The organism is Rhizobium sp. S163, assembly GCF_030380805.1.
In the GTDB taxonomy this organism is placed as follows: Bacteria; Pseudomonadota; Alphaproteobacteria; order Rhizobiales; family Rhizobiaceae; genus Rhizobium.
This window is the reverse complement of record NZ_JAUDSA010000003.1, coordinates 447035-504705: the sequence shown is the minus strand read 5'-3', so window position 1 is coordinate 504705 and position 57671 is coordinate 447035. Positions and strand designations below refer to the sequence as shown.

Annotated in this window: 49 protein-coding genes (2 of these 49 running past the window's edge); 21 read left to right on the top strand and 28 right to left on the bottom strand. The window is 62.2% G+C overall.

Annotated features, from left to right (window positions below):
- From ssuD to QTL96_RS02565, 3 genes are all read left to right on the top strand, one after another.
- Nucleotides 1–613, top strand: the 3' portion of a protein-coding gene (gene ssuD, locus QTL96_RS02575; RefSeq protein ID WP_289726565.1) for an FMNH2-dependent alkanesulfonate monooxygenase. 563 nt of this gene lie to the left of the window's left edge; only the last 613 of its 1176 coding nucleotides appear in the window; its start codon lies off the left edge, out of view; the stop codon is at nt 611–613.
- A gap of 102 nt (nt 614–715) precedes the next feature.
- Nucleotides 716–1564, top strand: a complete 849-nt coding sequence (locus QTL96_RS02570) for an ABC transporter permease subunit (RefSeq protein ID WP_289726564.1) — start codon at nt 716–718, stop codon at nt 1562–1564.
- Nucleotides 1565–1574: 10 nt separating this feature from the next.
- Complete coding sequence (locus QTL96_RS02565; protein ID WP_289726563.1) at nt 1575–2393, top strand: ATP-binding cassette domain-containing protein; 819 nt, start codon at nt 1575–1577, stop codon at nt 2391–2393.
- 17 nt (nt 2394–2410) lie between these two features.
- Here QTL96_RS02565 and QTL96_RS02560 read toward each other — a convergent pair whose 3' ends face one another.
- From QTL96_RS02560 to QTL96_RS02535, 6 genes are all read right to left on the bottom strand, one after another.
- Nucleotides 2411–3097 (bottom strand): glutathione S-transferase family protein, encoded by a 687-nt coding sequence (locus tag QTL96_RS02560; protein ID WP_289726562.1) that lies wholly within the window; start codon nt 3095–3097, stop codon nt 2411–2413.
- A gap of 94 nt (nt 3098–3191) precedes the next feature.
- Nucleotides 3192–4007, bottom strand: a complete 816-nt coding sequence (locus QTL96_RS02555; RefSeq protein ID WP_289726561.1) for a methyltransferase — start codon at nt 4005–4007, stop codon at nt 3192–3194.
- An 82-nt stretch (nt 4008–4089) separates the two neighbouring features.
- The gene (locus QTL96_RS02550) at nt 4090–4356 is read right to left on the bottom strand and encodes an aspartate-semialdehyde dehydrogenase (RefSeq protein ID WP_112941664.1); all 267 of its coding nucleotides are present in this window, start codon (nt 4354–4356) and stop codon (nt 4090–4092) included.
- Nucleotides 4357–4514: 158 nt separating this feature from the next.
- Nucleotides 4515–5345: an ABC transporter permease gene (locus tag QTL96_RS02545; RefSeq protein ID WP_018900580.1), complete on the bottom strand. Its 831-nt coding sequence runs from the start codon at nt 5343–5345 to the stop codon at nt 4515–4517.
- Entirely contained in the window at nt 5342–6145 is an 804-nt protein-coding gene (locus QTL96_RS02540; protein WP_111563505.1) for an ABC transporter permease, read from the bottom strand. Before QTL96_RS02540 ends, QTL96_RS02545 begins: the two co-directional genes overlap by 4 nt.
- A gap of 108 nt (nt 6146–6253) precedes the next feature.
- Nucleotides 6254–7030, bottom strand: coding sequence for a transporter substrate-binding domain-containing protein (locus QTL96_RS02535; protein WP_112941661.1), 777 nt, complete (start codon nt 7028–7030; stop codon nt 6254–6256).
- A 318-nt stretch (nt 7031–7348) separates the two neighbouring features.
- Between QTL96_RS02535 and QTL96_RS02530 the strand changes: the two genes are divergently transcribed.
- Nucleotides 7349–9580: an OmpA family protein gene (locus tag QTL96_RS02530; protein WP_289726560.1), complete on the top strand. Its 2232-nt coding sequence runs from the start codon at nt 7349–7351 to the stop codon at nt 9578–9580.
- A gap of 70 nt (nt 9581–9650) precedes the next feature.
- On the opposite strand, the gene mobB is transcribed toward QTL96_RS02530, so the two are convergent.
- The 4 genes from mobB to moaA form a co-directional block, all read right to left on the bottom strand.
- On the bottom strand, nt 9651–10172 hold the full coding sequence (gene mobB / locus QTL96_RS02525; protein ID WP_289726559.1) for a molybdopterin-guanine dinucleotide biosynthesis protein B: 522 nt from the start codon (nt 10170–10172) through the stop codon (nt 9651–9653).
- Nucleotides 10169–10822, bottom strand: coding sequence for a molybdenum cofactor guanylyltransferase MobA (mobA, locus tag QTL96_RS02520; protein ID WP_289726558.1), 654 nt, complete (start codon nt 10820–10822; stop codon nt 10169–10171). The genes mobB and mobA overlap by 4 nt, the downstream gene beginning before the upstream one ends.
- Entirely contained in the window at nt 10822–11730 is a 909-nt protein-coding gene (locus tag QTL96_RS02515; protein WP_289726557.1) for a DMT family transporter, read from the bottom strand. The genes mobA and QTL96_RS02515 overlap by 1 nt, the downstream gene beginning before the upstream one ends.
- A 134-nt stretch (nt 11731–11864) precedes the next feature.
- A complete protein-coding gene (gene moaA / locus QTL96_RS02510; protein WP_047512268.1) occupies nt 11865–12911 on the bottom strand; it encodes a GTP 3',8-cyclase MoaA in 1047 nt (348 codons plus the stop codon).
- Nucleotides 12912–13045: 134 nt separating this feature from the next.
- Here moaA and QTL96_RS02505 point away from each other — a divergent pair, with 134 nt between their 5' ends.
- Together QTL96_RS02505 and QTL96_RS02500 are read left to right on the top strand one after the other, a co-directional pair.
- Complete coding sequence (locus QTL96_RS02505; protein WP_113199950.1) at nt 13046–13420, top strand: DUF971 domain-containing protein; 375 nt, start codon at nt 13046–13048, stop codon at nt 13418–13420.
- A 100-nt stretch (nt 13421–13520) separates the two neighbouring features.
- Entirely contained in the window at nt 13521–14132 is a 612-nt protein-coding gene (locus QTL96_RS02500) for a pyridoxamine 5'-phosphate oxidase family protein (RefSeq protein WP_289726556.1), read from the top strand.
- Between the two features lie 31 nt (nt 14133–14163).
- On the opposite strand, the gene QTL96_RS02495 is transcribed toward QTL96_RS02500, so the two are convergent.
- On the bottom strand, nt 14164–15231 hold the full coding sequence (locus QTL96_RS02495) for a GGDEF domain-containing protein (RefSeq protein WP_289726555.1): 1068 nt from the start codon (nt 15229–15231) through the stop codon (nt 14164–14166).
- 284 nt (nt 15232–15515) lie between these two features.
- Between QTL96_RS02495 and QTL96_RS02490 the strand changes: the two genes are divergently transcribed.
- Nucleotides 15516–15797, top strand: a complete 282-nt coding sequence (locus QTL96_RS02490) for a hypothetical protein (protein WP_289726554.1) — start codon at nt 15516–15518, stop codon at nt 15795–15797.
- Between the two features lie 4 nt (nt 15798–15801).
- Here the strand turns inward: QTL96_RS02490 and QTL96_RS02485 are convergent, their stop codons facing one another.
- Entirely contained in the window at nt 15802–17409 is a 1608-nt protein-coding gene (locus tag QTL96_RS02485; RefSeq protein ID WP_289726553.1) for a fumarate hydratase, read from the bottom strand.
- Nucleotides 17410–17660: 251 nt separating this feature from the next.
- Here QTL96_RS02485 and QTL96_RS02480 point away from each other — a divergent pair, with 251 nt between their 5' ends.
- Nucleotides 17661–18095: a hypothetical protein gene (locus QTL96_RS02480; protein WP_289726552.1), complete on the top strand. Its 435-nt coding sequence runs from the start codon at nt 17661–17663 to the stop codon at nt 18093–18095.
- A 45-nt stretch (nt 18096–18140) separates the two neighbouring features.
- Here QTL96_RS02480 and fumC read toward each other — a convergent pair whose 3' ends face one another.
- On the bottom strand, nt 18141–19532 hold the full coding sequence (gene fumC / locus QTL96_RS02475; RefSeq protein ID WP_289727156.1) for a class II fumarate hydratase: 1392 nt from the start codon (nt 19530–19532) through the stop codon (nt 18141–18143).
- 404 nt (nt 19533–19936) lie between these two features.
- Between fumC and QTL96_RS02470 the strand changes: the two genes are divergently transcribed.
- Nucleotides 19937–21808 (top strand): L,D-transpeptidase family protein, encoded by a 1872-nt coding sequence (locus QTL96_RS02470; protein ID WP_289726551.1) that lies wholly within the window; start codon nt 19937–19939, stop codon nt 21806–21808.
- Nucleotides 21809–21860: 52 nt separating this feature from the next.
- Here the strand turns inward: QTL96_RS02470 and recG are convergent, their stop codons facing one another.
- Nucleotides 21861–23966, bottom strand: coding sequence for an ATP-dependent DNA helicase RecG (gene recG, locus QTL96_RS02465; RefSeq protein ID WP_289727155.1), 2106 nt, complete (start codon nt 23964–23966; stop codon nt 21861–21863).
- 91 nt (nt 23967–24057) lie between these two features.
- Here recG and QTL96_RS02460 point away from each other — a divergent pair, with 91 nt between their 5' ends.
- Both QTL96_RS02460 and mfd read left to right on the top strand, forming a co-directional pair.
- On the top strand, nt 24058–24372 hold the full coding sequence (locus QTL96_RS02460) for a succinate dehydrogenase assembly factor 2 (RefSeq protein WP_026283364.1): 315 nt from the start codon (nt 24058–24060) through the stop codon (nt 24370–24372).
- Nucleotides 24372–27875, top strand: coding sequence for a transcription-repair coupling factor (gene mfd, locus QTL96_RS02455; protein WP_289726550.1), 3504 nt, complete (start codon nt 24372–24374; stop codon nt 27873–27875). The genes QTL96_RS02460 and mfd overlap by 1 nt, the downstream gene beginning before the upstream one ends.
- A gap of 70 nt (nt 27876–27945) precedes the next feature.
- Here the strand turns inward: mfd and QTL96_RS02450 are convergent, their stop codons facing one another.
- On the bottom strand, nt 27946–28617 hold the full coding sequence (locus tag QTL96_RS02450; protein ID WP_289726549.1) for a DsbA family oxidoreductase: 672 nt from the start codon (nt 28615–28617) through the stop codon (nt 27946–27948).
- A 102-nt stretch (nt 28618–28719) separates the two neighbouring features.
- Nucleotides 28720–30525, bottom strand: coding sequence for an extracellular solute-binding protein (locus QTL96_RS02445; protein WP_289726548.1), 1806 nt, complete (start codon nt 30523–30525; stop codon nt 28720–28722).
- A 268-nt stretch (nt 30526–30793) separates the two neighbouring features.
- On the opposite strand from QTL96_RS02445, the gene QTL96_RS02440 reads away from it, so the two are divergent.
- Nucleotides 30794–31447, top strand: coding sequence for an invasion associated locus B family protein (locus QTL96_RS02440; protein WP_111563521.1), 654 nt, complete (start codon nt 30794–30796; stop codon nt 31445–31447).
- 125 nt (nt 31448–31572) lie between these two features.
- Here the strand turns inward: QTL96_RS02440 and hspQ are convergent, their stop codons facing one another.
- The 3 genes from hspQ to QTL96_RS02425 form a co-directional block, all read right to left on the bottom strand.
- Nucleotides 31573–31902, bottom strand: coding sequence for a heat shock protein HspQ (hspQ, locus tag QTL96_RS02435; RefSeq protein ID WP_018900558.1), 330 nt, complete (start codon nt 31900–31902; stop codon nt 31573–31575).
- Between the two features lie 150 nt (nt 31903–32052).
- Nucleotides 32053–33462: a type I glutamate--ammonia ligase gene (glnA, locus tag QTL96_RS02430; RefSeq protein WP_018900557.1), complete on the bottom strand. Its 1410-nt coding sequence runs from the start codon at nt 33460–33462 to the stop codon at nt 32053–32055.
- Between the two features lie 56 nt (nt 33463–33518).
- Entirely contained in the window at nt 33519–33857 is a 339-nt protein-coding gene (locus QTL96_RS02425; RefSeq protein WP_018900556.1) for a P-II family nitrogen regulator, read from the bottom strand.
- Nucleotides 33858–34199: 342 nt separating this feature from the next.
- On the opposite strand from QTL96_RS02425, the gene QTL96_RS02420 reads away from it, so the two are divergent.
- Entirely contained in the window at nt 34200–35675 is a 1476-nt protein-coding gene (locus tag QTL96_RS02420) for an NAD(P)H-hydrate dehydratase (protein ID WP_289726547.1), read from the top strand.
- Here QTL96_RS02420 and QTL96_RS02415 read toward each other — a convergent pair whose 3' ends face one another.
- Genes QTL96_RS02415 through uvrA form a run of 4 tightly spaced genes read right to left on the bottom strand, consistent with a single transcriptional unit; the run spans nt 35676 to nt 39977 of the window.
- Nucleotides 35676–36482 (bottom strand): DUF72 domain-containing protein, encoded by an 807-nt coding sequence (locus QTL96_RS02415; RefSeq protein WP_289726546.1) that lies wholly within the window; start codon nt 36480–36482, stop codon nt 35676–35678. It lies immediately after the preceding gene.
- A complete protein-coding gene (locus tag QTL96_RS02410; RefSeq protein ID WP_289726545.1) occupies nt 36479–36736 on the bottom strand; it encodes a hypothetical protein in 258 nt (85 codons plus the stop codon). The genes QTL96_RS02415 and QTL96_RS02410 overlap by 4 nt, the downstream gene beginning before the upstream one ends.
- Nucleotides 36643–37032 carry a DUF4258 domain-containing protein gene (locus QTL96_RS31240; protein ID WP_354669118.1) on the bottom strand — a complete coding sequence of 130 codons (390 nt, stop codon included), beginning with the start codon at nt 37030–37032 and terminating at the stop codon, nt 36643–36645. The genes QTL96_RS02410 and QTL96_RS31240 overlap by 94 nt, the downstream gene beginning before the upstream one ends.
- Before the next feature lie 23 nt (nt 37033–37055).
- On the bottom strand, nt 37056–39977 hold the full coding sequence (gene uvrA / locus QTL96_RS02405; RefSeq protein WP_289726544.1) for an excinuclease ABC subunit UvrA: 2922 nt from the start codon (nt 39975–39977) through the stop codon (nt 37056–37058).
- A 274-nt stretch (nt 39978–40251) separates the two neighbouring features.
- Between uvrA and QTL96_RS02400 the strand changes: the two genes are divergently transcribed.
- Complete coding sequence (locus QTL96_RS02400; RefSeq protein ID WP_047512240.1) at nt 40252–40812, top strand: single-stranded DNA-binding protein; 561 nt, start codon at nt 40252–40254, stop codon at nt 40810–40812.
- A 69-nt stretch (nt 40813–40881) separates the two neighbouring features.
- On the opposite strand, the gene QTL96_RS02395 is transcribed toward QTL96_RS02400, so the two are convergent.
- A complete protein-coding gene (locus QTL96_RS02395) occupies nt 40882–41526 on the bottom strand; it encodes a MarC family protein (protein WP_018900549.1) in 645 nt (214 codons plus the stop codon).
- A 225-nt stretch (nt 41527–41751) separates the two neighbouring features.
- Here QTL96_RS02395 and gyrA point away from each other — a divergent pair, with 225 nt between their 5' ends.
- Both gyrA and QTL96_RS02385 read left to right on the top strand, forming a co-directional pair.
- Complete coding sequence (gyrA, locus tag QTL96_RS02390; protein ID WP_289726543.1) at nt 41752–44565, top strand: DNA gyrase subunit A; 2814 nt, start codon at nt 41752–41754, stop codon at nt 44563–44565.
- Between the two features lie 253 nt (nt 44566–44818).
- On the top strand, nt 44819–45178 hold the full coding sequence (locus QTL96_RS02385) for a hypothetical protein (protein WP_289726542.1): 360 nt from the start codon (nt 44819–44821) through the stop codon (nt 45176–45178).
- A 121-nt stretch (nt 45179–45299) separates the two neighbouring features.
- Here the strand turns inward: QTL96_RS02385 and QTL96_RS02380 are convergent, their stop codons facing one another.
- Complete coding sequence (locus QTL96_RS02380; RefSeq protein ID WP_289726541.1) at nt 45300–52034, bottom strand: hypothetical protein; 6735 nt, start codon at nt 52032–52034, stop codon at nt 45300–45302.
- Between the two features lie 462 nt (nt 52035–52496).
- Here QTL96_RS02380 and QTL96_RS02375 point away from each other — a divergent pair, with 462 nt between their 5' ends.
- Nucleotides 52497–52865 (top strand): Hpt domain-containing protein, encoded by a 369-nt coding sequence (locus tag QTL96_RS02375; RefSeq protein WP_018900545.1) that lies wholly within the window; start codon nt 52497–52499, stop codon nt 52863–52865.
- A gap of 212 nt (nt 52866–53077) precedes the next feature.
- A complete protein-coding gene (locus QTL96_RS02370) occupies nt 53078–53398 on the top strand; it encodes a 2Fe-2S iron-sulfur cluster-binding protein (RefSeq protein ID WP_037128298.1) in 321 nt (106 codons plus the stop codon).
- 315 nt (nt 53399–53713) lie between these two features.
- Here QTL96_RS02370 and QTL96_RS02365 read toward each other — a convergent pair whose 3' ends face one another.
- Nucleotides 53714–54340: a DUF922 domain-containing protein gene (locus tag QTL96_RS02365; protein ID WP_112941636.1), complete on the bottom strand. Its 627-nt coding sequence runs from the start codon at nt 54338–54340 to the stop codon at nt 53714–53716.
- A gap of 93 nt (nt 54341–54433) precedes the next feature.
- Between QTL96_RS02365 and folP the strand changes: the two genes are divergently transcribed.
- Genes folP through folK form a run of 3 tightly spaced genes read left to right on the top strand, consistent with a single transcriptional unit; the run spans nt 54434 to nt 56182 of the window.
- Nucleotides 54434–55306, top strand: coding sequence for a dihydropteroate synthase (gene folP, locus QTL96_RS02360; protein ID WP_289726540.1), 873 nt, complete (start codon nt 54434–54436; stop codon nt 55304–55306).
- Entirely contained in the window at nt 55303–55671 is a 369-nt protein-coding gene (folB, locus tag QTL96_RS02355) for a dihydroneopterin aldolase (protein ID WP_018900541.1), read from the top strand. Before folP ends, folB begins: the two co-directional genes overlap by 4 nt.
- Nucleotides 55664–56182, top strand: a complete 519-nt coding sequence (folK, locus tag QTL96_RS02350; RefSeq protein ID WP_289726539.1) for a 2-amino-4-hydroxy-6-hydroxymethyldihydropteridine diphosphokinase — start codon at nt 55664–55666, stop codon at nt 56180–56182. Before folB ends, folK begins: the two co-directional genes overlap by 8 nt.
- A gap of 56 nt (nt 56183–56238) precedes the next feature.
- Here folK and QTL96_RS02345 read toward each other — a convergent pair whose 3' ends face one another.
- The gene (locus QTL96_RS02345; RefSeq protein WP_113199968.1) at nt 56239–56787 is read right to left on the bottom strand and encodes a hypothetical protein; all 549 of its coding nucleotides are present in this window, start codon (nt 56785–56787) and stop codon (nt 56239–56241) included.
- A 203-nt stretch (nt 56788–56990) separates the two neighbouring features.
- Nucleotides 56991–57671: the 3' portion of a TIGR01620 family protein gene (locus tag QTL96_RS02340; protein ID WP_289726538.1), read on the bottom strand. The gene runs 411 nt beyond the window's last position; 681 of the gene's 1092 nt are visible here — the last part of the coding sequence; its start codon lies beyond the right edge, outside the window; it ends in the stop codon at nt 56991–56993.

The following is a 57671-nucleotide window of genomic DNA, read 5'->3' as shown; positions in this document are numbered from 1 at the left end:
TATCGATTTCTCGGTCGGCCGGGTCGACAAGTACCTGACCTGGGGCGAGCCGCCGGCGCAGGTGGCCGAGAAGGTTCAGAAGGTGCGCGCCGCCGCTGCAGAGAAGGGCCGCGAGGTCAGCTTCGGCATCCGCCTGCATTTCATCGTTCGCGAAACCGACGAGGAGGCCTGGGCCGCGGCCGACCGGCTGATCTCCAAGCTCGACGACGAGACGATCGAGGAGGCGCAGCAGCGCTTCGTCAACGAGTCCGATTCCGTCGGCCAGAAGCGCATGGCGGCGCTGCATGGTGGCCGTCGCGACAAGCTGGAAGTGTCGCCCAACCTCTGGGCAGGCGTCGGGCTGGTGCGCGCCGGCGCCGGCACGGCTCTGGTCGGCTCGCCGAAGACGGTGGCCGCGCGGCTGCGCGAATACCAGGATGTCGGCATCGATACGGTGATAGGCTCCGGTTACCCGCATCTGGAAGAGGCCTATCGCGTGGCCGAATTGCTGTTTCCGGAACTCGGCATCACCCGCAAGGAGCAGCGCCACGGCTTCGACAGCGATTTCGGCAAACGCCAAGTCTTCGGCGGCGGCAGCCATGGCGGTAATCTCAAGGTGGTCTCCGGATCCTGATCGAACGGATGCGCTGCCGGCTGTGAGCGGGCAGCGCTTCAACGGACGCATGTCTGCCAGCGGGCTTGAAGCCGCGGCGACACAGAGGCGAGGAAGAACTCCATGTCGACATTCGATACGCCGATCGGCCGCGCGCTGACGGAGCGAACAGCGGGCAGGACTGCTCCGAAGCGAGGCTTCCGGCTGCCCGTGCCGGGGCGCGATCGGTTGCTGCCCTATCTGGTGCCGCTTGCCATCATCGCGGCATGGCAGCTCGGCTGTTCGCTGGGCTGGATCTCGTCGCGCATCATGCCGTCGCCGGCGGATGTTGCCGTGGCCTTCTGGTCGACGACGCTGTCAGGGCAGCTGCCGCATGATATTCTCGTCAGCGCCGGCCGCGCCTTTGCCGGGCTCGTCGTTGGTGGGGCGATCGGCTTTCTGCTCGGGATCGCCAATGGCGTCTCGAAGCTGTCCGAACAGCTGACCGATACGACGCTGCAGATGCTGCGCACCATTCCGCATCTGGCGATGATCCCGCTCGTCATCCTGTGGTTCGGGATCGGCGAGGAATCGAAGCTGTTCCTGACCTCGCTCGGCGTGCTGTTTCCCGTCTATCTCAACACCTATCACGGCGTGCGCAATGTCGATCGCGATCTGATCGAGATGGGCCGGGTCTATGGGATGAGCAACTGGACGCTGTTTCGAAAGGTGGTCTTTCCGGGCGCGCTTCCCTCGATCTTCGTCGGGCTGCGCTATGCGCTTGGCATCATGTGGCTAACACTGATCGTTTCGGAATCGATCGCCGCGTCGTCGGGGATCGGCCACATGGCCAACAATGCCCGCGAGTTCATGATGACCGATGTCGTGGTGCTGGCGCTCGTCATCTACGCGCTTCTCGGCAAGCTCGCCGATGTCGTCGCCCGTTCGCTCGAGCGCCGGGCGCTCAGGTGGAACCCTGTCTATCAGAAGTAGGAGAGAGCCCATGACCCTCGTCGCACATGAGCGCTTCCAGGGCGCTGCCGATGCGCCGGAATATACGCATGACACACATAAGCCGGCGCGCAGCGGTGCTGCCGCGATCACCCTGAAAGGGCTGGAGAAGAGCTTTGGCGCCAACAGGGTGCTGCGGGGGATCAACCTGCACATTCCGGCCGGGCAGTTCGTTGCCGTGATCGGCAAGAGCGGCTGCGGCAAGAGCACGCTTTTGCGCACTCTCATGGGCCTGGACGAGCCAACGTCGGGAGAGCTGACCTTCGATACGCCTGATGGCGGCGAGGCCAATGCGCGTATCGTCTTTCAGGAACCAAGGCTACTGCCGTGGCTGAGCGTTGCCGACAACGTCGCCGTCGGGCTTGGCGACAAGGTCGACCGGCGCCTGGCGGCGCGGGAGGTCGAGGCCGTGCTCTCGGAAGTGCAGCTGGCGGAGAAGGCCGGCGAGTGGCCGGCGCGGCTTTCGGGCGGACAGCGGCAGCGCGTGGCGCTTGCCCGCGCGCTGGTGAGCCGTCCGGGTGTCTTGGCGCTGGACGAGCCGCTCGGCGCGCTCGATGCGCTGACACGTATCAGCATGCAGGAACTATTGGCGCGCGTGTGGCGCGAGCTTGGCTTCACCGCCGTGCTTGTTACGCATGATGTCAGCGAGGCCGTGCACCTGGCCGACCGGGTGATCGTGCTCGACGAGGGCAGGGTGTCGCTCGACCTCGCCATTCCCCATCCGCATCCGCGCCGTCACGGTAATGCCGATCTGGCGGAACTCGAGGGCCGGCTGCTATCGGCGATCCTCGGCACGGATGGCGGTCACTGATTGGTGACAAGTGCGCTTCAGGCCTCGGTGTCGCTGGGCCTGAAGCGGGCGGGCAGGTTTTCCTTGTAAGGATAATACTTGAAATAGGGTATGGCTTCATCGAGCACACGGGCCACTGACGGGCGCTCCATCAGGCGCGCGTGATAGGCTGCAAGCTTGGGCAAGTCGCTGCCGTAAGGCACCAGCGTTTCGGCGTAGAACAGGCCGGGTGCGGCGGCACAGTCCGCCATGGTGAAGCTCTCCCCGGAGATCCAGCCGTCGGCCGCAAGCTTGTCCTCGATCACCGCATAGGCGCGCTTCAGCGCCTGCCGGGCTTCCTCGGCCCTAGCCTCGCTTCCATCCGCCCGCATGCGCTCGCTGACGATCTGTTGCATCGGCTCTTGAATGTAATGATCGAAGAACCGGTCCCATAAACGCACATCAAGCGCCGCGTCGAAATCGTCGGGGATCAGCCGTGCGCTGCCGGGATGATAGCGGTCGAGGTATTCGATGATGATGGAGGTCTCGAACACGGTCCGGCCTCGGCCCTTGTCCTCGAGTGCCGGCATCTTGCCGAGCGGCGAGAGCGCCAGAAAAGCCGTGCGCGAGGCTTCGTCGCCGAGATTGACGAGCACGCGCTCGAACGGCGTGCCGCTTTCGTAAAGCGCGATCAGCACCTTGTGGCAGAAGGAGGCAAGCGGATGCTGATGCAGGACGAGTGTCATGAGAACGGATCCTTCGCGCCATTCGGGATGTCGAATGGCACGATATCAGCATGTCGTCATGTAAGCGGCAAGCGATTATCCGCCTGCGGGGGCTTTAGCGCAGCTTCGCAATCACCAAATGTCCGGGCGTCGGCTGGCCGTCTTCCATGCGGACGTTGATGTTGGTGATCTCGATCAGGTCGAAGCCGGTGGCGTCGAGGCGTTCGCGGACGTAAGCCTCGGAGTGCGCGAAGCGCTGGTGCGGGCCGACCATGTAGGCGCGGCCGGCAAGCTTTTCGGCGGGCAGGGTTTCCGAGGAGAAGATGAAGAGGCCGCCCGGTGTCAGGTTCTCGGCAGCGCCGAAGAACAGGGGCTCGAGGCCGCCCAGATAGGGCAGGACGTCGGTGGCGGTGATGATGTCGAAGGGGTCTTCGTCATTGTCGTCGAGGAAGTCCTCGACCTCGGCGACGAACAGCGTCTCGTAGAGGTCCTTCTCATGGGCGATCTCGACCATGTTTTCCGAGAGATCGATGCCGGTCATCTCCTCGCAGAGATCGCGCAGCGTGCCGCCGGTGAGGCCGGTGCCGCAGCCGAGATCAAGCAGGCGCTTGAAGGGGCCGAGGTTCAGCGCCTGCAGGCGCTGGCGCACCAGCATCGGGACGTGATAGCCGAGCTGCTCGACGAGAACATCTTCGAAGACTTCGGCGTGCTGGTCGAAGAGGGTTTCGACATAGGCGTCTGGGGCCTTGGCCGGCGTCTCGCCGCGGCCCATAGCGGCGATGCGCACGGCAGCGCCGCCGTGATCATCCGGGTCGATGGCGAGGACTTCCTCGTAGGCCTTTACGGCGGCATCGACGTCGCCAGCCTTTTCCAGCGCCAATGCGCGGTTATAGGCTTCCGCGAGTGCCTCTTCGTCGATCTTCTGGGCCATGTCTGCTCACCATCGTTCGTTTGTTGCCCTGCCTCTAAGGCGAGCGGCCCGGTTTTGCAATGGCGACGTTGATGGCGGCTGCTCAGTTGATGATGAACTCGCCTTTCAGTGCGCGCCATTCCGTGGCCGAGATCAGCTTGCGGTGAATGTAGCGCACCGAGTGCAGCGGTCCGTCCAGCGTCTCCTGCCAGAACTTCAGGAAGCTGCGCATTTCGGGAAAGTCGGGAGCAAGATCGTAATCCTGCCAGATGTAGGTTTGCAGGATCGCGTGATGATCCGGCATGCGGTAGAGGATCTGGGCCGTCGTCAGGCCGTAACCCTGAAGCTGTCTTTCCATGTCCTTGTGCATTTGATGCCTCGCTGTTCCCATTCGGTGCTTATTAGCGTCCGTTTAAATGAGAACATGACATGGTTACGCGAAGCTTGCGAAAATTCTACAAGAAAATGGATATCATTATTTATTTTCAATAGCTTGGCAGCTCTCTTATGAGAGTGCTGCCAAGGTGCTTATCGTTTCAGGTGTCGCGTCAGCCGGCGCTCGATCCAGTTCCACAGATGCCTCAGGCTTTCGACCATGGCGAGATAGAAGATCGCCGCCCAGAGATAGGTCTGGTAGTCGAATGTGCGCGAGAAGGCGTAGCGCGTTTCACCCATGAGATCGAGCACGGTGATGATGGCGACGACGGCCGATCCCTTGATCAGCAGAATGATCTCGTTGCCATAGGGGCGCAGCGCGACGATCAGCGCCTGCGGCAGCACGATCTTGCGGAAGGCGATGATCTTGTGGATGCCGAGCGAGGAAGCTGCTTCATGCTGGCCGCGCGGTACGCTCTCGATGGCGCCGCGCAGGATCTCGGCCTGGTATGCGGCGGTGTTGATGGTCATGGAGAACAGGCCGCAATACCAGGCGTCGCGGAAGAACCACCATAGGCCAACGGATTCCAACTGCGGCCGGAACTGGCCGAGGCCGTAATAGATCAGGAAGAGCTGTGCGAGCAGCGGCGTGCCGCGGAAGACGTAGACGTAGCAGAAGGCGAGCCCGTTGATGACCTTGTTCTTCGACATGCGGGCGAAGGCCAGGGGCACGGACAGGACGGCGCCGCAGACCACGGAGACGGCAACCAGCACGATCGTTGTCATCAATCCGTGCAGATAGCGCGGGCCGTAGCGGGTGAATTTCTCGACATCCCAGCCCTCGATGATCATGCCGATCAGCGCGATGGCGAGAATGATCCACAGGCCGACGACGAGACAGCCCATGACGCGGGCAAGCGTCAGCGGCTTATCGAGGTTTTTCGGGGCCGGCTGCGGGGGGATCAGGACCTCTGCGTGGCTCATCGGCTAATCTCCGAGCGCTTCGCCCAACGTTCGATATAGCGCAGGCCGAACGAGGAAATGATGGCAAGCCCGAGATAGATGCCGCAGGCCAGTGTGTAAAACAGAAACGCCTCCTTGGTGACCTTCACCGCAACGCCCGTCTGGCGCAGCACGTCGGCAAGGCCGATGATCGAGACGTAGGACGTGTCCTTCAAGAGGATCATCCAGAGATTGACAAGGCCCGGAAGCGCGATGCGCACCAGCTGTGGCAGGATGATCAGCACCATCGTGCGCCCGCGATGCAGGCCGAGCGCGTCGCCGGCTTCGTACTGGCCCTTGGGGATGGCGCGGAACGCCGACAGGAGCACTTCCGAGCAATAGGACGAGAACACCACCGACAGAGCGATGACGCCGGAGACGAAGGCGTTGATCTCGATGCGGCCGTCATAGCCGACCCAGGCGAGCAGCGACTGGAGCAGGATCTGCATGCCGTAATAGATGATGAACAGTGTCAGCAGTTCGGGCAGGCCGCGGAAGATGGTGGTGTAGATGCCGGCGGCAAGGCGTACCGCCTTTTCTTCCGACTGCTGGCCAAGCGCCACCATGAAGCCGATCAACAGGCCGATCGGGAGCGTCACGAGGGCGACAGCGACCGTGACCTTAAGGCCGGCGGCGATCTCATCGCCCCAGCCGGTGTCGCCACAGGCCAGAATCGTCGATTGGCCGAGCCATGTGAAAATGCCGACGGGTCCGCAAAGCGGGTCAAACACATATCCAATCCAGGTCCAGAGCGAACCCAGTGCGGAGGACAATCCGCCCATGCCAAGTTTCCCCTCGCGGCTTTTGCCGCCTTGATATTGCACTCTTTGTCAAACAAAAATGGCGGAAGGGCAAGCCTCCCGCCATCGCATTTGTTTCAGGACTACAGCTTATTCGGCGCCGTAGACGTCGAAATCGAAATACTTGTCCTGGATCTTCTTGTAGGTGCCGTCGGCACGGATCGCCGCGATCGCTGCGTTCAGCTTTTCGCGGAGCGGATCGCCCTGGCGAACAGCGATACCGGCGCCAACGCCGTTGATTTCCTTGTCGACCGGCAGGGTCGTGAGGATCTTGCAGCATGCGCCGGCGTCCGACTTGACCCACTGCGACAGAACGACGACGTCGTCGATAACGGCATCGACGCGGCCGTTGGAGATGTCGAGCTTGTACTCGTCAGCCGTCGGGTAGAGCTTCAGCTCGGTGTCGGCGAGGTGCTTTTCAGCGTAGTTGGCGTGCGTGGTCGAGGTCTGTGCGCCGATCGTCTTGCCCTTCAGGCCAGCAACGTCGGTGACGGTGGAGTCCTTCGGCACGGCGACTGCCGGCGGGGTGTTGTAGTACTTGTTGGTGAAGTCGACGAGCTTCGAACGCTCAGGCGTAATCGACATCGACGAGATGATCATGTCGAACTTCTTGGCGTTGAGGCCGGGGATGATGCCGTCCCAATCGCTGCTGACGATGGTGCAGTCGGCCTTCATCTGGGTGCAGAGCGCACGGGCGATGTCCATGTCGAAGCCGAGGAACTGGCCGCTTGCGTCAACATATTCGAAGGGCGGGTAGGTCGAGTCCGTACCGATGACATACTTCTCGCCATCGGCCATGGCCGAGCCCGCGAAAAGAGACATCGCGGCGATCGAGGCGGCTGCGAGAAAACGGGTGGAGATATGCATGTGAGTCCTCTCTGTTGGTTACCGCATGCCATCCCTTTGTTTTTTTGGTGGCATGAAGCAGGACGCTGCTTTGCAACGCCTTGCCGCGATAATCAAACCTTTTTTACGCGGATTGCAACTGCTTTCACTGCCTTGTCGTGCTGGCCAACTATGGCGAAGCTGAACGTTTGCAGACCGTCATATTCATACCGGGTTAATGCGGCAATTCTTAAGACCGTGGAACGAATCCTGGCGTGCTCAGTTTAGCAAGGCTTGTTTGCGTGCCGAAAAGAGACGTCGTTGCGAACGCGAAGAATAAACAAGGAACGAGGAAACCTTATGGGAATGAAATCCAGATTGTTTGCCAGCGCGGCCTTTCCGCTTTTGTCCCTGTCGCTTGTGCTGCCTCCGGCGCACGTGTTTGCGGCAGCGCCGAGCGTCGAAGAGGTCGGAGCAGGCCATCGGGCCGTCGCGGGCAGCTTCGAGGTGGCGCAGGATGCGACCTCCGAAGAGGAACTGTTGAAGAAGCGCCAGCAGCAGGAACAGGAACAGCAGCAGGCACCGGCCGAAGCGCCGAAGGCCGCTGAACCTCCGGCCGAGCCGCCGCCTGCACCCAAGCAGGAAGCACCCGCCGAAGCTCCTCCGGCTGCCGCCGAACCGGTACCACAGGCCGAAGCGCCTGCCGAGAAGCCGAGAAAGCGCCAGCCCGCAGCAGAACAGCCTGCCGCGGAACCGCAGGCAGCCGAGCCCGCCCAGCAGGAAGCGCCCGCTGAAAAGCCGCGTCGCCAGAAGCAGCCCGCTGCCGAACAGCAGCAGGAGCAGGCAGCACCAAGCGCCGAGCAGCCGGCCGAACAGCCGCGCCGCAAGAAGCGCGACCAGCAGCCGCAGCAGGAAGAGGCCGCGCCGCAGCAGCAGCCCGCCGAGCAGGCCGCCCCGCAGGCGGAACAGCCGCAGGCCGAGCAGACACAGCCCGAACAGGCAAAGCCGCCGCGCAAGAACGGCAAGCCGGCCGCCGCCGATGGCAGCGAACAGCCTGCAAAGCCGCACAAGAAGCCAACGGCCGAAGCACCGCAGGCCGAGCCTGCTCAAAAGCCGGCCGCGGAGACCGCGCCCGCAGCCGAGCAGCCAGCTCCCGACAACGCCGCCAAGCCGCAGGAAGCACCCGCGGGCAAGGCGCCCGTTCCGGCTCAACAGCCGGCCGAAGCGCAGCCCCAGGTGGCACCCGGTCAAGCGCAGCCCGGCGAAGCGCCGGCTCAGCAGCAGGGCGAACAGGTCGCTCCGGCACAGCCGGGCGCTCCAGCCGGTCAGCCCGCTGATCAGGCCGGCCAGCCGCCGGCAGGTCAGCCACCCGTTGCGCAGACCGAGCAGCCGATCCCGGCTCCTGAAAAGGTGACGCCGCAGGAACTCGAACGCCGTAAGGAAATCGCCGCCGATCCGAGCAAGAGCACGGAAACCGTGGTTCTGCCGGTGCAGAACGGTGCGGCCGTTCTCGACAGCGACAAGGATGCGGATCGTTCCGGTGGCGTGCAGTCGCGTCGTGACCGCGACAAGCAGCGCGGTCAGGAACAGCAGGTGCGCGTGCCGAAGTCTGATGCCGACGCACAGCTGGCGGCCCCGGGTGCCGCAAAGCCTGCGCCGATCAAGATCGAAGCGATCACCGCCGAGCAGGGCCAGCGTCTGGACCAGCGCCCGCAATTCGCCCGTCCCGATGGCGCGAATTTCGGCCAGCGCGGCGACGACAACCGCGTCATCATTCAGTTCAACAACCAGACCTATGTTCGTGGTGACGACGACCGCCGGTTCCTGCGCGACGGCGAGCGGCCGATCTACGAGCAGTTGCCGCGTGACCGCTATCGCGAGACGATCGATCGCGACGGCTATCAGATCGTGACGGTGCGCAATCGCTACGGCGATATTATCCAGCGTTCGCGCATCGACAATCGCGGCCGCGAGCACGTGCTCTATTACACGCCTGATCTTTACGACAATCCCGACCGCGACTACTTCGAGGATCCGGGTGCCGATCTGCCGCCGATGCGCCTGCGCATTCCGCTGCAGGACTACATCATGGACACCAGCAGCGACGACAATCGCGACTATTACGACTTCCTGCGCGAGCCGCCGGTCGAGCCGGTCGAGCGTGTCTATTCGCTGAACGAAGTGAAGTATTCGGCCCGTATCCGCGACAAGGTTCGCCGTATCGACCTGGATACAGTAACGTTCGCGACCGGTAGCGCCGAAATCCCGATGAGCCAGGCGCGCAGCCTGCGCAAGGTGGCCGACGCGATCAACGAGGTGCTGAAGAAGGACCCGACCGAAACCTTCCTGATCGAAGGCCATACGGACGCTGTCGGCTCCGACCAGAGCAACCTGATCCTGTCTGACCAGCGCGCGGAATCGGTCGCCAACGTGATGACCGACGTCTACGGCATCCCGCCGGAAAACCTGGCGACTCAGGGCTATGGCGAGCGCTACCTGAAGGTCAACACGCAGGGACCGGAGCAGGAAAACCGCCGCGTCACCATTCGCCGCGTCACGGCGCTGGTGCGGCCGGTGGCCTCGCGCAACTAAGAGCGCACGGCAGTATCGACAATGGAAAGGCCGTCGGGCGATCGGCGGCCTTTCTTGTTTCCGACAGTGCTTATTTCAAGGGCGGAAGAGCGACGGTTGCCGCGATGAAATCGGCGATGGCAAGCGTGTCGTCGAGGTCGAAGACGGGCAGGGTGGTGTCGGTAACCGGATGATCGGCGGCGATGGCGACAATGTGGGGATCGCCTGACGCCAGTGGCTCGCGATTTGCCGATTCCAGCCGGCGGGCTTCGATCTTCGGGATCGGCTCGCGCTTGTAGCCCTCGATGAGGACGAGATCGCAAGGGGCGATGCGGCCAAGGATTTCCTCGAAACTCGGTTCGGCCGCGCCGCGCAGCTCGTGCATGATGGCGTAGCGTGTGCCGGAGACGATCGTCACCTCATGGGCGCCGGCCTGGCGGTGGCGGTAGCTGTCGGCGCCGACCTTGTCGATGTCGAAGTCATGGTGGGCATGCTTGATCGTCGAAATCCGGTAGCCGCGGCGGGTGAACTCTTCGACGAGGCGAACCGCAAGCCCTGTCTTGCCGGAGTTCTTCCAGCCGGAAATGCCGAAGATCTTTGGCCGCTCGCTCATGTCAGCACCTTCATCCAGCGCTCGGCTTCGGCGAGGTCATCAGGCGTGTTGACGTTGAAGAACGGGTCGAGCAGGCTTGCCCGTGTCGGGCGCAGCGGGAAGGCAACTTCCGTAACGTCATGCCGTAACAGGAAGTCGCGAACGCGGCGCTTCTCGTCGGTTGCGATCCAGCTTTCCAGCTCGTCTGCCAGCGCCACCGGCCACAGGCCGAAGACGGGATGGCTGCGGCCCTCGGAGGTTGCGATGGCGATCCTGGTGGGCGTGTCGATGGCGGCTGCCAGCCAATCGACGAGGTCGTGCGGGAAGAACGGGCTGTCGACGGAGACGGTTGCGACATGCGTGACGGCGGGCAGGCTTGCGCCGTGCGCCATGGCGGCGTGGATGCCGGCCATCGGACCGGCCTTGCCGGGGACGATATCGGGAATGAATGGGCGGTTGCAGCGATCTGGTGCGGCGTCGGCATTGACGGCAACGGAGAGGACCTGCGGCGACAACTGCTCGATGACGCGATCGAGAAGCGTTCGACCCGACAGCGCGACGCCTGCCTTGTCGCGGCCCATGCGCGAGGAGCGGCCGCCGGCAAGCACGACGCCTGGAATGTTGGATCGGTCGAGCGCAAAGCTGCTCGTGGGGATTGGTGCGGTGGCCATCAGACCGGTACTCTCGGTTCGGATTCCTGTGCGACCGGCGCGCCGCGCCGCTTGGCCTCACGGTAGAAGGTGTAGAGCCCGGAGGCGATGACGATCGCGGCGCCGATCACGGTCCAGCTGTCGGGGACTTCGAAGAAGAACAACCAGCCGAGCAGTGCCGAGAAGATGAGGCTGGTGTAACGCAGCGGTGCGACGAAGGAGATTTCGCCGGTGCGCATGGCGACGATCACGGACTGGTAGCCGATGAGCACGAGGACCGCAGCCAGAACGATATGCGTCAGCGAGGTCGCGCTGACCGGGCGCCAGCCACCGAGAAGCGGCGTCAGCAGCGCACCGAATATGGTGACGGACACGGCGGTGATTACCGTGATCATCAGCGAGGGAATGCTGGGATCGATGCCGCGTGTGGCCAGATCGCGACCGGCGGTCACCAGAACGCTTACGATGCAGATCAGGGCCGCGGCATTGAAGCCGTCGGCGCCGGGGCGGACAATAATCATCACGCCAGCCAGGCCGGCGAGAATGGCCAGCAGCCGGCGCCAGCCGACCGGTTCCCCGAAGAAGAGGACTGCACCAACGGTGACGACGAGTGGCAGGGACTGCAGTATGGCCGAGGCGTTTGCGATCGGCATCATGCCGAGCACAGTTATATAGGTGACCGCCGCCAAAATCTCGCAGCCGACGCGAAGCGCGACCATCGGCTCCAAAACGATCCGCCAGGAGCGCAAAGCTCCCATCCGCCGGGCGACGACAAAGACCAGGACACTGGTGAACAGACCACGCAGGCACATGATCTGGCCGGCATTCATCTCTGAAATCACGGATTTCGACAGGGCGTCGCTGGCGGAAAAACCCGCCATGGCCGCCGTCATGTAGATTGCACCCTCAGTATTGCTCGACCGCGGCATTTAGAAATTCCGATTCCATCCCGCGGACTTCTTAGTGCCTGCCGCGTGCGATTGAAATCAAATCGGTGCCACACCCAAGATAATTCGATTGCGCAGTGCACAATGGCGCTACTTAACCTACCGCGCGCGGTGGGTCACCCGCCGGTGACGCTCATGTGGCGGCTGACGGCGGGGCGGTTATGGGTGCGGTCGATGATGAAGTCGTGGCCCTTGGGCTTGCGGGAGATTGCTTCGTCTATCGCGGCGTAGAGCAATCCGTCGTCTTCGGTGGCGCGCACGGCCGAGCGCAGGTCGGCGGCGTCGTTCTGGCCGAGGCACATGTAGAGTGTGCCGGTGCAGGTGAGGCGCACGCGGTTGCAGCTCTCGCAGAAGTTATGGGTCATCGGTGTGATGAAGCCCATGCGGCCGCCGGTTTCCTCGACGGTGACGTAGCGGGCAGGGCCACCCGTGCGGTAGCCGATTTCGCTCATCGTGAACTGCTTTTCGAGATCGGCGCGCAGCTTGGAGAGCGGCAGGTAGCGATCGGTGCGATCCTCCTCGATCTCTCCCATCGGCATGGTTTCGATCACTGTCAGATCCATGCCGCGACCATGGGCGAAGCGGATCATCTCGGGCATCTCGACGTCGTTGAAATCCTTGAGGGCGACGGCGTTGAGCTTGATGTGCAGGCCTGCCTTCTGGGCGGCGTCGATGCCTTCCATGACCTTGTGGAAGTCGCCCCAGCGGGTGATCTCGCGGAACTTGTCGGGATTGAGCGTATCCAGCGACACGTTGATGCGGCGAACGCCGCAATCATAGAGCTCGTCGGCATAACGCGCGAGCTGCGAGCCGTTGGTGGTCAGCGTCAGCTCGTCGAGCCCGGAGCCGATCTGTTGGCCGAGTTGGCGCACGAGATGCATGATGTTCTTGCGCACCAGCGGTTCGCCGCCGGTCAGTCTCAGCTTGCGAACTCCCTTGGCGATAAAGGCGGAACAGAGCCTGTTCAGCTCCTCCAGCGTCAGAAGATCCTTCTTCGGCAGGAAGTTCATGTTCTCGGCCATGCAATAGGTGCAGCGAAAATCGCAGCGATCGGTTACCGAGACGCGCAGATAGGTGACGGCCCGCTGAAACGGGTCGATCATGGGTTTCGCATCGGCCACGAGTGGTGCGGCGTTGGCGATCGTTCCAACCTTGCTGTTCACTACAGTCTCCAATCTTCACTCTATGTGCCTACTGTGCAGCGCAACGTCAAGCAAGAGGCGGCGCGCATACGTTAAATTGAACTTGCCTCAAAGAGGCGCATTGCCTATTCCTCGAAACGAAGAGGAGCACCATCATGAGCGACATCTGGCCGACAGAGCTGAAGGTGACAAAGGATCGGCAGCAGCTGGTCATCACCTTCAATAATGGTGAGAGTTTCACGCTCAGCGCCGAGATGCTGCGCGTGCTGTCGCCATCGGCGGAAGTCCAGGGCCATGGGCCGGGCCAGAAGGTCACCGTTCCCGGCAAGCGCAACGTCGCGATCATCTCGATGACGCCCACGGGCAATTATGCCGTCAGGATCGGTTTCGACGACATGCACGACACCGGTATCTTCACGTGGTCGTATCTGCACGAGCTTGGTGAGCGCGGCGAAGAGCTTTTCGCTGCCTACGAAAACGAGCTGCGGGAGAAGGGCATGACCCGCGACACGTCGGAAAAGCCGCGCTGATCACGACGTGCGAGCTATCCGTAAGTCAGGGTGACGCGTGTCACGCCGGCGTCATCTTAGGCGGCTAATTACTTTAGTGAAACAAGGTGATGGCACGACCATGAAAATCATCGAAACCGTCGAAGAACTGGCCGCCATCTACGGCGGCGGCTTGTCGGAAGCGTCCGTAGCGAAGGTGACCGACCACCTGACGCCGCTCTACCGGCAGATGATCGAGGCGTCGCCTTTTGTTGCGCTGGCGACGGTCGGTCCTGAGGGGCTGGACTGTTCTCCGCGCGGTGACCTCGGCGGCGTCGTGCGCGTTATCGACGACAAGGTGCTGCACATGCCGGACTGGCGCGGCAACAACCGGGTGGATTCGCTGTCGAACATCGTACGTGACCCCAGACTTGCCCTGATGTTTCTCATCCCGGGATCGAATACGACGATGCGGATCAACGGGCGCGGCGTCGTTTCGAACGACGAGGCGCTGCTCACCTCTTTCGAAATGGACGGCAAGCATCCGCGCACGGTTATCGTGGTGACGATCGAGGAGGTCTATTTCCAATGCGCGCGGGCGCTGATCCGCTCCGAGCTCTGGAACCCCGACAAGTTCGTCGATCCGAAAGGCCTTCCAACGCCAGGCCTGATGCTGAAGGCGGCGACGGAAGCGTTCGATCACGAGACGTATGATCGCGAATGGGCCGCTCGCGCGGCCAGGACGATGTGGTAGCGTTCGATATAAGGCCGCGGTTCGTCGCGGCTCAGGCCTTGTAGATCAGCCAGCTCTTGGTGAAATCCTTCTGCATGCCGTCCTCGAAGAGGACACTGCAGTTGCGGCCGGCGTTCTTGGCGCCGTAGAGGGCGACGTCGCTCTTGTGATAGAGCTCGCCCGCATCCTCGGCGCTCGATGCCATACAGATGCCGACCGACACCGTGACCGGTCCATAGTTGACGCGGGTGCGGGAATTCTTGAACGGCGTGGCTTCAAGCGTGCGCCGGATGCGCTCGGCGACGGCCATGACTTCGTCGGCCGTGTTGCCTTCGATGATCAGCGCGAATTCCTCGCCACCGGTGCGGGCGACGAAGACATCGCGGCGCACGTTGGCGCGGATGACCGAAGCGACTGTCGCGAGGATCTTGTCGCCGACGGGGTGACCGTAGGTGTCGTTGATCTTCTTGAAGTTATCGATATCGGCCAGAACAAGCGCCGTGATCGGGCGCATGGCCGGATTGTTGAAGACGGCGGCGAGGCGGTCGTCGAAGGCGCGGCGGTTGGAGAGGCGGGTCAGCGAATCCGTGTTGGCGATGCGCTTGTATTCGTCGAGTTCCTTGCGAACCTGATCCATTTCGTTGGAGCGCTGCACGACGTTTTCGACCGTGCGCTCACCATGCGCCATGGTTGTTCCAGTCGCCTCGGTCAGCAGATGCAGCGCATTCTGGATGAGGTCGACGCTGGACGTGTTCTTGGAGGTGATCCGGTTATAGGTCTCGCCGAGCAGTCTGTTGTAGCTTTCGAGCGAGGTCTGCTCCTGGCGCAGGACGCGCAGTACCGATTCGAGTTCGGCGGCGATGCGGGTGTGGGCGTCGTCGAAGACGCGGCCGGCGCCGTGGCTGAAATGCTGCGCGCCGAGTTCGTCCAGTTCTTCCTGGGTCGCCTGGTTGCCAAGGGCTGCGAGATCGCGCGTCAGCGCCGGATTGGAGCCGATATAGGCTTCGTAGAACAGTTCATAGTTTCGCGGAATGGGCGCAACACCCATGGAGCGCATCGCAAAAGTGATCTGGCTCGCCACATCGGGAACCTGCGTCTTTGGCGCCACAGCCGTCGTCATCCGGCCACTCCTTATGGTACATCTCAAAAGTCTTCTCTTATTTCTTAAGCTACAATTGTTTTGAAATGATTAAGGTTGGATATACCAGAGATTACATGTGAATTTTATTCGAATTGGCCGACTTGTTCTTATCCATATGATTTTTATATCGGAATCCAAGCGGAGGTGGAGGATGCCTACGCGTCCTGAGGGTATCTTTCTTTAGGTGAGCTGGGCGAAATATTCGCCAGACATCATCGCTGTCAATGATCCATTGACAATCGGTTTCTGATATCGGCTCTTTTGTGAACGATAAAGAAGTGGCAACTTGTGCTTCAAGGCACCGCATCGGCGCCATGAGAAAGCAACAGGCCATGCAAACGTCCCATAACTCGCCTCCAGCCGTGCTCGCTGCCGCTGTTATTGCCGGATCTCTTTTCCTGATCCAGCAACAAGGCTTCTTTCATGGCGCATTTACTTCGGAAATACTGGCAAGCATCAATGCCGAAGATGTGCTTGTCGCGAGCGATTACATCGCGACAAGCAAAGGCGAAGTGGCTGGCGGCGTGACCGCAACCGCCCACTGAACGATCAGCCGAGGTTGAATTCCTGGAAGAAGTCGTTGCCCTTGTCGTCGGTGACGATGAAGGCGGGGAAGTCCTCGACCTCGATCTTCCACACCGCTTCCATGCCGAGTTCGGGATATTCCAGCACCTCGACCTTGCGGATGCAATCCTGCGCCAGACGGGCGGCGGGGCCGCCGATGGAGCCGAGATAGAAGCCGCCATGGGTCTTGCATGCCTCGCGCACCGCGCGCGAACGGTTGCCCTTGGCGAGCATGATCATCGAGCCGCCGAAGGACTGGAACTGGTCCACGTAGGAGTCCATGCGGCCGGCCGTGGTCGGGCCGAAGGAGCCTGAGGCGTAACCGGCGGGCGTCTTGGCCGGGCCGGCGTAATAGACCGGGTGGTTTTTCATGTAATCGGGCATGCCTTCGCCCTTTTCCAGCCGCTCGCGGATTTTGGAATGCGCGAGGTCGCGGGCGACGATGATGGTGCCCGTTAGCGACAGGCGGGTCTTCACCGGATGCTTGCTGAGTTCGGCAAGTATATCGGCCATCGGCTGGTTGAGATCGATCTTGATCATCGATTCCGACAGCTTAGCCTCGTCGATCTCGGGCATATACTTCGACGGATCGGTTTCCAGCTGCTCGACGAAGATTCCCTCGCGGGTGATCTTGCCCTTTGCCTGGCGGTCGGCGGAACAGGAAACGCCGAGGCCGATCGGCAGCGAGGCGCCGTGGCGGGGCAGGCGAATGACGCGAACGTCATGACAGAAATACTTGCCGCCGAATTGCGCGCCCACGCCCATCTGCTGCGTCAGCTTGTGGATTTCCTTTTCCATCGCGACGTCGCGGAAGGCGTGGCCGCTTTCCGAACCCTCGGTCGGGAGATCGTCGAGATAACGCGTCGAGGCGAGCTTGACGGTCTTGAGGTTCATCTCGGCCGAGGTGCCGCCGATGACGATCGCCAGATGGTAGGGAGGACAGGCTGCCGTACCCAATGTGAGGATCTTCTCCTTGAGGAAGTCGATCATCCGGTCGTGGGTCAGCAACGAGGGCGTGCCCTGATAAAGAAAGGTCTTGTTGGCCGAGCCGCCGCCCTTGGCGACGAAGAGGAAATTATATTCGTCCGTGCCTTCCTCGTAGATGTCGATCTGGGCCGGCAGGTTGTTCTTGGTGTTCTTCTCTTCGAACATCTTGATCGGGGCGAGCTGCGAGTAGCGCAGGTTCTTCTTCTCGTAGGCGTCCATCACGCCCTTGGCGAGCGCCGAATAGTCCTCGCCCTCTGTCCAGACGCGGCGGCCCTTCTTGCCCATGATGATCGCCGTGCCGGTGTCCTGGCACATGGGCAGGATGCCGCCTGCAGCGATGTTGGCGTTCTTCAGAAGATCGTAGGCCACGAAGCGGTCGTTGTCGGTCGCCTCCGGGTCGTCGAGGATCGAGGCGAGCTGCTTCAGGTGGCCCGGGCGAAGCAAGTGGTTGATGTCGGCAAAGGCGGTCTCGGCCAGCAGACGGATACCCTCGGGCTTGACGGTCAGGATATCCTGGCCCTTGAAGCTGTCGACAGAGACGTGGTCGCTGCTGATCTTGCGGTACTGGGTGGAGTCTTTGCCGAGGGGGAAGAGATCGTCAGCCATCGAATGACCTTTCATGCGGGCCGGAATGGAAATCGCAGACGGTCTATGCGGGCAATGTGCGAATTGCAATCATTCTAAAACCTTCGGAAAAGGCTCATGAATGGACGAAGAACACTGCTGTTGAAGACGAGTAAAGAGGTCTTCGGTAGCATTTAATGTTGCCGTTCTCTTTGTGTTCTTTTGATGCTAGCTTCTCGTTCTCGAGTCGATGTGGAGGTCTCGCTTTGTCAGATGTTTTTGATGAGAATCATATGAACGAACTGGCGCGGCTCGTCGCCGAGCAGTCACGATTTGACTACGAAGATGCTGGGGTGAAGGCGCCGCATGGCGACATAGCTTACAAGGGCGTTGTGCTATCTAGTCGCTATAACGTTGCATCTGAATTCGCCCGGATGCGGAAAGTTATCGACAGGATGCCCGAGCTAATGGCGAGGCGCTTAGAGTCGATCTGGTGCGACTCTAAAGCATCATCTGTATATGCTGTTGAGATATTGCCCAGGCACTATGCTGAAGAGCTGCCAAGCTGGATACAAGCAGCTTTTATAGCGGGCGGCGGCTACAACGGCTTATCAATAGAATGTGGTGGCCGCGATATCGATTGCATAGAAAACTACTGGCCGGAGCCAGAGCTTGAGGCGTTTCTTCCCAGCGACGTGCGAGACAAAATTCAGCAATTGTCGCGCTAGCTGTGATCGCGCTCTAAATCGAGCGCGATCGAGCGAGTGGTCAGTTTATTTGGGGCCGATCATTGTTTCCGGGCGAACGTACTGATCGAACTCTTCGTTCGTCAGGTAACCGCCGCCGACGGCTTCCTCGCGGAGCGTCGTGCCGTTCTTGTGCGCGGTCTTGGCGATCTTGGCGCAGATGTCGTAGCCGAGGCGGCCGTTCAGCGCCGTCACCAGCATCAGAGAGTTTTCGACGCCCTTCCGGATATTGTCCTCGCGGGCTTCGATACCAACAACGCAATTGTCGGTGAAGGAGACGGCGGCGTCGCCGAGCAGCTGCACCGACTGCAGGAAGTTATAGGCCATCATCGGATTGTAGACGTTGAGCTCGAAGTGACCCTGGCTGCCGGCGAAGGTGAGCGCGGCGTTGTTGCCGAAGACGTGGGCGCAGACCTGCGTCAGCGCTTCCGACTGCGTCGGGTTGACCTTGCCTGGCATGATCGAGGAGCCGGGCTCGTTTTCCGGCAGCGACAGTTCGCCGAGGCCGGCGCGTGGGCCGGAGCCGAGGAAGCGGATGTCGTTGGCGATCTTGAAGAGGGCAGCCGCCGCCGCGTTGATCGCGCCATGGGCGAAAACCATCGAGTCATGCGAGGCCAGCGCCTCGAACTTGTTCGGCGCGGTGACGAAGGGCAGGGCGGTAATAGTGGAGATCTCTTCCGCGACCTTCTCGGCAAAGCCGATGGGCGCGTTGAGGCCGGTGCCGACGGCGGTGCCGCCCTGGGCGAGCTTGGAGAGTGCCGGCAGCGTCAGCTCGATATTGGCGATGGCGGAGGCGACCTGCGCGGAGTAGCCGGAGAACTCCTGGCCGAGCGTTAGCGGCGTTGCGTCCTGCGTATGGGTGCGGCCGATCTTGATGATGTGGCTGAACTCGGTGACCTTCATGTCGAGTGCGGCATGCAAATGCTTCAGGCCCGGCAGCAGGTGGTGGACGATCTGCTCGACGCAGGCGATGTGCATGGCCGTTGGGTAGGTGTCGTTCGACGACTGGCTCATGTTGACGTGGTCGTTCGGATGCACCGGCTTCTTCGAGCCCATGACGCCGCCAAGCATTTCGATCGCGCGGTTGGAGATCACCTCGTTGGCGTTCATGTTCGACTGGGTGCCTGAGCCGGTCTGCCAGACGACCAGCGGGAAGTGGTCGTTGAGCTTGCCGTCGATCACTTCTTGGGCGGCATTGATGATGGCGTTGCCGACCGCCGGTTCGAGCTTGCCGAGCGCCATGTTGGCGCGGGCGGCGGCCTGCTTGACGATGCCCAGCGCGCGCACGATCGACAGCGGCTGCTTCTCCCAACCGATCTTGAAATTGCCGAGCGAGCGCTGCGCCTGCGCGCCCCAATACTTGTCGCTTTGTACTTCAATCTCGCCGAAAGTATCGGTTTCGATACGGGTGGAAGTCATGGCCATGCCTTTCTTTCGCGTGAGCGGCTGCGGAGATGCCGTCTTATAGGTCTCAAGCCAGCCCAAGAAAACAGCGGCGATCAAAAAATATGAGCCGTGAAGTCATATTAGTGGCTGCGCTATACGTGGTTTTTTGGCCACGTCTTATTTTTTATCTAACAACGTCTTTTGGGGGACTGTGTGAGCAGGCGAAAATAAAGTAAAAAATTAACCAATAATTTCATAATTTTGTGTGAACTGCCGGGAGGCGGCGGGTTTGCTACGTTACGGAAGAGTGAGTTCTTCGAGGCTGGCGGTGGCGTCCCGTTTCTGCCATGTCACCTGACAGCGACGGGTGAGTAAAAGAGTTTGAGCTGGGCGATGCCCATGACCGAAGACAGCATGAGACTGGGACTGGAAAAAGCATGAGATTCTTCTTGAAAGGTGCGGTTTCCGCACTGGCACTTTCCTGCGGCATGGCCGCTATGGGTGTCGCACCCGCGCATGCCTATACGCTGATGGACATGATCCGAGGTGATCGTGCCCGCACCCAGAGCACCATCATCAACCCGGCTCCCGAAGTGCTGCCGCCGCAGGTCAATACCAGCGCGCCGCTGCCGAAGGTGTCCGCACCGCGTTATTACACCTACAAGGTGGATCCGATGCGGCTTGTCGATACCGGCAAGTTCACCGATCCGGTCGTCACCGGCGCGGTCGCCGCTGTCGGTACGCCGAGCGATGCCACGCCGTCGGTGCAGCGTCGCTATCTGATCGATGCGAAGGTTCGCGCCCCTGTCGAAGTCGCCAAGGCTCTCGAGACCTATTACGGCGACAGCAAGAACGAACTGGTCTGGCTGACAGGCACCGAGGTCAACGATCGGGCCAAGGCAGCGATGGCGTTCCTCGCCAATGCCGGCTCCGTCGGTCTCGACCCGGCCGACTATGCCGTCGAGGTTCCCGCTGTCGATCCGGCCAATCCTGATCCTGCGATGCGCGACCGCGCGCTGACGCAGTTCGAGCTGGCGCTGTCGGCCAAGGTTCTGGCCTACGTGCAGGACACGATCCGTGGCCGCGTCGACCCGAACAAGCTTTCCGGCTATCACGATTTCGCCCGCAAGACGGTCAATCTCGATCCGGTGCTGAAGCTGGCGCGGATGAGCCCCGATGTCGGCGCCTATCTCTCGAGCCGCACGCCGAATGGTCCGCAGTTCGCAGCACTGCAGGCCGAGCTTGCCAAGCTGAAGGGCGAAGGCAATGGCGAGCAGCCGATCAAGATCGAACTCAGCGGCGTTCTGCATCCCGGCGAAACCTCTTCGGAAATCCCCAACATCGTCAAGGCGATCGACAAGCACGGCTCGGCCGCGCTGAAGAGCGAGAACGCGGCGACGCTGGCTGCTTACACCGGCGGTATCGACTACTCGCCCGAGATCGTGACGCTGGTCGAAGCCTTCCAGAAGGAACATGGCCTGAAGCCAGACGGCATCGTCGGCCAGGCGACCGTTCGCACGATGACCGGCGGCGACAGCAACAGCTCGAAGATCGAGAAGGTTGTTGTGGCGATGGAACAGGCCCGCTGGCTGCCGGCCGATCTCGGCCCGCGCTATGTTTTCATCAACCAGCCGGCCTTCATGGTCTACTACAACAACGACAACAAGGAACAGTTGTCGATGCGCGTGGTGATCGGCCAGCCGTCGCACCAGACGTTCTTCTTCCAGGATCAGATCCAGACGGTCGAATTCAACCCGTTCTGGGGCGTGCCGCAGTCGATCATCATCAACGAGATGCTGCCGAAGCTGCGCTCCGACCCGAACTATCTCGATCGCATGGGCTATGAAGTCGCCGTCGGCGGCCGCGCCGTGCCGTCGTCCAGCGTCGACTGGTACGGTTCGACCGCGAACGTCTCCGTGCGCCAGCCACCAAGCGGTGACAATGCACTTGGCGAACTGAAGATCCTGTTCCCGAACGCGCATGCGATCTACATGCACGACACGCCTTCGAAGAGCTTCTTCAAGCGTGACATGCGTGCGCTCAGCCACGGCTGCGTGCGTCTCGCCGATCCGCGCGCGATGGCGGCCGCCGTCTTGAACACCACGGTCGACAAGATCGGTCAGGAAATCGCGACCGGCAAGAACCATGCGGTGCAGGTGCCGCAGAAGTTCCCCGTCTACATCGCCTACTTCACGGCCTGGCCGGACAAGAACGGCGTCGTGCAGTATTTCAACGACGTCTACGACCGCGACACCTACGTCCAAAAGGCCTTCGACGCCACGACCAAGGCACGCGGCGCCCAGATCTGATTTCAGACGCCGCGCGGCCAATTGGTCGCGCGGCGTTTCAATATTCGATGAACTAACCGGCGTGCAGGAAGCGGATCGCTTCGTCGCGGCGGAAGAGATAGAGCAGGGTACGCACGGCGTTGCCCCTTTCGGACGTCAGGTCCGGATCACGCTCGATCAGATAGGCCGCATCCTTGCGGGCGATCTCCAGCAAATCGGCATGCGCCTCTAGGCTGGCAATCCTGAAACCCGGGGTTCCCGACTGCCGCGTTCCCAGAAGCTCGCCTTCGCCACGCAGCTTCAAATCCTCTTCGGCAATCCTGAAACCGTCTTCCGTATCGCGCATGATCGACAGACGCGCATGGCCGGTTTCGCCGAGCGGTCCGCGATAGAGCAGGATGCAGGTGGAGGCCTCGTCACCACGCCCGACGCGGCCTCGCAGCTGGTGGAGCTGTGCCAGACCGAAACGCTCGGCGTGCTCGATGACCATGATCGTCGCATCCGGCACGTCGACGCCGACTTCCACGACCGTGGTCGCGACGAGGAGGCGAATCTCGCCGGATTTGAACGCCATCATCACCGCGTCCTTCTCCGCGCCGCTCATGCGGCCGTGGATCAGGCCGATGCCTGGGCCGAGGGCAGAGACGAGCGTGGCGTGTCGCTCCTCGACCGACATCAGGTCGCTCTCTTCGGATTCCTCGACCAGCGGGCAGATCCAGTAGGCCTTCTTGCCATCGGCGAGTGCCGCCTTCAGGCGTCCGACGATGTCGCCGATGCGCTCGGTGGGGATGGTGATCGTCTGGATCGGCTTGCGGCCGGCGGGCTTCTCGGTGAGCTTGGAGACGTCCATATCGCCGAAAGCGGCGAGCACCAGCGTGCGCGGGATCGGCGTCGCGGTCATGACCAGCATATGCGGCGTGATGCCCTTGGCGGTCAGGCGCAGGCGCTGGTGGACACCGAAGCGGTGCTGCTCGTCGACAACAGCCAGCATCAGGTTCTTGTAGTTGACGGTATCCTGGAACAGCGCGTGGGTGCCGATGACGATCTGGGCCTCGCCGGAAGCTATGCGCTCGAGAATCTCGTCGCGTTCCTTGCCCTTGGTGCGGCCGGTCAGCACCTCGATGCGGATACCTGCGGCGGCCGTGTATTTGGCGATGGTCGCGTGATGCTGGCGGGCGAGGATTTCGGTCGGTGCCATGAGCACGGCCTGTCCGCCGCTTTCGATGACGGCGGCCATCGCCATCAGCGCCACCAGCGTCTTGCCGGAGCCGACGTCGCCCTGCAGCAGGCGCAGCATGCGGTCGTCGCCGGCCATGTCCTTCAGGATTTGCGCGATCGCCTCGGTCTGGCTAGCCGTGGGCGAAAACGGCAGGGCTTCGAGGATCTGGCGGCTGAGATGGCCCGTCGCATGCACCGGTTGGCCGGCGACCTTGCGCAATCGCTGGCGCACCAGCGCCAGTGACAGCTGGCCGGCCAGGAATTCGTCATAAGCAAGGCGGCGGCGGGCCGGCGCCTGCGGATCGATATCGGCGGGGTCGCGCGGCTCGTGCAGGCCGTGGAAGGCATCCGCGGTCGAGGGCAGGCCCTGCTTTTGGGCCAGCGCCGCATCGATCCATTCGGGGAACTCAGGCGTCTTCGGCAGGGCGGCTTCGATGATCTTGCGCAGCGTCTTCGGCGAAAGCCCCGCCGTCAGCGGGTAGATCGGTTCGACCAGCGGCAGGTTCTCCGCTTCGCTGGCTTTGACGATGTAGTCAGGGTGGACCATCGAGGCGCGGCCATTGAACCAGTCGATCTTGCCGCTGACGGTGACCTCTTCGTCGAGAGGAAGCTGTTTTTCCAGCCATGTCGACTGGCCGCGGAAGAAGACGAGGGTCAGTTCGCCGGTCTCGTCGTGCAGGAAGACGCGGTAGGGAACGTTGCTCTTCTTGTTCGGCGGCGGCTGGTGGCGGTCGACGCGGCCGGTGATGGTCACGATGGCGCCCTGCGGCGCGCGCGCGATGCCCGGCTGGTTGCGCCGGTCGATCAGCGAGTGCGGCGCATGGAAGAGAAGATCGACGACACGGCAATCCTCCGGCGTCTCGCGGCCGAAGAGCTTGGCGAGCAGTTCGGCGATCTTCGGGCCGACGCCGGGCAGGCCGGAGACGGAGGAGAACAGCGGATCGAGAATGGCGGGGCGCATGCCGGCAAAATGCGACGAACAATGCGTGCTTGGCAAGGCTGACAAGCCGCTTTCGAGGGTCTATAGAGGCGCATCAACAGGAAGCTATGCCATGACAGGTGTCACACTCTCGAGCGCCGATCTCGATCCCCGCCGCCGCCGGATACTGTTCCGCTGCTGGCATCGCGGCATCCGCGAGATGGATCTGGTGTTCGGCCAGTTTGCCGAGCGCGAGATCGCGGGGCTCTCGGATGCGGAACTCGACGAGTTCGAGACGATCATGGCGGAAGAGGATAATGATCTGGTGCGCTGGATCATGGGAACCTGGCCGATCCCTGAGCGTTTCCAGACACCGATGTTTACGCGCCTGTGCGCCTACAAGCCCGATTTCGAATACCCCGCCGACAGCCTGCCCAGGAATGGATGATGATCCCCGGTTTTGATGCGAAGAAGCTGACGGCGCTGAACGTGCCGCTGACGATAGGCAATGTGCCTGCCGGACTGGAGCCGATGCTGCTGGCCGAGCTTGCCCGCGCCGGCGCACCCGTCGCTTATGTGCTCTCGGATGGGCAGCGCATGGCCGATCTGGAGCAGATGCTCGGTTTCGTCGCGCCCGATATCCCCGTTCTGACGCTGCCTGCCTGGGACTGTCTGCCCTACGACCGCGTGTCACCGAGCGCAGACACCTCCGCGCGTAGGCTCGCCGCACTCGGTGGGCTGATCGCGCACCGCAAGAAGCCGCATGCGGCGATCGTGCTGGTGACCGTCAACGCCATGCTGCAGAAGGTGGCGCCGCAGGATGTGATCGAGAGCCTGACCTTCTCGGCGCGGCCGGGCAACCAGGTGCGGATGGACGATATCGCCGGACGGCTGGAGCGCAATGGCTTCGACCGCGTCGCCACGGTGCGCGAAGTCGGCGAATACGCGGTGCGCGGCGGCATTCTCGACGTTTTCGTACCGGGCTCGGAGGAGCCGGTGCGGCTCGATTTCTTCGGCGATACGCTGGAAAGCATCCGCAGCTTCGATCCGGCCAGCCAGCGCACGACGGGGCAGGTGCGCTCGCTCGACCTCAACCCGATGAGCGAAGTGACGCTGACGCCTGATACGATCAGCCGCTTTCGCAAGAACTATCTCTCGACCTTCGGGGCCGCGACCCGCGACGACGCGCTCTATCTGGCGATCTCGGAAGGGCGGCGCTATCCGGGCATGGAGCACTGGCTGCCGCTGTTCTACGACCGGCTGGAGACGGTGTTCGACTATCTCAAGGGCTTCCGCCTGGTCACCGACCATACGGTGCGCGAGGCGGCCGAGGAGCGCTCGAAGCTGGTCTTCGACTATTACGATGCGCGCCTGAATTCGGGCAAGCCGGTGAAGGGTATGTCGCAGGGCACGCCCTACAAGCCCGTGGTGCCCGGCCAGCTCTATCTCGACGGCAAGACGTTTGCGGCGACGCTCGACGCCTTCGATGCGATGCGGATCACGCCGTTCAACGAGCACGAAGGCGAGGCGCGCCGCGTCGTCAATCTCGATGCCCGGCAGGGCGAACGCTGGGCGCGGCCGAGCGCTGAAGGTGGCGGCAACGCCGAGCGCGTCAACGTGTTCGACGTCGTCGTCAAGCACATCGCCGACAAGCGGGCCAGCGGCTCCAAGGTGCTGATCACCGCCTGGACGGAAGGGTCGCTGGAGCGCTTGCTGCAAGTTCTCGCTGAGCACGGGCTGGCGCGGGTCAAGCCGATCGCGGCGCTGAAGGAAATCGACAAGCTCGAGCAGGGCGAGGCTGCGGCCGGCGTCTACAGTCTGGAGACGGGCTTCGAGGTGGGCAATCTCGTCGTCATCGGCGAGCAGGATATTCTCGGCGACCGCATGGTGCGCCGCTCGAAGCGCCGCAAGCGCGCCGCCGACTTCATCTCCGAGGTTGCGGGTCTCGACGAGGGTTCCGTCGTGGTTCACGCCGAGCACGGCATCGGCCGGTTCATCGGGCTCAGGACCATTCAGGCGGCGGGCGCGCAGCATGCTTGCCTGGAGCTGCAATATGCCGACGAGGCGAAGCTGTTCCTTCCCGTCGAAAACATCGATCTCCTGTCACGCTATGGCGGCGAGGGGACGGAGGCTCAGCTCGACAAGCTCGGCGGTGGCGCATGGCAGATGCGCAAGGCCAAGCTCAAGAAGCGCCTGCTGGATATGGCCGATGGCCTGATCCGCATCGCCGCCGAGCGGTTGACGCGGCATGCGCCGGTGCTGACGACGCCGGAGGGGCTCTACGACGAGTTCGCCGCGCGCTTCCCCTATGATGAAACCGAAGATCAGGACAACGCCATCGAGGCGGTGCGCTCCGATCTCGGCGCCGGGCGGCCGATGGATCGCCTGGTCTGCGGCGACGTCGGCTTCGGCAAGACCGAGGTTGCGCTGCGCGCGGCCTTCGTGGCGGCGATGAACGGCATTCAGGTCGCGGTCGTGGTTCCGACGACGCTATTGTCGCGCCAGCACTTCAAGACCTTCTCCGAGCGTTTCCGCGGATTGCCGGTGCGCGTGCAGCAGGCCTCGCGCCTCGTCGGCTCCAAGGAGCTGGCGCTGACGAAGAAGGAGATCGCGGACGGCAAGACCGATATCGTCGTCGGCACGCATGCGCTGCTCGGCTCCGGCATCCAGTTCGCCAATCTCGGCCTGCTGATCATCGACGAAGAGCAGCATTTCGGCGTCAAGCACAAGGAGCGGCTGAAGGAGCTGAAGAGCGACGTTCACGTGCTGACGCTGTCGGCGACGCCGATCCCGCGGACGCTGCAGCTGGCGATGACCGGTGTGCGCGAGCTCTCGCTGATCACCACGCCGCCGGTCGACCGCATGGCGGTGCGCACCTTCATCTCGCCATTCGATTCGCTCGTGATCCGCGAGACGCTGATGCGCGAGCATTATCGCGGCGGCCAAAGCTTCTATGTCTGCCCGCGTCTGGCTGATCTCGAAGAGGTTCACGCCTTCCTGCAGTCCGATTTGCCGGAACTGAAGGTCGCCATCGCCCACGGCCAGATGCCTCCGGGTGAGCTCGAGGACATCATGAACGCCTTCTACGAGGGGCGTTACGATGTGCTGCTATCGACGACGATCGTCGAATCCGGCCTCGACGTGCCGACGGCCAATACGCTGATCGTGCACCGCGCCGACATGTTCGGCCTGGCGCAGCTCTACCAGCTGCGCGGCCGCGTCGGTCGCTCCAAGGTGCGCGCCTTCGCGCTGTTTACGCTGCCCGTCAACAAGGTGCTGACCGCGACGGCCGAGCGCCGGCTGAAGGTGCTGCAATCGCTCGATACGCTCGGCGCCGGCTTCCAGCTTGCAAGCCACGACCTTGATATTCGCGGCGCCGGCAACCTGCTCGGCGAGGAGCAGTCCGGTCATATCAAGGAAGTCGGATTCGAGCTCTACCAGCAGATGCTGGAAGAGGCGGTGGCCGAGGTGAAGGGTGTCGACGAGATTCAGGATACCGGCTGGTCACCGCAGATTTCGGTGGGCACGTCGGTGATGATCCCCGATGGCTACGTTCCGGATCTGCATCTGCGCATGGCGCTCTATCGGCGCCTCGGCGAGATCACCGAGCTCAAGGAGATCGATGCCTTCGGCGCCGAGATGATCGACCGCTTCGGGCCGATGCCGATCGAGGTGCAGCATCTCCTGAAGATCGTCTACGTCAAGTCGCTCTGCCGCATCGCCAATGTCGAGAAGGTGGATGCCGGGCCGAAGGGCGTGGTCATCCAATTCCGCAACAAGGAATTCCCGAACCCCGGCAATCTGGTCGGCTATATCGCCAAGCAGGGCTCGATGGCGAAGATCCGCCCCGACCACAGCGTGTTCCTGACCCGCGACCTGCCGACGCCGGAGAAGCGGCTGCAGGGAGCGGCTGTGATCATGACGCAGCTGGCGGAGCTGGCGAAGGGCTAAAGCAAATCGGGACGGAAGGCCTCAGCTTTCCGTCCCGATTTGCATGCAACAATATCGAAAAACCGGTCGATCAGTTCATCCCGGCGCGGGCTTCGGCCTTGGCCTTGGCGATATCACGTAGCGCGCCGGCGATGACATCAGGCGTCTGGGCGCCGCTGACGGCGTATTGCTGGTCGAAGATGAAGAAGGGGACGCCGTTGACGCCCATCTTCTGTGCCGATTCGATTTCCTCGACGACGAGACCCTTGTCGGCATCCGATGAGAGCAGGGAGGCGGTCACGGCGCGGTCGAGGCCGGATTTCTCGGCGATATCGAGCAGCACGGCGTGATCGCCGACATTCAGGCCTTGCTCGAAGTTCGCCTTGAACAGGCCATCAACCACGCGGTCAGCCTTGTCGCGATCCTCGATCATCGCCCAGTGAATGACGCGGTGGGCGTCGAGCGTGTTCGGGCCGATCTTGATGGCCTCGAAGTTGAAGTTGATGCCGACTTCGCGGCCGAGTTCGGTCAGCATCTTGTGACCTTCGGCAACACGCTCGGCACCGCCGAGCTTCTTTTCAAGCGCAGCCTTCTGGTCGACGCCTTCGGCCGGGTAATCCGGGTTGAGGCGATAGGGGCGCCAGTTGACGTCGACGCCGACTTCGTCCTGGACTTCGGCGATCGCCAGCTCCAGCCGCGCCTTGCCGAGATAGCACCAGGGGCAGACGACATCCGAGACGACGTCGATGACTATGCGTTCCATGGGCTTTCCTTTCCCGGGTTTGCTTGGCCCCAAACGGGCGTTTGAAGCCATCTAGTCGCTGCGAGTGGCCAGTTCAACCAGGCAGGAAAAGAGAACCACCTGTTATTGGACGCTCTGATCCCACCAGGCCGGCAGCTGGTAGCCGTAGAGCGGCACCTGGTTGGGGTGGCCGATACGCTTGCTGCGGGCGACCCACTGGTTGTCGACATGGTAGAGCGGCAGCACGTAGTGACCTGACAGCAGCAGCCGGTCGTGCGAGCGGACCGCGGCGGTGAAATCCTCGGCCGAACGCGCATTGAGGATATGCTGGATCAGCGTATCGATATCGGGATCGGCAACGCCTGCGAAATTGTCGGTGCCATCGCGATCCCGCGAGGCCGACGACCAGCGGCCGACCTGCTCGATGCCCGGTGAGAGCGACGAGGTGAAGGATTTGACGATCACGTCGTAGTCGAAGGTGTTGGTGCGGCTCTGGTACTGCGAATCATCCACCGTGCGGATCGAGGCGTTGATGCCGAGCAGTTGCAGTGAGCGCTGGTAGGAGACCGCGAGTTTTTCCTGGTCAGTGTTCTGCGTCATGATCTCGAAGGCGAGCGGGCGGCCGCTGGCGTCGCTCATCTTGCCGTTCTTGATCGTATAGCCGGCCTGTTTCAGGAGCTCGACGGCCTGCTTCAGCACGTTGCGATCGCGGCCGGAACCGTCGGTCACGGGAAGCTTGTAGGTACCATCGAGGATGGCGGGATCGATGCGATCCTTGATCGGGCCGAGCAGCTTCAGTTCGCGCTCGTCGGCCGGCACGCCAAAGCTGGAGAGGTCGGAGTTCTGCCAGTAGCTCTGCGTCCGGATATAGGCGCTGGAGAACAGGTTCTTGTTCGCCCATTCGAAATCGAAGATCAGCGACAGGCCCTCGCGCAGCTTCACATTATCGAAGAGCGGCCGGCGGGTATTAAAGACGAAGCCGAACATGCCTGACGGCAGCTTGGGCTGAAAGGTGTCCTTGACGACATTGCCCGATGTGACCGCGGGGAAATTATAGGCGCTCGCCCAATGGCCGGGGCTGCCATCCGGATAGATATCGACATCGCCCTTCTTGAACGATTCGAACAATGTCGTGTCCTGCAGGAAATACTGCACGGTGATCTGATCGTAATTGTCGAGGCCGACTTTGGCCGGGAGATCCTTGCCCCAGTAATTCGGGTCGCGCTCGAAGGTGATGCTTTCGCCCGGTTTCAGCGACTTGATCTTGTAGGGACCGGAGCCAATCAGCGGCTTCAGCGTCGAGCGGTCGAAATTCTCCGCGTCGATCGCATGTTTGGGGAGGATAGGCGTCGAGCCGGCGAGAATCAGCGGGAATTCGCGGTCGGCCTTGTCGTTGAAGGTGAAGCGGACGCTGTGATCGCCGACCTTCTCCATTTTCTCGACGGCATTGAGGCGCGTGCTGAAGGGCACGCGGCCTTTCTCCTTCAGGATGTTGAAGGAGAAGATGACGTCATCGGACGTGACCGGCTGGCCGTCCGACCATTTGGCGGCCGGGTTCAGGTTGAACTGGATATAGGTCCTGTCGTCGTCCCATTCGACGGATTGCGCCAGGAGGCCATAGAGCGTGAAGGGCTCGTCGCGCGAGCGCAGCATCAGCGTTTCATAGACCAGATTGCCGTATTCGGGGTCCCACATGCCGCGCGCCGTGGTGCGCATGCTCTTCAGGATGAAGGGGTTCAGGTTGTCGTAGGTGCCGACGACGCCATAGGAGATCTTGCCGCCCTTCTTCACGTCGGGATTGACGTAGGGCAGGTGCTTGAAATCTTGAGGCAGAGCAGGGGCGCCGTGCATTGCAATCCCATGCACGGGCTCGGCAGCGGCTGCCCCGCAAACCAGGGTGAAGACGACGGGGAGAACGATCCGGAGCATAGTCGAAATCCTTTCCGGAAAACGGCGCGATTCGCGCGAAGACTATCATGCGGCCGGCCCAATTCACCATCCACGGCAAATTCTTTCCAGCGACACCCAAAAGGCCAAAGAAACACTGGAAATCTCCAGCAACGCGATGTAACAGGGACCCCGAAGTCGGGGGGTCATGCATTTGCCTCATTGTTTTAAGAGGTCAGATGCGAACAACCCTGTTGGTGAGGACGGCAAATGGGCTGTCCCAACGGGATATCAGGAGACGGAATTCGTTATGATGTTCAAGTCTGAAAAGAAAACACGGGCAGCCCTGTCCGTAATGGCAGTGATGCTTGGCGCCGCAGTGGCTCCGGTGTCTTCTTATGCGCAGGACGCGTCTGCCGACGCTGGCGCACAGGCTGCTGGCGCACCGCGCCTTGGTTGGTACAAGACCTGCAACAAGCAGGAAGACAACGACGTCTGCGTCGTGCAGAACGTTGTTCTGGCCACCGGCGGTCAGCTCGTTACGGGCGTTGGCCTCATCACCGTTTCCGGCAAGGTCAACAACAAGAGCCTGCAGGTTTCCGTTCCTCCGGCACGTCTGATCCCTCCGGGCATCGGCATGCAGATCGACGGCGGCAAGCCGCAGAAGATCGACTATCTGATGTGCATGCCGGATCGCTGCGTTGCGCAGATCCCGCTGACGGACGCCATGGTCGCCAGCCTGAAGAAGGGCACCGATCTGGTTCTGACCTCGATCAACTTCCGCCGTGCGCCGAACCCGATCAAGATTTCGCTTGAAGGCTTCACCGGCGCATTCGACGGCGAAGCGGTTTCCGCTTCCAAGCTCGCTGAAAGCCAGAAGAGCCTGCAGGACAGCATGCAGAAGAAGGCCGATGAAGCGCGCAAGAAGCTTGAAGACGCCCAGAAGGCCGCCAAGGCCCAGTAATTTCGATCCTCATGGATTGTCGAGAAACCCGGCTTCGAGCCGGGTTTTTTGTTGCCTGCGGTCCGGGTTCCGGCCAAAGAAAAACCCCGCTGGGAGGGCGGGGTTTGAAATGGATATGCAGCGGCTTAGTGGGTGAAGCTCATCTTGGGTTTGAACTGTCCCGTCGGCGCCATATCGAAAATCTGGTAGACCTGTTCGTTGCGAAGCGGTTCGCCGCTTTCGTCATTCATCAGGTTCTGTTCGGATACGTAGGCGACGTATTCGTTTTCTTCGTTTTCGGCGAGCAAGTGATAGAAGGGCTGGTCCTTGCTGGGGCGCACGTCGGCGGGAATAGAATTCCACCATTCTTCCGTATTCGCGAATTCCGGATCGACATCGAAGATGACGCCGCGAAACGGAAATACCTTGTGCCGAACCACTTCGCCGATACTGAACTTAGCTAGTCTTTCTTTCATGGTACGACTTCCTTTCATCACCTGATTTGGTGATTGATCTCACTCAAATCAAGATTTGTGCGAGAACTCGTCACATGAGTGTCACATCCGCGCGAGGCTTCCGTGACATCGAATAGACGAAAGCCCCGGCGAACCGGGGCTTTCTGAGGCTTACGCCGAGTAGTACATGTCGTATTCGACCGGATGCGGGGTCATGTCGTAGCGCATGACCTCAATCATCTTCAGCTCGATGAACGAGTCGATCTGGTCGTCGTCGAAGACGCCGCCGGCGGTCAGGAACTTGCGGTCCTTGTCCAGGCTTTCCAGCGCTTCGCGCAGCGAACCGCAGACCGTCGGGATCTTCTTCAGCTCCTTCGGCGGCAGGTCGTAGAGATCCTTGTCCATGGCCTTGCCGGGATGGATCTTGTTCTTGATGCCGTCGAGGCCGGCCATCAGCATGGCGGCGAAGGCGAGGTAGGGGTTCGCCATCGGATCCGGGAAGCGGACTTCGACGCGCTTTGCCTTCGGGTTGCTGCCGAACGGAATGCGGCACGAGGCCGAGCGGTTGCGCGCCGAGTAGGCGAGCAGAACCGGTGCTTCATAGCCCGGGACGAGACGCTTGTAGGAGTTCGTCGACGGGTTGGTGAAGGCGTTCAGCGCCTTGGCATGCTTGATGATGCCGCCGATGAAGTAGAGGCAGCTCTCGGAGAGGCCCGCATATTCATCACCCGCGAAGCTCGGCTTGCCGCTCTTCCAGATCGACATGTGGACGTGCATGCCCGAGCCGTTGTCGCCGAAGATCGGCTTCGGCATGAAGGTTGCCGTCTTGCCATAGGCATTGGCGACCTGGTGCACGACGTACTTGTAGATCTGCATCTTGTCGGCGTTGCGGACGAGCGTGTCGAATTTGATGCCGAGCTCGTGCTGGGCAGCGGCCACTTCGTGGTGATGCTTTTCGACGACGACGCCCATTTCCGAGAGAACCGTCAGCATTTCGGAGCGCATGTCCTGGCAGCTGTCGATCGGCGGAACCGGGAAGTAACCGCCCTTGACGCGCGGACGGTGGCCGAGGTTGCCGGTCTCGTATTCGGTGTCGTCGTTGGACGGCAGTTCGGTCGAATCGAGCTTGAAACCGGTGTTGTACGGGTCAGCCTTGTAGCGAACGTCGTCGAAGATGAAGAATTCGGCTTCGGGGCCGACGAAGACGGTGTCGCCGATGCCGGATGCCTTCAGATAGGCTTCGGCCTTCTTGGCGGTGCCGCGTGGATCGCGGTTATAGGCTTCGCCAGAGACCGGATCGAGAATGTCGCAGAGGATGACCATGGTGGACTGCGCGAAGAACGGGTCCATGTGGACCGTTTCCGTGTCGGGCATCAGCACCATGTCGGATTCGTTGATCGCCTTCCAGCCGCCGATCGAGGAGCCGTCGAACATGACGCCATCGGCGAACATGTCTTCATCGACGCAAACCACGTCCATCGTGACGTGCTGCAGCTTGCCCTTGGGATCGGTAAAGCGCAGGTCAACAAACTTGACGTCGTTATCCTTGATTTGCTTGAGGATTTCGCTTGCGGTCGCCATAAAATGGTTCCTTCATTTGAGAAGACGAGACGATTGCCTCGCCTGGACCAAACAGGTCAGATCGCATCGACACCGGTTTCGCCGGTACGGATACGAATGACTTCTTCGATATTGGATACAAAAATCTTGCCGTCGCCGATACGGCCCGTCTGCGCGGCCTTGCGGATGGCGTCGATGACGGCTTCCGCATTCTCGTCGGCGAGGACGACTTCGACCTTCACCTTCGGCAGGAAATCGACGACATACTCCGCGCCACGGTACAATTCCGTGTGGCCTTTTTGGCGACCGAAGCCCTTTGCTTCCGTGACTGTGATCCCCTGCAGGCCAACTTCCTGAAGGGCTTCCTTCACTTCGTCCAGCTTGAAGGGCTTAATGATCGCTTCGATCTTTTTCATGAGAAAATGACTCTCCGCTTCTCCCGTTATAGCAGGCTCATACCCACCCCCCGATAGAATGCAGTTATCGTGCCAGTTGGAAAGCGGAATCTTCGTGGAAATGGCAGCCGGAGACCGAAAGTCGAGCGATTTTCAGCAATTTCAACGATTTTTTTGTCAAAAACGGCGCAGGTTGCAAGCGAAAAGCTTAAATTTCGACCGAAATGAGGAATATTCGCGATGTCTGATGCTTCGTTTCTGGCTTGTTGTCTCGATTAAAAGATGTGCAAATGAACAAATAATGATCTTCCAGATTTTGCGCCAATCGGTTGTTTTTTAGGCGGATTCTGCTTGAATGGTCGAATGGACAATCAGCTCGCCGACCTTCTCCTCACCCCCGCCGAAATGAACGCCGTCGACGTCGCGGCCGCGGCTTCGGGTATCGACAGTTTCGGGCTCATGCTGCAGGCGGGCGCCGGCGTGGCGGCGATGTTCCTACGGCACTATCCGTCTGCGCGGAGGGCCGTCGTACTGTGCGGCCCCGGCAACAATGGCGGCGACGGTTATGTGGCGGCACGGTGTCTGCAAGATAGCGGTGTCGCGGTCGCGGTGTTTCACCTGGGTGATCCCGCTCAGCTAAAGGGCGACGCTGCGCGGGCTTTCAACGGTTGGTCAGGTGAGGGTGCGCCGATCGAGGCCTATGAACCCGCAGACGGTGACGTCGTGATCGACGCGCTGTTCGGGGCTGGATTGACGCGGGCCGTGCCCGAAGCCGTCATTGCGGTAATCGCGCGTACTGAGGAAGCTTGCCTGCCGGTGCTTGCAGTCGACCTACCATCCGGAATCGACGGCAGGACTGGGATGGTGCTGGGGGCGGCATTTACCGCCGAGCGCACGGTCACCTTCATGACACGCAAGCCGGGCCATCTGTTGATGCCGGGTCGGGAGCTTTCGGGCGCGCTCGAGGTGCTCGACATCGGCATACCCGCGCGGATCGTGCGCGGGCAGGCGTCAGGCAAACTGGCGGAGAATGTGCCGCAACAGTGGCGGCAGTGGCTGCCGTCATCTGGGCATGAGACGCACAAGTACAAGCGCGGCCACCTCGTCGTCTTCTCAGGCGAGAAGGGCAAGACGGGGGCGGCGCGAATGTCGGCCATGTCTGGATTGAAGGCGGGCGCCGGGCTGGTGACGATCGCCTCGCCTGCCGACGCCATGGACGAGAACGCGACGCATCTGACGGCCGTGATGCTGCACGGCATCGGTGGGGACGCCGAGCTCTTGGATTGGCTGAAGGACGAACGGTTGCGCAGCTTCGTGCTCGGGCCGGGCTTCGGGGCCGGCGAGAAGGCGCGGAGTTTCGTTGCGGCACTGTCCCGTCGGCATCTGGTTCTCGACGCCGACGGCATCACATCCTTCCGCGAGGATCCCGAGGCGCTGTTCGCATTGTTCGCGGAAGGCGAGACGCGGCTGGTTCTTACGCCGCATGAGGGAGAATTTTCGCGGCTGTTTCCCGATATCGCCGCAGACCCGGAACTCGGCAAGGCCGACAAGGCGCTGGCGGCCGCAGCGCGGGCGAATGCTGCCATCGTCTATAAGGGCCCCGATACCGTGATCGCATCGCCGGATGGCCGGGCGCTCATCAACACCAACGCGCCGATCTGGCTCGCCACCGCCGGATCCGGCGATGTGCTGGCCGGGATCATAGGGGCGCTGATGGCGCAGGGGCTGCCGGCCTTCGAGGCGGCTGCCGCCGGCGTCTACATGCACGGCGAAGCGGGTAACCGGGCCGGCAAGGGGCTGACGGCGGAGGACCTCGTCAGTCACGTTTTGCCACTGTGATTACTTGCCGACCTCTTCCTGCAGCGCGATGGCGCCGAAGGGAGCGTTGACCTTGCCTTCGTGAATCATGAAGGCAAAGACGTCGCGCGGCTCGACCTTGACCTTGCGGTCGCTGTCTATGAGCGGCAGATCATCCGGCACCTTGCCCTCGGCCCAGCTCTCCAGGCGCTTGGCCCAGGCTTTCAGCTCCTTGGGAGGATAGCAGGTCCTGATCTCGTCCGAGCCCTTCTGCAGGCGCGTATAGACGAAATCGGCGGTGACATCGGCCACCATCGGATAATCGAAATGCTCAGCGATGACCGGTGCCACGCCATATTTCGCCAAAAGCGCCACGAACTCCGGTACCTTGAAGCTGTCATGGCGGACTTCGACGACATGCTTCAGCGGCAGACCATCCTGCTTGTCCGGCAGCAACTTCAGGAAGCCTTCGAAATCCTCTGGTTCGAACTTCTTCGTCGGCGCGAACTGCCAGAGGATGGGGCCGAGATGCGGGCCGAGTTCGACGATGCCCTGGCGGAGAAAACGCTCAACCGATTCACCGGCCTCGGAGAGGATCTTGCGGTTGGTGCTGAAGCGGCTGGCCTTGAGCGAGAAGATGAAACTCTCTGGCACATCTGCGGCCCATTTGGCGAAGGTCTCGGGCTTCTGCGAGCTGTAATAGGTGCCGTTGACCTCGATGACCTTCAGCTGCCGGCTGGCATAATTAAGCTCGTCCTTCTGCTTCAGCGTGGACGGGAAGAAGTGGTTGCGCCAAGGCTCAAACGTCCAGCCGCCGATGCCGACGCGAATGGTGCCGGGTTTTGTCATGACTTCAATCCATCCTGTTCATTTTCGCCAAAACCGCTCTTCGGATAGTCAGCCTCGCGCGGCACGAGCCGGTAAACGCGTCCATCCTTCTCGGCACCTTCGAAATCATGCTCACGAAGAGCGCGACGTACGCGATCCAGCTTGCGGATGCCCTCCGGGCTTACCGTCGGGGACCACTCGCCACCGTCGTCGTGAAGCTCCACAACGACCTCCGCGGCATACTCCCCCTCACGAATGAGCTGCGACGCCTGCATTGCGGCTTCCTCCTGGTGAAATCGTCATTCCAGCGATCTGGATCTGGAATGTATGCTGTTATCAACACCGCGGGTTCGGATGCGCCGGATGGGATGCCCCAAAGCAAATGTATGTGGCGTCCGCGTTCGTCCGTCTGCAGGACCAGAACACAGGGTCCCTTGTGATACTCAGGATACTCCTCCACGACGAGCGCCGCCGCTATATCCATCACCAGCGGCTCGATCAGTAGGCCGTCGTTCAACAACTCCTGCAGTGCGTGTGCCGAGACCCTGAACTTGCCGTCAGCGATCAGCACACGCACCGTGGAGAGGATATCGCTCACTCCGCCGCCTGCACCTTCTTCACCGGCCGCCGTTCCAGCAGTTCCTTCAGGAACTGGCCGGTATAGGACCGCTTTTCCTTGACGATCGCTTCCGGCGTGCCAGACGCCACGATCTCGCCGCCGCCGTCACCGCCTTCGGGGCCGAAGTCGAGGACCCAGTCGGCGGTCTTGATGACTTCCAGGTTGTGCTCGATGACGACGACCGAGTTGCCCTGGTTGACCAGTTCGTGCAGCATTTCGAGCAGCTTGGCCACGTCGTGGAAGTGCAAGCCGGTCGTCGGTTCGTCGAGAATGTAGAGCGTGCGGCCGGTCGAGCGCTTCGAGAGTTCCTTGGCGAGCTTGACGCGCTGGGCTTCACCGCCCGACAGCGTATTCGCCTGCTGGCCGACCTTGATGTAGCCGAGGCCGACATCGAATAGGGCCTGCAGCTTGTCGCGCACGGCGGGGACGGCTGCGAAGAACTCGACGCCTTCCTCGACGGTCATGTCGAGCACATCGGCGATCGACTTTTGCTTGAAGGTGACGTCGAGCGTTTCGCGGTTGTAGCGCTTGCCGTGGCATACGTCGCAGGTGACGTAGACATCAGGCAGGAAGTGCATCTCGATCTTGATGACGCCGTCGCCCTGGCAGGCCTCGCAGCGGCCGCCCTTGACGTTGAAGGAGAAGCGGCCGGGCTGGTAGCCGCGTGCCTTTGCTTCCGGCAGGCCGGCGAACCAGTCGCGGATCGGCGTGAAGGCGCCGGTATAGGTCGCCGGATTGGAGCGCGGGGTGCGGCCGATCGGCGACTGGTCGATGTCGATGACCTTGTCGATATGCTCGAAGCCGTCGATACGGTCGTGATCCGCCGGAATTTCGCGCGCACCCATGACGCGGCGGGCGGCGGACTTGTAGAGCGTCTCGATCAGGAAAGTGGACTTGCCGCCACCGGACACGCCGGTCACCGCGGTGAATACGCCGAGCGGGATCGATGCGGTGACGTTCTTCAGGTTATTGCCGCGGGCGCCGACGACCTTGATTTCCTTGCCTTTCTTCACCTTGCGGCGCTCTTCGGGAACGGTGACGCCAAGTTCGCCCGACAGGTATTTACCGGTCAGTGACTTCGGGTTGGCCATGATATCCTGCGGCGTGCCGTGGGCGATCACTTGGCCGCCATGAATGCCGGCGGCGGGGCCGATATCGACGACGTCGTCAGCCTGCAGAATGGCGTCCTCGTCATGCTCGACGACGATGACGGTGTTGCCGATGTCGCGCAGGTGCTTCAGCGTTTCCAGCAGGCGGGCGTTGTCGCGCTGGTGCAGGCCGATCGATGGCTCGTCGAGTACGTAGAGAACGCCCGTCAGGCCGGAGCCGATCTGCGAGGCGAGACGGATGCGCTGGCTTTCGCCGCCCGAGAGCGTGCCGGAGTTGCGCGATAGGCTCAGATATTCGAGGCCGACGTCGTTCAGGAAGCGCAAGCGGTCCCTGATCTCCTTCAGGATGCGGACGGCGATCTCGTTCTGCTTGGCGTTAAAACTATCCGGCAGCGTCTCGAACCAGTCGCGGGCGATGCGGATCGACATGTCGGTGACCTGGCCGATGTGCAGCTTGTTGACCTTCACGGCCAGCGCTTCCGGCTTCAGGCGGAAGCCGTTGCAAGACGGGCAGGGTGCTGCCGACATGTAGCGCTCGATCTCCTCGCGCGCCCAGGCGCTGTCGGTTTCCTTCCAGCGGCGTTCGAGGTTGGTGATGATGCCTTCGAAATTCTTGTGCGTCGTGTAGGAGCGGCCGCCGTCGACGTAGTGGAACTCGATCTTCTCCTCGGTGCCGTTGAGGATGACGTCATGCGCCTTGGCGGAGAGGTCGTTCCAGCGGGCGCCGAGCTTGAAGCCGAAGTGCTTGCCGAGCGCTTCCAGCGTCTGGTTGTAGTAGGGCGAGGACGACTTGGCCCATGGGGCGATGGCGCCGTCGCGCAGCGTGCGCTCGGGCTCCGGCACGATCAGGTTGGCGTCGATCTTCTGCTGGGCGCCGAGGCCGTCGCAGGTCGGGCAGGCGCCGGCCGGATTGTTGAAGGAGAAGAGGCGCGGCTCGATCTCCGAAATCGTGAAGCCGGAGACCGGGCAGGCGAATTTCTCCGAGAAGAGAACGCGCTCGTGCGTTTCGTTGAGCGACTTGTTGGCGGAGCCGCCGGCAGCGGTTTCCTCCACCGGCAATGGCTTGTCGGCGAATTCGGCGATGGCGAGGCCGTCGGCGAGCTTCAGCGAGGTCTCCAAGCTGTCGGCCAGACGCGCCGAGACATCGGCGCGCACGACCACACGGTCGACGACGATATCGATGTCGTGCTTGTATTTCTTGTCGAGCGCCGGGGCGTCGGCAATCTCGTAGAACTGGCCGTCGATCTTGACGCGCTGGAAGCCCTTCTTCATGAGCTCCGCGAGTTCCTTCTTGTACTCGCCCTTGCGGCCGCGCACGAGCGGCGCGAGGATGAAGAGGCGCGTGCCTTCCTCGAAGGCGAGGATGCGGTCGACCATCTGGCTGACGGTCTGGCTCTCGATCGGCAGGCCGGTGGCCGGCGAATAGGGAACGCCGACGCGTGCGAAGAGCAGGCGCATGTAGTCGTAGATTTCGGTAACGGTACCAACAGTCGAGCGCGGGTTGCGCGAGGTCGTCTTCTGCTCGATCGAGATTGCCGGCGAGAGGCCGTCGATTTGGTCGACGTCAGGCTTCTGCATCATTTCGAGGAACTGCCGGGCATAGGCTGACAGGCTCTCGACATAGCGGCGCTGGCCCTCGGCATAGATGGTGTCGAAGGCGAGCGAGGATTTGCCCGATCCCGACAGGCCGGTCATGACGATCAGCTTGTTGCGCGGCAGATCGAGGTCGATGCCCTTCAGATTGTGCTCGCGCGCGCCACGGATTGAAATCGTCTTCAGTTCGCTCATCGTCTTCTGCTTCAATGTCTCGGGGGGATAAGAAGAGCCTTTATGTAGTGATGCCGGCTGGCGAGTCGAGGCTGAATATCCCTGTGGTTCACGCTTTTCGATTCCGTTGACATGATGATAATGATAAAATAGAACAAATAAAGAACAAATTTCGTTGTGGATTAACGAAGCTCAACCGCACACCGGCGAAGGCCGATAGGGTAAGGTGTTGTCAATTTCGTTGCGCATGTTGCGACTTTCGCAATATCGGCAACACGACAAGAAGGTGAAAAGTATGGCTGGCAGCGTGAACAAGGTAATTCTGATCGGAAACGTGGGTGCAGACCCCGAAATCCGTCGGACGCAGGACGGCCGGCCGATCGCCAACCTCCGCATCGCGACTTCGGAGACCTGGCGCGACCGCAATTCCGGTGAGCGCCGTGAAAAGACCGAGTGGCACACCGTCGTCGTCTTCAACGAAGGCCTGTGCAAGGTTGTCGAACAGTACGTCAAGAAGGGCGCCAAGCTCTATATCGAAGGCGCGCTGCAGACCCGTAAGTGGCAGGACCAGCAGGGACAGGACCGCTATTCCACGGAAGTCGTGCTGCAGGGCTTCGGTTCGACGCTGACGATGCTTGATGGACGCGGCGAAGGCGGCGGCGATCGTTCTGGCGGCGGTTACGGCGGTGGCCGTGGCGGCAATGCCGGCGGCGGTGATTTCGGCGGTGGCGGCGGTTATGGCGACGACTACGGTTCGCCGTCGCAGTCTTCGGGCCGTGGTGGCTCCGGTGGTGGTTCTTCTTCCGGCGGCGGCGGCAATTTTTCGCGCGATCTCGACGACGATATTCCGTTTTGATCGGACGAAAGACCGAAAGGTTTCAGACGGCGCGCCTCGGGGTGCGCCGTTTGCGTTTTAACTGAAAGCTCAGACGGGCGAGGGAACGAGGTTCATCGCCGACTTGATGCCGTCAACGACAAACTGGGTTGCCAGTGCAGCGAGGATGACGCCGAGCAGGCGGGTGAGGATGGCGCGGCCGGTGACGCCGAGGAAGCGGTCCAGCCGATCGGCGATCAGCAGCGCAAGGAAGAGCAGCAGCAGGCTTGCGGCGATGACGATGATCAGCTGCGCCAGCTCGAAGGCCGTCTGCATCGATCCAGCGATCAGAATGGTCGCGGAGATGGCGCCCGGGCCCGAGATTAGTGGGATCGCCAGCGGGAAGACGGCGATGTTCTGGATGTGGTCGACGGTGATCGCGGCCGTGCCGGTTTTCTCCTTGCGATCCTGACGCTTCTCGAACACCATTTCAAAGGCGATCCAGAAGAGCAGCAGGCCGCCGGCGATGCGGAAGGCGCCGATCGAGATGCCGAGCACGCCGAGCACGCTGGATCCGAAAAGCGCGAACACTGCAAGAATGATGAAAGCGATGATCGTGCCGCGCAGCGCCACCTGCTTGCGCTGGGCCCTGCTCATGCCAACAGTAAGGCCGAGAAAGATCGGCGCGAGACCGGGTGGGTCGATCGTCACGAGCAGGGTTGTGAAGGCGTTGATCAGTTGGTCGGCGCTTGCCATCATGTCTCCGTATACCCATATCCGGGCCTGGTTTTCGCGTGATTGTGATGTGGGCAAACCGATTTTGCAAATGGCGCGGCGTGCGTGGTGGCGATTGGGGCGTATAAGCCTCGTTTTGCCCTGATTAGACCGTAAAAGCCTGTTCAAAACTTCCTGCAAAATTGGCTTAGGAACAGCCTTTCCGCTATAAATCTTCAAGTGATTCTAGAAGAGATGTGATCCATTTTGACTGAGCAAACACCCCCCGGCGGCGGGAAGCTCCCGCCAGGCATCGAGCCCATCTCCATTATGGAGGAAATGCAGCGGTCGTATCTCGACTACGCGATGAGCGTTATCGTCAGCCGCGCGCTTCCTGACGTGCGCGACGGCCTCAAGCCCGTGCACCGGCGCATCCTCTACGGCATGTCCGAGCTCGGCATCGACTGGAACAAGAAATACGTCAAATGCGCCCGCGTGACCGGGGACGTGATGGGTAAATACCATCCGCACGGCAACACCGCGATTTACGACGCGCTGGCGCGTATGGCGCAGGACTGGTCTCTTCGCCTTCCGCTGATCGACGGCCAAGGCAACTTCGGCTCCGTCGACGGCGATCCGCCGGCGGCCGAACGCTACACCGAATGCCGCCTCGAGAAGGCGGCGCATTCGCTGCTCGACGATCTCGACAAGGAAACGGTCGATTTCCGCGACAACTACGACGGCACGCTCTCCGAGCCCGTGGTCGTTCCGGCGAAATTCCCGAACCTGCTCGTCAACGGCGCCGGCGGTATCGCCGTCGGCATGGCGACCAATATTCCGCCGCACAATCTCGTCGAAGTCATCAATGGCTGTATCGCGCTGATCGACGATCCGGCGATCGAACTGCCCGAGATGATGCAGATCATTCCGGGTCCGGACTTCCCGACCGGCGCGAAGATCCTCGGCCGCTCCGGCATCCGCTCGGCCTACGAGACGGGCCGTGGCTCGGTGATCATGCGCGGTGTCGCGACGATCGAGCCGATGCGCGGTGACCGCGAGCAGATCATCATCACCGAGATCCCGTATCAGGTGAACAAGTCGACGATGATCGAGAAGATGGCCGAACTGGTGCGCGACAAGCGCATCGAGGGCATCTCCGACCTGCGCGACGAATCCGACCGTCAGGGCTACCGCGTCGTCGTCGAGCTGAAGCGCGACGCCAATGCCGACGTCATCCTGAACCAGCTTTACCGCTACACGCCGCTGCAGACCTCGTTCGGCTGCAACATGGTGGCGCTGAACGGTGGCAAGCCGGAACAGATGCAGCTGCTCGACATGCTGCGCGCCTTCGTCTCGTTCCGCGAGGATGTCGTTAGCCGACGTACCAAGTTCCTGCTGCGCAAGGCTCGTGAGCGCGCCCACGTCTTGGTCGGTCTGGCGATCGCTGTCGCCAATATCGACGAAGTCATCCGCGTCATCCGCCAGGCGCCGGATCCGCAGTCGGCCCGCGAAGAGCTGATGACCCGCCGCTGGCCGGCGCATGACGTCGAAAGCCTGATCCGGCTCATCGACGATCCGCGTCACCGCATCAACGAAGACATGACCTACAACCTCTCGGAAGAGCAGGCACGGGCCATTCTCGAGCTGCGTCTCGCCCGTCTGACGGCCCTTGGTCGTGACGAAATCGGCGACGAACTCAACAAGATCGGCGAGGAAATCAAGGATTACCTCGATATCCTGTCGTCGCGCGTGCGCATCCAGTCGATCGTCAAGGACGAGCTTTCTGCTGTCCGCGACGAGTTCGGCACGCCGCGCCGCACCGAGATCATGGATGGCGGTCTCGAGATGGACGATGAAGATCTCATCGCCCGCGAGGACATGGTCGTCACCGTCTCGCATCTCGGCTACATCAAGCGTGTGCCTCTGACGACTTACCGCGCGCAGCGTCGCGGCGGCAAGGGTCGCTCCGGCATGACCACGCGTGACGAAGATTTCGTTAGCCAGCTATTCGTGCTCAACACGCATACGCCGGTTCTGTTCTTCTCCTCGCGCGGTATCGTCTACAAGGAAAAGGTCTATCGTCTGCCGATCGGCACGCCGACCTCGCGCGGCAAGGCGATGATCAACATGCTGCCGCTCGCTCCAGGCGAGCGCATCACCACCATCCTGCCGCTGCCGGAGGACGAGGACAGCTGGGCTACGCTCGACGTGATGTTCTCGACGACGCGCGGCACCGTGCGCCGCAACAAGCTCAGCGACTTCGTCCAGGTCAACCGCAACGGTAAGATCGCGATGAAGCTCGAGGAAGAGGGCGACGAAATCCTCTCCGTCGAGACCTGCACCGAGCATGACGACGTGCTTCTGACGACGGCGCTCGGCCAGTGCATCCGCTTTGCGGTCGATGACGTCCGCGTCTTCGCGGGCCGCAACTCGATCGGCGTACGAGGGATCAACCTCGGCGATAACGACCGCATCATCTCGATGACGATCGTCGGCCATGTCGATGCCGAGCCGTGGGAGCGTGCCGCCTATCTGAAGCGCGCCGCCAACGAGCGCCGCCTGACGACCGGCGAGGCCGAGGAAATCGCGCTGGTTGGCGAAGAAGTCACCGAAGAGGGACAGCTGAGCGACGAGCGCTACGAAGAGCTGAAGGCACGCGAACAGTACGTGCTGACGGTTTCCGAAAAGGGCTACGGCAAGCGGTCTTCTTCTTACGACTTCCGCATCTCCGGCCGTGGCGGCAAGGGCATCCGCGCCACCGACACGTCGAAGACGGGCGAGATCGGCGAACTCGTCGCTGCCTTCCCTGTCGATGACAACGACCAGATCATGCTGGTTTCGGATGGCGGTCAGCTCATCCGCGTGCCGGTTGGCGGCATCCGCATCGCCAGCCGCGCGACCAAGGGCGTGACCATCTTCTCGACCGCCAAGGACGAGAAGGTCGTGTCGGTCGAGCGCATCCGCGATCCGGAAGACGAGGTCGAGGAAGGTGCCGAGAACGGCGACGAAACGGCTGTTGTGCCGGGCGAGGAGCCGGCCGCAGAGGCGGGCGACGAAACGCCGCCGGACGCCGAGGCGTAAGAATCCCGCGCACCGGGTTTCCTGTGGGTGGATACGAATTGAAGAGAAGGGCCGGACCTTATGGGTTCGGCCCTTTTCGTTTGAGTTGCTGAGACCTTGGCGCCGCTCTTGGCGACCTTTCCGCGCGGATGTCGATGGCGCTGCGGGACGGCAAAAGAGATATTGTTTTTCCTGATAAATCCCTGGGTTGCAGTCCTCGTTGTTTTTGGTGAGTATTCCTCACGATGCAACCAAATGGCGATTCGCGGACAAGATGGAGGATCTGCCCGCCGATCGCCCAAGGGCCAGTAAGGAGGACGTTATGCACCCGTATTTGCTGCAATCACTTGAGACCGCTCAAGCCTCGGATCGCCTTGACATGGCCGATATCGCGCAGAAGCGGATGCTCGTCATATCGGCCGCGAGAGCGATCCATCGCATGCATGCCGAGTTGGGCATCGATCTTGCTCAGAGTGAGTTGCGGCGCGGCCATATCGTCTACGACCTCGCGGAACTCGCGACGCTGATCGATGACGGCGTGCCGGATCATGTGGTGGCCTCCGGGCTGAAGGAAGCGGCTGAGGTGATGGCGAAGCTTTGCCATTTGCTGACGGAGAATGTCGCCGCGGAGTGAATTTCCGGCGCCGCTATTTGGTGCGCGGTGGTCGTGGACATTGAGCGCTCGGCCCAAACCAACAAAACAAAAAAGGCCGCATCGTTTCCGATGCGGCCTTTTGTTTGTCTCTGGTTCCGCCTTAGTTCAGGCGACCTGCCGCGTGGGCGAGCATGGTGTAGACCTTGCCGGTGTCGGAGGTCAGGTAGGATTGGGTGATCGTCCGGTCGCGGTCGGTGCGGGCGACGTCGGCGAGCAGCTTTTCGAAGTCGGCGATGTAGCGGTTGACAGCGGTGCGGAATTCCGGCTCGCGGTCATACTTGTGCTTGATCTCGTCGAAGGTCTGCTGGCCCTTGAGCGTGTAGAGGCGGCGCGTGAAGACGTCGCGTTCGCCGCGCTGGTAGCGGCGCCAGAGATCGACCGAGGCATCGTGATCGATGGCGCGGGCGATATCGACGGAGAGCGAGTTCAGCGATTCCACCACGTGGCGCGGATTGCGGTTGTCGCCGGCGCGCGGCGCCTGCGGTGCCGGTGCCTCTACGCGGGGCGCCGGCTGGCGGGCAACCGCTTCCTCTGCACTCTCGTCGCGCGATGCGCCGCGCAGCAGATCGCTGATCCAGCCGCCAGATGCCGGCGATGCGGCAGGCGCCTGGGTTACGGCAGGAGCGCGCTGCGGCGTCGCGGGCGTTGCTGCCGCCGTGCCGAGCGAACCGCGCAGGCCGAAGCCTTCGATCGAGGAGGGCGGGATGGCGGCGGCCGCCGGGGTTGGTAGCGGCGCGGGGGCCGGGGACGGCACGGGAGCCGGCTGCGGTTGCTGCTGGATCGCGGGCTGCACCGGCGCCTGGCGCGGCGCAGGTTGTGGCTGCGGCTGTTGTGGCTGGGCCAGCGCGCGGGCGGCGGGCTCGGAGACTTCGAGCTGCTGCGTCGAGCGGCCGACGATGTGCGAGATGTCCTGCAGCGCCTTGATCTGCTCGGAGACGGCGCGGCGCATGGCGGCGGCGCTCTCCTTGGCTTCCTCGGGCAGGTCGAACGCGCCGCGCTTCAGCTCGCTGCGCGTCATGTCCAGTTCCTTGCGGATATCGCCGGCGGAGCGGCGGATTTCCTCGGTGGCGCCGGAGAAGCGGGCGACGGCTTCGTCGACGGCTTCGCGCAGCGATTCACGCATCTGCTGTGCCGCGCCATCCGACAGGCGACCTGCGTCGCCCATCATGCGCTCGACTTCCGACAGCGAGGCCGTCAGGCCGCCGCGAACGCGGTTGGCGAGTTCGCCGGAGCGGCGCTCGGCATTGCCAAGCGTGGTGTCGAGCGTTGCGTTGACGTCTTCGCTGGCCTTGGAGACGCTGCTGCGCATCGCTTCGGCTGCTTCGGCGGCGCGCTTTTCGGCATCCGAAAGCGTGGTGCTGATATCGGCGAAGGATGACTGAACGCCCTGGCGCAGATTGTGGCTGACCTGGTTCGAGCGCTGTTCGGCGCGATCGAAGGCCGAGTCGACCATGCTGCCGAGGGCACGCATCGTCTTTTCGATGTCTTCCGAGCGCTGGACGAGCCCGACCGACAGCGTCTGTAGCGCGGATTCGCGATCTTCCAGCGTCGAGACGAGGTTGGACTGGGCGGCGCCGAGCAGGCTGGAGGCCTGCGTCAGCACCTTGGAGTGCTCGTCAAAGCGGCCGATAATGCTGCCGACCTGCGACAGTGTCTGGCCGGAGATGTCGGAGAGGCGATCGACCTTGCCTTCGAGAAGGCGGGTCGAGGCTGCGACCATCTCAGCCGCCTTGGAGGCCGAGTCGGTGAAGCGCGAGGTGGTGTCGCCGAGGCGGCTATCCACGGCGCCCAGCTCTTCGGCCGCGCGGCTCATCATCTGGCCCATGACCATGCTGTTGTCGGACAGGCGGTCGATCAGGCGGTTGACGTTGGAGAGCAGGCTGTTTTCGATTGCATCGACGGCCGAGGTGGCGCGTTCGGTGCGGGCGTTGATCGCGTCGATCAAAGCGGTGTTTTCGGCGCGCAGGCGCTGGGCGCTCTGGTCGCTCGCCGCCGTGAGCTGTGCAGCACTCTGCTCGCTGGCGGCGGTGATCTGTGCAGCACTCTGTTCGCCGGCAGACGTGATCTGCGCTGCGGCCTCGCGGCCGGTCTGCGCGTAGCGATCGATCATCGGGCGGGCGGTTTCGTCGAGAATGCGCGACAGCTCGGTCGTGCGGCCGGCGAGCATGGAGTTCAGCTCGCGGGTGCGGTCGTCGAGAGCGGCGCGGATGGAGCTGCCGCGTGCTTCGAGCGCCTGCTCAACCGTGTTGAGCGTGCCGTCGAGTTCGCGCGAGCGCTCTTCAAGGCCGCTGCGGATCGCATTGCCGCGGGCTTCAAGCGCGCGGTCGACATCGGCCATGGTGGAGGCGATCTCTTCGCTGGCGCTTGCGATCGTCGTGCGGATATCCGTGCCGTGGCTGGCGAAGGTGTTCTGCGCGTCGTTCAGTGCCTTGGAGATGGCGCCGACCTGGCCGCTGACGAGCGTCTCGGCCTCGGCCACCTTGTTGATAATGGCGTTGCCCGCTTCGGAGAAGGTCTGGGCGACGGCTGCGGCCTGGCCGGCGAGGCGGTTCTGCGCCTCGGAAACACGGCCGACGATCTGCTCGGAGCGCTCGCCCATCGAACGGGCGAAATCGCTGCTCTTGGCGTCGAGGCCTTCAGCGAACTGCTGCCCGGTCTGGCTGAGGGAGGCTGCGGCACGCGTAGCTTCCTCGTCCATGCCCTGCGTGGTGTCGGCAACAGCGCTGCGCAGCGAAGCGGCGAGGCCGGCAGCCTTGCCTTCGATCGTGCGGTTGACGGCGTCTAGGCCGACGTTGAGCGCGCGGTCCATGGTGGACAGGCGTTCGTCGATCTTGGCGGTGCCACGGTCCATGGCTTCGCCGATGCCTGCGGTGCGGGCGTCGATGCCATCAGTCAGGCTGGCGGCGCGGCTGTCGATCTCGGAGGCGAGGTGGCTGGTACGGCCATCGATCGTCTGCGAGAACTTGGCAATGCTGTCATCCACGGCGGATGCGATGCGGCCGGAGGTCTCGTCGCTGAGAGCGCCGAGCCTGGAGATGCCATCCGTCAGCGTGCCGGTCAGGCGTTCGCCCGCAGCATCGACCTGCTGGGCAACACCACCGACACCGTCGCGGATGCGGTTTTCGAGCGCTGCGAGACCAGCTTCGACACGCGATCCGGTATCGGCGAAACGGCCGGTCATGCCCTCGATCGACTGGTCGAGGTGCGAGGCGAAGCTCTCCGTCGAGCGGGAGATTTCGTCGGCCGCGGTCTGGAAGCGACCGGCGATGTTGCCGGTGCTGTCGCGCAGGCGGTCTTCGAGCGACTGGGCGCTGTTGTCGATCGCCTGGCGGATCGAGGCTTCGCGATCTTCCAGCGACATTTCGAGCATGCTGACGCTTGCGGCGATGGAGGCGCCGATGGTGGTCGCCTGGTCGGAGAGCGTTTCGCCGATCTGGTTATGCGCTTCGTTGAGCGTCAGGTTGATCGCCTGGGTGCGGTCGTCGAGCGTGGCGCGGATGCGGGCATGCGCGGAGACGAGGCCGTCCTCCAGCTTGGTCGTGGCATTGCCGGTCAGCGCCTCGAAGCGGTCGGCCGCGGAGGTCAGGCCACCTTCGATGCGGTCGGTACCATCGGTGATGGTGCTGGAGATGGAGGAGGCGTGTTCGGCGAGCGTGCGTTCCAGGCGCTGCTGGTTTTCGGTGTAGGCGCCGCGGATTTCCTGGGCCTTGTCGGTGAAGGCGCCGGCAACGCGGGCTTCGGCTCCGGCGACGCTATCGATCAGCGCGTTGGTGCGGGCGTCCAGAACCTCGTCGAAGCGGCTCTGGCTGTCGCCAAGCGAGATGGCGAGCGCCATGGACTTTTCTGCGAGCGTGTCGGCGAGGCGGTCGTGCACGTCGGCAACCGTGTCGTTGATCGACTTGGCGTTCTGCGAGAGCGTGCTTTCGATCCGGTCGTGGCCGCTGACGAGCGAGTTCGCGATGCTCTCTGCATGGTGGCCGAGCGTGTCCTCGAGGCGCGAGTGGCCTTCGTTGAGCGCGATTGCCAGACCCATCGCCTTGTCGTCGAGGGCTTCGTTGATCCGGTCGTGGCCACTGGCGAGAGAGGTCGCGATGTTGCCGGCATGGCGGCCGAGCGTGTCTTCGAGGCGCGAGTGGCCTTCGTTGAGCGCGATCGCGAGGCCCATGGACTTGTCTTCGAGCGCTTCGCTGATGCGGTCGTGACCGCTGGAGAGCGAGGCCGCGATACCATCGGCGTGGTGCGCCAGCGTATCGGCGAGGCGGCCCTGGCTGTCGTCGAGCGAGATGGCGAATGCCATGGCGCGGTCGTCGATTGCTTCCGTCAGCTTCTCCTGGCCGGCTGCGAGCGACTGCGAGATGGCTTCCGCACGGGTGTCGAGCGCGGTCTCGATCAGGCTGCGGCCTTCGTTCATCGAGGCGTTGAATGCGGCGCTGCGTTCGGCGATGGCGTCGGCGAGCTTGCGTTCGCCTGCTGCCAGCGAATGCGAGATGGCGCCGGCATGCGAACCGAGCGTGTCCTCGATGCGGCTGTGACCTTCATTGAGCGAGATGGCGAGCGCCATTGCGCGGTCGTCGAGCGTCTCGGCAAGACGATCATGACCGGAAGCAATGGAGCCTGCGATGGCGTCGACCTGCGAGCCAAGCGTCTCCTCGAAGCGGCTCTGGCTTTCGTTGAGCGAGATCGCGAGCGTCATGGCCTTGTCGTCGAGCGTATCGGCGAGGCGGTCATGGCTGCCGGTGACGGCTTCGATGATCGCTTCCGAGCGGCTGGCAAGGGTGTTTTCGAAGCGCGACTGGCTGTCGGACAGCGCGCCGAGGAAGACGCCGCTGCGCGCTGACATGACGTCGTCGATGCGCTCATGGGCGGAATCCAGCGCCTGGGTGATATCTTGCGCGCGCTTGGAGATCGTCGTGTTCAGTTCATCGGCACGGCCGAAGGCCGAGGTGATCTGGTCGGTACCAGCCGAAACCGCCGAGCTCAGATCCGACGTCGTTGACAGCAGCGTGTCGCGGAATTCTGTGGCGCGGGCCGACAGGTTGTTGTGGAGCTCAGAGGTGCCGGAGGCGAGCGCCAGCGAGATTTCGGAGGTGGCGTGGCTGAGCGCCGAGGTCATTTCGGCGGTGCGCGCGCCGATTGCGCTCGCGACTTCGTCGACCTTGCCCGAAAGCGTGCTTTCCAGCACTTCCTGGCCGGTCGAAAGCGCCGTCGTCAGCGCGAAGGACTGGTCGGTCAACGACGAGCCGATGCGCTCGATGCTGGAGCTCAGGATGCCGTTCAGCGAGTCCGAGCCGCCGGTCAGCGTGTCGTTGATGCGGTTCAGGCTCTCCATCAGCTTGGTGTCGAGCGTGCCGGCGCGCTTGTCGAAGGCGTTGGCGAATTCGGCGACACGTTCGTCGAAGGAGGTGGACAGCTGGGCGACGGTTGCCTGCAGGCGCTCGTCGAAGAAGCCGGAGCGCAGGTCGAGGTCCATGATCGTGTCATCGACGCTGGACTGCAGGCTGTGGCGGAAGCTGGTGCCGCGCTCGTCGAGTGTGCTGTTCAGCTTGGCGAGAACGTCATCCAGTGTGCTTGTGATGGTGCGTTCGCCGCCGGTCAGGCTCTCGTTGATGTCGCGGGTGCGCGCGATCAGGATCTCGTTCAGCTGGCGAGCGCGGTCGTTGAGCGCCGCGTTCAGCTTCTCGGCGTTGCTGTCCATGGTGGACGCACGCGTCTCGAACTGGCTGAGAATGGTGTTGCCGTGGTCGCTCAGGCTAGACGTCAGCGAATCCAGGCGGTTATCGAACTCGTTGGCGAGCGCGAAACCGGAAGAGGTCAGCGTCTGCAGCAGCGAATCGGTCTTGGCGGCGAGCAACGTGCCAAGCGACTGGATCGCGGATTCCGACTTCTCGGTGATCGTGGCGGCGCGCGTGTCGATCATCGAGGCGAAAGCTTCGCCCGAGGTCGCGAGGCGCACGGCGATTTCTTCGGTCGCCAGCGACAGGTCTTCGCGCAGCTGGTCGTGAACGCCGACGATCGAGGTGCGGATGCGCTCGGCGTGATTGACGATGGCCTCACGCTCGGAGCCGAGTTCATGGACAAGACCGCGCACGCGCAGTTCGTTATCGGCGTAGCTGCGCTCCAGCGCGTTGACTTCGGAGTGGACGAGGGTTTCGAGCTCGGAGGCGCGCGCAATGGTGCGCTCGATGCCTTCGTTCATGGCCGAGACTTCACGACGAACGGCCTGGCCGACCGTCATGATGCGTTCCGACGCGATGGTTTCCGGCTCGGAGAGGCGAAGTGCCACTTCCGCCATCGAGCGGGCGGCGTTTCGCATGTCCTGGGCGCGCGCCATCATAATGGCGAAGGCGTAGAACAGGAGAACTGGAATTATGATGCCGACGAGACCGGCGATCACGCCGGGCAGGGCGACGAGGTCGGAAATCGAGCGGATCTGCCAGATCTGCGGCGAATAGAGGAGCGACATCAGGCCGAGGCCGCCGACGATCCACAGAAGCGAAACGAGCGTGGCGTTGCGCAGCGCCGGACGGGCGGAGCCGTTGTCGAGCGATTTCAAGAGAGAAGCGGGGCTGACCCGGCTGCCGTCGTTGGCGGCAAAGGCCGGCGCGCGCGATCCCTGCTCGGGGGACCGGGGCGTTGCGGCGGCGCGCTGCTGCTTGGCATCGTCTTTACGCTGATTGCGGACAGTTGGCTTTTCGGACACTTTTGCCTCCGAGGCGTCTTGCTTCCTGACTTGTGGAGACGGCGTATCATCGTCCTCGAAGTCGATCTGCAGGGCTTCATCCAGCGCCTTGAACGCCTTGTCCTCGATCGATTCGTTGTACTTGTTGTTCGCCATTCCGTTACGCCTCGTTACATCTCAGCCGGTCTACACGCATCCGGGTTTCCGCGTCACCCGAACAAACCTTGCCTCTGAACCTGTCCGCCCAAAATTCGTAGAGCGGATAAGTATGTCATTTCAGAGTGGATAGCTGCTTTCGCACACTTACGGTATCAAAACATTACCATTATCCACTTGGCGAGCAAAGGCTTCCACAACCCAGCTCTCCCAGTCGTATCGTAGTGACACATCCGGACCTGCTAGACAATTAACGCCTTCGGTCAAATGCCGAGTTATTAACGCTTGATTAACCCGGATTAACGCCGGCGCGGCCTTGAAATCCAATGTGTTAGAAGTGTTTGACAGGCGTTAACCATATGACGAGAAATTCGCCCTGATTGCGCCCGAATTTAACGCGATTGGCACTGCGCCCCCGCAACATCATTCAAACGGCGGGACCTAAGACGGGAGAATTGGCATATGGCAGCAGTCAGTATTGCGTTCGCGGCGCCAGATCATGGCAAGGGACAGGTTCCCTCGCAACAGCGGCCGGTCGACCTTGTTCACCTGGCCAACCAGACGATGGGCGACAAGGCGCTTGAATTGGAAGTCCTGCAGATGTTCGCGCGCCAGGCGCGCGCCTGCCTGCACGACATGTCTTCCGGCGACGGAAAGGCGATCGTAGCAGCCGCCCACAAGCTCAAGGGTGCGGCAAGTGCCGTCGGCGCCTTCCGCGTGCGCGACGCCGCCGAAGCGCTCGAAGGCAATTGCGGCGATGCCTCGAACATGGCCGCCGTCGGCGTCGCCGTCATCGAGGCGGAGAATTTCATCCTGAAGCTTTGCCGCTAGGCGGCAATGACGCCATCAGGTGTTCGATCATGGGACCCGTTGCACCATTGCGGAGCAGCGGGTCTTTTTGGTTCCAGCCGTGGCGCAATCTGACAAGCGTGTCGCTTCCAAATCTGGAATGAAGAGGCAAGGGCGGTCGTTGTTGACTGCCTCGCGTAATTGTTGGAAGTAAAAATCCAAACCCATCCCATTGATGATCACCGGAAAACACCATGCCCAAACTGACCATTGTCGCTTTCGACGGTACGCGCTTCGATCTTGATGTCGATCAGGGATCGACCGTCATGGAAAACGCCGTGCGCAACTCCGTGCCGGGCATCGAAGCCGAATGTGGCGGCGCCTGCGCTTGCGCGACCTGTCATGTCTACATCGACGAGGAGTGGACCGAGCGCGTCGGTCCGCCCGAAGCGATGGAAGAAGACATGCTCGATTTCGCCTTCGACGTTCGCCCGACCTCGCGTCTCTCCTGTCAGATCCGCATGAAGGCGGCGCTGGACGGACTGACCGTGCACGTGCCGGAGCGCCAGGCTTAATTCTCCCAGGCATTATCCTCCCGAGGATGAACCGGCCAAAAAAAGCCTCGCTTGCCGATGTGACGAGCGAGGCGAGGTAGGCGCATTACCTACGGCCAAGGGAGGATCGACCGCGGCTTCGCAACGCGCCAGGAGAACCCAGAAAACGAAAGTCCCGGCTAACGGACCTGAACTTTCGAATGACTGAATATTAGCGCGTTGTGTTTCACAAATCTATGGTGAGAAATTACCATTCATTGGCTGGGGCCGTGCCGGTTTCGCACAATTTTCGTTGCGCGGCTAAGGTCCGGCCGTCGATTTCCGCCCGAGAATCAGCTACTTTTCGCCGTCCGATGGTTTCAGGCGGTTATTCAGCAGACGCAGCATGCGCTTCTGGAAGTTGACAGCCTCGACCTGATCGAATCGCGCCTGCAGCCTGTCGTGCTCGGCAATTCCCCGCGTCGATACCTCGGTCACCAGTTCCTGCATGGCTTCGCAATTGGGCTGAGGCGGGAGCGCCATGATCTTGCGTTCCATGTTGCGCGCCTGCGTCCGGGCGATCTCGGCATGGCGTTCCTCATGCCGCTTGATGTCGCTCGACAGCGTGTCCCAGATCATCGACAGCTCTGGGCTGGCACCACGGCGATTGTTCCAGCGCGGCAGGATGATCTGCGTATGCACGGTGACGCGCGCGGTGCTGACGCGGCAGCGGCCGTTTTCCTCGACATAGGTGGCGTCGCCGCCGAAGCGGATCTTGGTGGCGCCGGGATGGCGGGCAGACGAGCCGTTGGCCGTCGGGCCGCGCGTGCTCAGCTGCTCGTCCAGTTCGTCGGCGGTTTTGCCTTTGATATTGAAATAGGAATAGCTCTTCGTCGCCACCACGGCGGCGCTTGCGGGATAGCCAGCGGACAGCGAGACGGAAATGGCGAGGAGGAGCGGCATATAACGCGACACGGACGGCATTCTGCAAATACTCATGTTGAAGTTTGCGGGAGCTTGGGGCATAGCCACCGCTAGCGCAATATGATGACGCTGTTTTTTCGATCGATAGGATGAATGCAGGTGGTAAAGCTTGGCAGCAGTTTCTGGCGCGTCGGGCACGGCCGCGAGATAGAGCTTGGTTCTACATCGGTTATCATGGCGATCGTCAACGCGACACCGGACTCTTTCTCCGACGGTGGTCGCTATGACAGCGTCGACAAGGCCGTGGCGCATGCCCTCAAGGTTGTCGAGGATGGTGCCGGCATTATCGACATCGGCGGCGAATCCACGCGACCGGATGCGGCGAGCGTCGATGCGCGCGAGGAGCAGGCACGGGTGCTGCCCGTGATCGAGGCGCTGCGCGACAAGACCGAGGCACTGATTTCCATCGACACCTATCGCGCCGAGACCGCCCGACTTGCCGTCGAGGCCGGTGCGCATATCGTCAACGATGTCTTCGGGCTGCAGAAGGAGCCTGATATCGCCGATATCGCCGCGAAGACCGGCGCGGGGCTCTGCGTGATGCATACCGGTCGCGATCGCGACAAGCTGGATGATGTCATCGCCGATCAGTTTCTGTTTCTTGAGCGGTCTCTTGAGATCGCCGGACGCGCCGGCGTGGCGCGCGACCGCATCGTTCTCGATCCCGGCTTCGGCTTCGCCAAGGATACGGATGAGAACCTCGAACTGATGGCGCGTTGCGACGAGCTTCAGCGTCTTGGTTTTCCGATCTTGGCCGGCACGTCGCGCAAGCGTTTCATCGGTGCGGTCACGGGGCGCGAGGCGGCCGATCGCGATGCCGGCACGGCGGCAACTAGCGTGCTTCTCAGGCTGAAGGGCGCCGCGATTTTTCGGGTACACGATGTCGCAATCAACAGGGACGCACTTGCCGTGACTGATGCTATGCTGAAGGCACGCGACGCATTCGAGCGGAAGGGCACGTTATGAGCACCACCTACACCATCACCTTGCAGAACTGCGCCTTCTTCGCCCGCCACGGCGTTCACGACGAAGAGGAGTTTCTGGGGCAGCGTTTCTTTGTCGATGCCGAGCTCGATGTCGTGACCGGCACCGCGCTGGAGACGGATTCGATCGACGATACCGTCAATTACGGGATTGCCTTCACCGTCATCGAGGAGATCGTCACCGGCAAGCGACGTTATCTGATCGAGGCGCTGGCGCTCGATATCGCCAAGGGGCTCTGTCAGAAATTCCCGCAGATCAAGCGGGCGAAAATTACCGTCCGCAAGCCGAACGCGCCGGTTCCAGGCGTGCTTGATTTCGTCCAGGTGAGCGTCGAACATTTTGTCTGACATGGCTTTTGAGACCGCCACGCTCGGGCTTGGCGGCAATATCGGCGATCCCGTCCACTCCATGGCGCAGGCGCTCAAGGCGTTGGATGCGCGTGCGGATTGCCGCGTCGTCGCGGTCTCCCGGCTTTACCGGACACCGCCCTGGGGCAAGACGGATCAGTCGTTCTTCTTCAATTGCTGCGCCGAAGTGGCGACGTCGCTTCAGCCGGAAGCGCTGCTCGATGTCTGCCTCGACATAGAGCGCGGCATGAAGCGGGAGCGCATCGAGCGCTGGGGGCCGCGCACGCTCGATATCGATGTACTGACCTATGGCGATATCAGCCAGGATGCGCCGAGGCTGGAGCTCCCGCATCCCCGGATGACCGATCGCGGCTTCGTGCTGATGCCGCTTGCCGACTTCGCGCCCGACCTGATCGTCAAGGGTGTCGCGGTGCGCGACTGGCTTGCTCGCGCCGATATCCAGGGGATCGAGGTCGCCGATCAGAGTATGGATTGGTGGCGAGACGCCTGAAACGAAAGAAGCGGCTGAGTGGCCGCTTCGTCGTATGCTTCAATTGTCTCTATTGATTATTCGACCGAGCCGACGGTGATTTCATCGACCTGGCGCGACAGCGTCAGACCGATCACGGGGATCATCTGGCTTTCGACCTTGACCGAAACGGTGACGTTCATCGTCTTGTCGTCGCGGACGCGGGCGATCATCGCGCCGTTGAGCTTGGCGCGGTTGAGGCCGACCACGACGGTGTCTTCAGTCACGGTGCCGGAGACGACGTCGAGGCCCTTGCCGGCGGCGCCATCGAGGAACTTGCCCTTGTAGCTATTGCCAGACTGGGTGATCAGCGCGCTCATCGGCTGCTTGAAGACGCCGACGCGGCAGCTGCCGTCGAGCTTGACGCCGGTGCCGTCGGTCACGGGTTCGCCGATCAGGTTGCAGGTGAATTTGGTGCCCTTGTACTTGCCGGCGACGATTTCGCCCGGACCTTTCCAGGAGCCTGCGACGGATTCGAAGAATGCCTTGTCACGCGTGGCGGCGGTGGCTGCTGGAGCCGTTTCAGCAAAAGGCGACAGGGCGATTGCCGCGAGACCGAAAAGATAGAGAAACTTGCGCGAGTACATGGATTTTCCTTGGCGAACCATATCGCTTAACTGGTGCCAAGTTTGCCGAAAAATGGTTAATGCTTGGTTTCTAACGGGGTGAAAACGCCGCGTCCGCGGGCTTTTCGGTGCCGGACGTGCGCTGGCCTGTCTCACGTAAGCTGTTGAATCCCATTAGATTCCTGAAGTCGGCTGTCCGGAGGGAATGGTTTATGGATCTGGGCTCAATTCCGCCCGTTGCCATCACTCTTCGTCATCGATGGCGTGAGATCGCCGATGAAGTCACCGATTCCCGGGCGCTTCAGGGCACGGAACGCCAGCGGGCGGCAGAGGTCCATGGCGGCAATGCCGATGCGGGCGGTCATCAGGCCGTTGATCACACCTTCTCCCAAGCGCGCCGAGAGCCTGGATGCCAAGCCATGGCCGAGAACCTGCTGGACGAGGCTGTCGCCGACGGCGATCGAGCCGGTGACGGCGAGATGGGCTAGAACGTCGCGCATCAGCCGCAGCATGCCGAAGGTGCCGGGCCGGCCGCCGTAGAGATCGGCCATGGCGCGGATGAGCTTGGCGGCCTCGTAGAGAACGTAGAGCAGGTCGACGATGGCGCGCGGGCTGACGGCGGTGACGACCGAAACGCGTTTGGAGGCGTTGAGGATGAGGCTGCGTGCCTGTCGATCGAGCGGCGCGAGCAGTTCGCGTTCGGCGAGCGCCACCAGATGCGGGGCGTCGATGATGTCGGTCTCGGCCGCCTTCAGCGTGGCGCGACCGCGCGCCGTCTCAGGCTTGTTTGATAGCAGATGCTCAAGGCTCTTGACCAGCGCACGCGCCTTGGCGGGCTTGGTCTCGAGGATTGCCGCTTCCGCCTCGGCCTTGATGGTCTGCACCGCAGCCAGCCGCATCATGCC

Coding starts and splice junctions, on each gene's coding strand:
- QTL96_RS02570 (WP_289726564.1), top strand. CDS start 716: ATGTCGACATTCGATACGCCGATCGGCCGCGCGCTGACGGAGCGAACA.
- QTL96_RS02565 (WP_289726563.1), top strand. CDS start 1,575: ATGACCCTCGTCGCACATGAGCGCTTCCAGGGCGCTGCCGATGCGCCG.
- QTL96_RS02560 (WP_289726562.1), bottom strand. CDS start 3,097: ATGACACTCGTCCTGCATCAGCATCCGCTTGCCTCCTTCTGCCACAAG.
- QTL96_RS02555 (WP_289726561.1), bottom strand. CDS start 4,007: ATGGCCCAGAAGATCGACGAAGAGGCACTCGCGGAAGCCTATAACCGC.
- QTL96_RS02550 (WP_112941664.1), bottom strand. CDS start 4,356: ATGCACAAGGACATGGAAAGACAGCTTCAGGGTTACGGCCTGACGACG.
- QTL96_RS02545 (WP_018900580.1), bottom strand. CDS start 5,345: ATGAGCCACGCAGAGGTCCTGATCCCCCCGCAGCCGGCCCCGAAAAAC.
- QTL96_RS02540 (WP_111563505.1), bottom strand. CDS start 6,145: ATGGGCGGATTGTCCTCCGCACTGGGTTCGCTCTGGACCTGGATTGGA.
- QTL96_RS02535 (WP_112941661.1), bottom strand. CDS start 7,030: ATGCATATCTCCACCCGTTTTCTCGCAGCCGCCTCGATCGCCGCGATG.
- QTL96_RS02530 (WP_289726560.1), top strand. CDS start 7,349: ATGGGAATGAAATCCAGATTGTTTGCCAGCGCGGCCTTTCCGCTTTTG.
- mobB (WP_289726559.1), bottom strand. CDS start 10,172: ATGAGCGAGCGGCCAAAGATCTTCGGCATTTCCGGCTGGAAGAACTCC.
- mobA (WP_289726558.1), bottom strand. CDS start 10,822: ATGGCCACCGCACCAATCCCCACGAGCAGCTTTGCGCTCGACCGATCC.
- QTL96_RS02515 (WP_289726557.1), bottom strand. CDS start 11,730: ATGCCGCGGTCGAGCAATACTGAGGGTGCAATCTACATGACGGCGGCC.
- QTL96_RS02505 (WP_113199950.1), top strand. CDS start 13,046: ATGAGCGACATCTGGCCGACAGAGCTGAAGGTGACAAAGGATCGGCAG.
- QTL96_RS02500 (WP_289726556.1), top strand. CDS start 13,521: ATGAAAATCATCGAAACCGTCGAAGAACTGGCCGCCATCTACGGCGGC.
- QTL96_RS02495 (WP_289726555.1), bottom strand. CDS start 15,231: ATGACGACGGCTGTGGCGCCAAAGACGCAGGTTCCCGATGTGGCGAGC.
- QTL96_RS02485 (WP_289726553.1), bottom strand. CDS start 17,409: ATGGCTGACGATCTCTTCCCCCTCGGCAAAGACTCCACCCAGTACCGC.
- QTL96_RS02480 (WP_289726552.1), top strand. CDS start 17,661: ATGAACGAACTGGCGCGGCTCGTCGCCGAGCAGTCACGATTTGACTAC.
- fumC (WP_289727156.1), bottom strand. CDS start 19,532: ATGACTTCCACCCGTATCGAAACCGATACTTTCGGCGAGATTGAAGTA.
- QTL96_RS02470 (WP_289726551.1), top strand. CDS start 19,937: ATGAGATTCTTCTTGAAAGGTGCGGTTTCCGCACTGGCACTTTCCTGC.
- recG (WP_289727155.1), bottom strand. CDS start 23,966: ATGCGCCCCGCCATTCTCGATCCGCTGTTCTCCTCCGTCTCCGGCCTG.
- QTL96_RS02460 (WP_026283364.1), top strand. CDS start 24,058: ATGACAGGTGTCACACTCTCGAGCGCCGATCTCGATCCCCGCCGCCGC.
- mfd (WP_289726550.1), top strand. CDS start 24,372: ATGATCCCCGGTTTTGATGCGAAGAAGCTGACGGCGCTGAACGTGCCG.
- QTL96_RS02450 (WP_289726549.1), bottom strand. CDS start 28,617: ATGGAACGCATAGTCATCGACGTCGTCTCGGATGTCGTCTGCCCCTGG.
- QTL96_RS02445 (WP_289726548.1), bottom strand. CDS start 30,525: ATGCTCCGGATCGTTCTCCCCGTCGTCTTCACCCTGGTTTGCGGGGCA.
- QTL96_RS02440 (WP_111563521.1), top strand. CDS start 30,794: ATGATGTTCAAGTCTGAAAAGAAAACACGGGCAGCCCTGTCCGTAATG.
- hspQ (WP_018900558.1), bottom strand. CDS start 31,902: ATGAAAGAAAGACTAGCTAAGTTCAGTATCGGCGAAGTGGTTCGGCAC.
- glnA (WP_018900557.1), bottom strand. CDS start 33,462: ATGGCGACCGCAAGCGAAATCCTCAAGCAAATCAAGGATAACGACGTC.
- QTL96_RS02425 (WP_018900556.1), bottom strand. CDS start 33,857: ATGAAAAAGATCGAAGCGATCATTAAGCCCTTCAAGCTGGACGAAGTG.
- QTL96_RS02420 (WP_289726547.1), top strand. CDS start 34,200: ATGGACAATCAGCTCGCCGACCTTCTCCTCACCCCCGCCGAAATGAAC.
- QTL96_RS02415 (WP_289726546.1), bottom strand. CDS start 36,482: ATGACAAAACCCGGCACCATTCGCGTCGGCATCGGCGGCTGGACGTTT.
- QTL96_RS02410 (WP_289726545.1), bottom strand. CDS start 36,736: ATGCAGGCGTCGCAGCTCATTCGTGAGGGGGAGTATGCCGCGGAGGTC.
- uvrA (WP_289726544.1), bottom strand. CDS start 39,977: ATGAGCGAACTGAAGACGATTTCAATCCGTGGCGCGCGCGAGCACAAT.
- QTL96_RS02400 (WP_047512240.1), top strand. CDS start 40,252: ATGGCTGGCAGCGTGAACAAGGTAATTCTGATCGGAAACGTGGGTGCA.
- QTL96_RS02395 (WP_018900549.1), bottom strand. CDS start 41,526: ATGGCAAGCGCCGACCAACTGATCAACGCCTTCACAACCCTGCTCGTG.
- QTL96_RS02385 (WP_289726542.1), top strand. CDS start 44,819: ATGGAGGATCTGCCCGCCGATCGCCCAAGGGCCAGTAAGGAGGACGTT.
- QTL96_RS02380 (WP_289726541.1), bottom strand. CDS start 52,034: ATGGCGAACAACAAGTACAACGAATCGATCGAGGACAAGGCGTTCAAG.
- QTL96_RS02375 (WP_018900545.1), top strand. CDS start 52,497: ATGGCAGCAGTCAGTATTGCGTTCGCGGCGCCAGATCATGGCAAGGGA.
- QTL96_RS02370 (WP_037128298.1), top strand. CDS start 53,078: ATGCCCAAACTGACCATTGTCGCTTTCGACGGTACGCGCTTCGATCTT.
- QTL96_RS02365 (WP_112941636.1), bottom strand. CDS start 54,340: ATGCCGTCCGTGTCGCGTTATATGCCGCTCCTCCTCGCCATTTCCGTC.
- folP (WP_289726540.1), top strand. CDS start 54,434: ATGCAGGTGGTAAAGCTTGGCAGCAGTTTCTGGCGCGTCGGGCACGGC.
- folB (WP_018900541.1), top strand. CDS start 55,303: ATGAGCACCACCTACACCATCACCTTGCAGAACTGCGCCTTCTTCGCC.
- QTL96_RS02345 (WP_113199968.1), bottom strand. CDS start 56,787: ATGTACTCGCGCAAGTTTCTCTATCTTTTCGGTCTCGCGGCAATCGCC.